The organism is Kribbella caucasensis (assembly GCF_004361855.1).
Taxonomy (GTDB): domain Bacteria; phylum Actinomycetota; class Actinomycetes; order Propionibacteriales; family Kribbellaceae; genus Kribbella; species Kribbella caucasensis.
The window spans coordinates 512978-569895 of the sequence record NZ_SNWQ01000002.1; the positions used below are offsets into that span (position 1 = coordinate 512978).

Below are 56918 nucleotides of genomic sequence, written 5' to 3' on the forward strand. Positions count from 1 at the left end.
GCCGGGGATTGTGATGGGCTGGCGGTCCGTGCAGGGCCGGCCAAGGGCTGCGGCGCGGTGGTCCGGGGAGCTGGGTTCGGGTGGCGGCGGATTGGGCGCGGGGTCGACCGAGGCGCGGGAACAACGTGGTGGGACTTACCCTTGAAGGTGTTATGACTTCAAACTCCCGCCGGACGGTGTACCTGGATCACGCGGCGACGACTCCGATGCTGCCGGTCGCGATCGAGGTGATGACCCAGCACCTCGCCCGGACCGGGAACGCGTCGTCCCTGCACGGATCCGGTCGCGCGGCCCGGCGTACGGTCGAGGAGTCGCGGGAGACGATCGCCGCGGCGCTCAACGCGCAGCCGAGCGAGGTGGTGTTCACCTCCGGCGGCACGGAGGCGGACAACCTCGCGCTCAAGGGTCTGTGGTGGGCCCGGCTGAAGGAAGACCCGCGCCGCCGGCGGATCCTGCTGAGCGGCGTCGAGCATCACGCCGTCCTCGATCCGGCGATCTGGCTCGGGCAGCACGAGGGCGCCGAGATCGAGTGGCTGCCGGTGGACGAACTGGGCCGCGTCCGCCCGGATGACGTCCGGGAGGCGATCGAGAAGGATCCCGGCTCCGTGTCGTTCGTCACGTTGATGATGGCGAACAACGAGGTCGGCACGCTTCAGCCCGTTCGCGAGGTCGCCGCCCTCGCCCGGGAGCATGGCATCCCCGTGCACACCGATGCGGTGCAGGCGGTCGGCCAGGTGCCGGTGGACTTCGCCGAGCTCGGGGTCGATGCGATGACGGTTTCCGCGCACAAGCTCGGCGGGCCGTTCGGGATCGGTGCGCTGGTGGTCCACAAGGAGACCCAGTTGGTGCCGATCGTGCATGGTGGCGGCCAGGAGCGCGACGTACGGTCTGGGACGCTCGACAGTCCGGCGACGGCCGGGTTCGCGGTGGCCATCGAGCACACGGTCAAGCATCAGGCGGCGGAGGCGCAGCGGCTGACCGAGTTGCGGGATGCGCTGATCGCCGGCGTGATCGGCAGGGTTCCCGGCGCCAAGTTGTCGGGGGATCCGGTGCGCCGCTTGCCTGGTAACGCACACTTGTCGTTCAAGGATTGCGAGGGTGACTCGCTGCTGCTCCTGCTCGACGCGCGCGGGATCGAGGTCTCCACCGGCTCCGCGTGCAACGCCGGCGTCGCCGAGCCGAGTCACGTGCTGCTGGCGATGGGGTACGACGACCAGCGGGCGCGCGGGTCGCTCCGGTTCACCCTGGGGCACACGAGTACGCGGGACGACGTGGACGTAGTACTGGACAACATCGTGCCGGTGGTGGAGCGGGCGATGTCCGCAGGTCTGCAGAACGTGGGAAGGAACAACTGATGCGGGTACTCGCAGCCATGTCCGGCGGGGTCGACTCCGCCGTCGCGGCGGCGCGGATGGCCGAGGCCGGGCACGACGTGGTCGGCGTGCACCTGGCGCTGAGCCGCAACCCGCAGTCGTACCGCAGCGGCGCCCGCGGTTGCTGCACGATCGAGGACTCCCGGGACGCGCGCCGGGCCGCGGACGTGATCGGCATCCCGTTCTATGTCTGGGATCTGGCCGAGCGGTTCCACGCCGACGTGGTCGAGGACTTCGTGAGCGAGTACGCCGCCGGCCGGACGCCGAATCCGTGCCTTCGGTGCAACGAGAAGGTCAAGTTCAGCGCGGTCCTGGAGCGTGCACTCGCACTGGACTTCGACGCCGTCGCGACCGGGCACTACGCGCAGATCGTGGAGACTCCGCAGGGCCGCGAGTTGCACCGGGCGGTTGACCCGGGCAAGGACCAGTCGTACGTGCTCGGCGTGCTCACGCAGCAGCAGCTCAAGCACGCGTTCTTCCCGCTCGGCGACACCCCGAAGACCGAGGTCCGGGCCGAGGCCGAGCGGCGTGGACTGTCCGTCGCGGCCAAGCCGGACAGCCACGACATCTGCTTCATTGCCGACGGCAACACTCCGGGCTTCCTCAGCAAGCACCTCGGCGAGGCGCCCGGCGACATCGTCGACAGCCAGGGCAACAAGCTCGGTGAGCACCAGGGCACGCACGGCTTCACGGTCGGCCAGCGCAAGGGGCTGCGGATCGGGACGCCGGCGGCGGACGGCAAGCCGCGGTTCGTGCTCGACATCAGCCCGGTGGATCGCACGGTCACGGTCGGCTCGCGTGAGGAGCTCGCGGTCGAGAGCCTGACGGCGTCGAAGCCGCGCTGGTGCGGTCCGGTCCCGATCGAGACGCTGCACGTCAAGGCCCAGTTGCGCGCGCACGGCGAAGAGGTCGCCGTCACCGCCCGGGTCGAGGACGACCAGGTCCTGGTGGACTTCAACGAACTGACGTCCGCCGTCGCGCCGGGTCAGGCGGTCGTCCTGTACGACGGGACGCGCGTGATCGGCTCGGCCACGATCGACTCGGTCCAGCGTTCCGGCGTGAAGGTCTGATGGGCGTCGTGCTTCGCGACCTGGGACAGGGCTGCAGGTGACGACCACGGGATTGGGTTCGCTGCCGGGTGACGACATCCGGGAGTGGACGAGGGTGGTGCTCGATGCCGTCGACATCCCCTTCCTCCCGGAGCTACCGGGCCGCCCGTACGGCGACATGGTGAGCCGCACGATCGCCGTACTGGCTGAGCTGGCCGCGGACCTGCAGCCGGCCGGGTGGCGGCTCACGGGCGGTTCGGATCCGCGGGCGAGTCTGGATCAGCGGCGGACCCGGTCGGTGTTGCAGGAGGACCTAGATGTCCTGGAGGAGCTTGCCGACGGGTACACCGGTCCGCTGAAGCTGCAGCTCACCGGTCCGTGGACGTTGGCGTCGACCGTGGAGCTCCCGCGCGGCGACAAGGTGCTTGCGGATTACGGTGCACGCCGCGACCTGGCCGAGGCGCTCGCGCACGGACTGAACGAACACGTGAGCGAGGTACGCCGACGAGTCCCGGGGGTTGACCTTGTCGTTCAACTGGACGAGCCCGGACTGCCCGCAGTACTGGCTGGAGCTGTGCCGACGGCCAGTGGGTGGGGGAAGCACCGGTCTGTCGACGGGCCGGGTGCTGTGGAGTTGCTGGCGCGGGTGATCGACGCAGCGGAACCTGCGACCACCCTGGTGCACTGCTGTGCGGCCCGACCGCCTGTCGAGGTGTTCACCAAGGCAGGAGCCGGGGGAGTGGCAGTTGACCTGTCACTACTCACCGAGCTGGCCTGGGAGCAGATCGCGATCGCTGCAGAAGCCGGTACGACCCTGTACGCCGGTGTGCTGGCCACGACCGGCGCCATCCCCGAACCCGACCGCGCAGCCGCCCCGCTGATCCGCCGCTGGCGCGAACTCGGTCTCGATCCGGAACTGCTCAAGAAGGTCGTCATCACCCCCGCCTGCGGACTCGCGGCCGCCCCATCCCCAGCCGACGCCCGCGCCCGCCTGGATCTCCTCCGCAGGATCGCCGACGTCGTCGCCGAAGCCGCCGAATCCGACCTCTGACCCCGTTGCGTCCGAAGAACCTTGGCCTATAACGCAAGGTTCCTCGGACGCAACGGGATCCCGGAATTCGTCGGTGGTCGGTTGTAGGTTCTCACCATGAGTACGGAGATTCCGGAGACGACCGCCGCTGATCAGCCTGCCGCGCCGCCCGAGGTGCGGGAGCGGCATGCCGAGCTGAGCCGGGAGATCGAGGAGCACCGGTTCCGGTACTACATGGCCACGTCGACGATCTCGGACGCGGACTTCGACGCGTTGATGCATGAGCTGGAGGGGATCGAGGAGCAGTACCAGGAGCTCCGGACGCCGGATTCACCGACGCAGAAGGTCGGCGTACCGATCTCCACCCTGTTCGCGCCGGTCGAGCACCCGATGCGGATGGAGAGCCTGGCGAACGCGTTCTCCGCCGAGCAGATGGAGGCCTGGGCGAAGCGGCTGGAGCGCGAGGTCACGGTCCAGCAGATCAACCACAGCGGCTTCCTCTGCGAGCTCAAGGTGGACGGGCTCGCACTCGACCTGGTGTACGAGAACGGCCGGCTGGTCAGCGGCGCGACCCGCGGCGACGGGCGGACCGGTGAGGACGTCACGCTCAACGTGCGGACCATCAAGAGCATCCCGAACGAGCTCGAGGGCGATGAGCTGCCGTCGTTCCTGGAGGTTCGGGGCGAGGTGTACTTCCGGGTCGAGGACTTCGAGCAGCTGAACGCGCAGCTCGTCGAGGCAGGCAAGGACCCGTTCTCCAACCCGCGCAACAGCGCCGCCGGATCGCTGCGGCAGAAGGATCCGCGGGTTTCCGCGACGCGCCCGCTGCGGTTCGTGGTCCACGGCCTCGGCAAGGTCGACGGGTATCACGTCAGCCGACTGTCCGAGGCGTACGAGCAGCTGAAGGCTTGGGGTCTCCCGGTCAGCGACCGGGCCCGCAGGCTCGACACGCTCGCCGACGTCAACGACTTCATCGCGTACTACGGCGAGAACCGGCACTCCGTCGACCACGAGATCGACGGAGTGGTGGTGAAAGTCGACGAGGTGGACCTGCAACGGGCCCTCGGCTCGACGTCGAGCGCACCGCGCTGGGCGATCGCGTACAAGTACCCGCCGGAGGAGGTCACCACCAAGCTGCTCGACATCAAGGTCAATGTCGGGCGCACCGGCAGGGTCACCCCGTACGGCGTGATGGAGCCGGTGCGAGTCGCCGGGTCAACCGTCGAGTTCGCGACCCTGCACAACAGCCAGGAGGTCGAGCGCAAGGGGGTCTGGATCGGCGACACCGTCGTACTGCGGAAGGCGGGCGACGTGATCCCGGAGATCCTCGGCCCGGTGATCGACCTGCGACCGGACGACGCGCACCCGTTCCGGATGCCGACCGACTGTCCGTCCTGCGGGACGACGCTGCGGCCGATGAAGGAAGGGGACGTGGACATCCGCTGCCCCAACGCGCAGTCGTGCCCGGCCCAGTTGCGGGAGCGGTTGTTCCACCTGGCCGGGCGGTCCGCGTTCGACATCGAGGTGCTCGGTTTCAAGGCGGCCGACGCGCTGATCGGCGACGGGCTGATCACCGACGAGGGCGATCTGTTCGGCCTGACCGAGGAGGAGCTGGCCCGCAGCTCGTTCTTCACCACGAAGGCGGGCTCGCTGTCGGCGAACGCGAAACGCCTGGTGGCGAACCTGGAGCAGGCCAAGGCCCAGCCACTCACCCGTGGACTCGTCGCGCTCTCGATCCGGCACGTCGGGCCGACCGCTGCCGCCGCCCTGGCCGCGGCGTACGACCACATCGACGCGATCGAGGCGGCCGGCGAGGAAGAGCTGGCCGAGATCGAGGGCGTCGGGCCGACCATCGCGCACGCGGTGATCGAGTGGTTCGCGGTCGACTGGCACCAGGAGATCGTCCGGAAGTGGAAGGCCGCCGGGGTCCGGTTCCGGCAGGAGCGGACCGGGCCGACGGTCGAGCAGACGGCGACCGGGCTGTCGGTCGTGGTGACCGGGACGGTAGAGGGCTTCAGCCGGGACGAGGCGACCGAGGCGATCGTGTCGCGCGGTGGCAAGGTGGCGAGTTCGGTGTCGAAGAAGACGTCGTTCGTGGTGGTCGGGGATTCGCCGGGATCCAAGTACGACAAGGCGGTCCAGCTCGGCGTGCCGATCCTGGACGCGGCCGGATTCCGGGTGCTGCTGGAGCAGGGTCCGGAGGCAGCGGCCGAGGTGGCCGCGACGCCCGAGCCCGGCGAGGCGTAGTACACACTCTGTTGCGGTGGATCCGCCGGGGCTACTGGCCCGTCGGACTGTTAGTTTGCAACGTCTACACGTGGGTTCTAAGGAGTGAATATGACGACGCCGCCACAGGGACCGTGGGGTCCTGGGCAGCCGGGGGGCCAGCCGGGCGGGCAGCAAGGGGGTCAGGGTCAGGGCGGCTGGGGACAACAGCAGCCGGGCCAGGGTGGTTGGGGCCAGCGGCCGCAGCAGCCTCAGCAAGGCGGCGGCTGGGGCCAGCAGCCCGGTCAGCCGCAACCGGGACAGCAGCCTGGTCAGTCGCAGCCCGGGCAGTACGGGCCGGGTGGGCAGCAGCCGGGTCAGGGTGGACAGCCGGGCCAGGGTGGACAGCCCGGACAGGGTGGTCAGGGCGGCCAGCAGCCGGGGCAGACCGGCTGGGGGCAGCGTCCCGGCCAGCAGAACCCTCAGCAGACCCCCCAGCAGGGCGGCGGATACCAGCAACAGTCGTGGGGCCAGAACCGTCAGCAGCAAGGCGGTTGGCACCAGCAGCAGGGCGGTGGCCAGCAGCCCTGGCAGGGTGGCGGTCCCGGTGGTCCGGGTTCGGGTGGCGGCTTCGGCAAGGACAAGATGCCGCTGTTCATCGGTGGTGGCGTGATCGGTGTCGTACTGATCGGCCTGCTGATCTTCCTCGGCGTTCGCGCGATCGGCGGTGACGACGAGCCGGAGGCCAACCCGACCACGTCGACCAGCCAGCCGACCACCAGCCAGGAGACCCCGGGCGGCGACCCGACCAGCGCTCCGACGGGCGAGCTGGGCAACGCGACCGGTCATGCGAAGACCGCGACCGACAAGTTGCAGGCCGACGGGTATCAGTGCAGCGACCTGTTCAACGGCGCGCAGGGTGCCCACCGTGGCTGCTTCAAGTACAACGGCCCGACTCAGGCCGAGGCGGTCTTCCAGTTCCAGCCGGACGGCACGATCATCGGCGTCATCATCAGCTCCGACGACTCCGACAACGTGAACAACGCGGCGGTCACCTTCGACGCGGCGCTGCAGGCGGTCGGCAACGACACGTTCGGCGGCAGCGAGGTCGCCAAGGTCCAGCAGGCGGTGAAGAACGGCCAGAAGTCGCAGAAGGTCGGCAGCACCTGGGGCGAGTTCGAGCTCCGCAACGACGGCGAGTCGCTGCAGCTGTCCGGCGGGAAGTCCGGGTCCGATTCGTTCGACCTGCCGCGCAAGGAGTTCCAGACCACTTCGGCTCAGCTGCAGGCGACGTTGCGGGCGAAGAAGTACGACTGCCAGGTGCTGTGCCGGAAGAAGGTCGGCGAGTACGGCTCGCAGTCCATCTCCGGGATCGGCGGTTCGAGCAGCGGCATCCGGATCCTGAACGCCCGGGTGTCGGGCAGCGCGGCCGAGGTGAAGACGGCCTACCCGGCGGCGCTGGCTGACGCGTTCGCGTCGGTGAAGACCCCGGACCTGGCGGCGCTGAAGGCCTGGTTCGCGGCCCGCGGCGACGGCAAGTCGTACGCCGGTTACGTGAACGGCTGGAAGGTGCAGATCACCTCCCGCGGCACCTCGGGTGACTACCTGTCGATGGACGCCGAGATCGGCTACGAGTCGTTCTACGTGTGATCGCCCGGGCCGGCCGAGTTGGTGTGATCGGCCGGCCCGTGTGATCGGTCGGACGGCGTGATGGGTGGGATGGCGTGATGGGTGGGATGGGCTTGGGCGGTCGTGGGATGCTGGGCGTCGGAGGCGCGATGATCAAGTTCCAGCCGGAGAAGCGGGAGTCCCGGGAGGTGGCCAAGCCACCCCCGGAGGCGATCCGCCGGGTCGATGGTGGTGGTCCGTGGGGGCCGACCCAGTTCGACCTGCCGGACGCCGACGGCAAGAACACCCAGGCGATCATCATCGTCGCCCTGGTCGGCACGGTCATCCTGCTGATCATCGCCGGCCTATGGACCCTCGCCTACTTCCAGCTGACCTGAACCCACGTCTCAGAGGCCTCCCTCCCCGAACTTGGGGCGGGAGGCCTCTGCCGTTGGTGGAGTGAGTCGCGCACGCACGCGGGCGGGTGAGGGCGGGCGGTGCTGGGGTTGTGCGGTGGCCCGGTGCTGCGGAAGGAGGCGCGCCGGGCGGGCGGCGTACGGGATTGGGGTGCTGTTAGGCGGTGGCTCGGATTGTTACGGCCAGGTTGGCGAGGTAGCTGAGGCGGGCCACCTCGGAGGCGAGGAATTCGGGGCCGCCGCGGCGGCCGACGACGATGATGCGGCGGTTCGACTCGAGTGGGGCGGCGACCAGGACCGATTCGGCCAGGCCCTTGTGGGCCGGGGCCTGCAGGGTCGACGCCTTGTCCAGGGGCAGCCAGTGGTCGACCAGGTCGCCGAACTCCGGCGTCGCGCTCGTCTCCAGCGCGACCTTCACCTCGCCGCCGGTGCCGTCGAGCAGCGCGGCCCAGTCGGCATGCAGCACCGACGGACCCTGTTCGACCAGGATGTCGACCGCATCGGCCGGTGCGGACGTCATCTGCTCCACGGCCTCGAGGTCCATGTGCAGCCCACCGCCGGCGCCGTACCGGGAGAACCAGATCACTTCGACCCCGGGCACGCTGTTGCACGCCGAGACCAGACGGTCGGGCAGCACGCCGTTTGGCAGGTCGACCACGACGTCGTCGACGGCGGTGCCGTTCTCCCGGCGGTGCTCGACGATCTCGATGGCGTGGATGTCGGCGCTCACTCCACCGAGAGCCGTGGCCACGGTGCCGAGTGAACCGGGTCGGTCCGGGAGGATCAATCGCAGCAGGAACACCGAACGATCATCTCCCAGCCCTGTACCACGCAAGTCACGCCCTGTCGCGGCCAATGTTACAGAGCGGAACCCCAGGACACGCCGGGCCTTCTCAACTGATGAGCCCAGTACTTCTCACACCCAACCGGGTTCTTCTCACACCGAACCCGCTTGTGCCGGCAGGCCTGTGCATATCCGTGAGCATCCGGTCAACCCCTCCCACTAAGATGGCCGGGGTCCGGACCGGAACCGCGGTCACGGCCATCCTGCGAACCATTGGATCCCTTTCATGCCATCGATTACCCGCGAAGAGGTCGCCCATCTGGCGCGACTGGCGCGGATCGAGCTCACCGACGACGAGCTCGACCACCTCGCACCCCAGCTGGACCAGATCATCGGCCTGGTCGGGCAGGTCAGCGAAGTGGCCGCCGACGACATCCCGCCGACCTCGCACGCCCTGCCGCTCACCAATGTGATGCGCGAGGACGTGAACGTGCCGTGCCTGACGCCGGAGCAGGCGCTGTCCGGCGCGCCGGCCGCGGAGGAGCAGCGATTCCGGGTGCCGCGGATCCTGGACGAGGAGGCCTGATGACCGAGCTGATTCGCAAGACCGCGGTCGAGCTGTCCGAGCTGATGGCGTCCGGCCAGACGAGTTCTGTGGAGATCGCCCAGGCCCACCTGGACCGGATCGGTGCGGTTGACGGTGAAGTGCACGCGTTCCTGCACGTGGACACCGAGGGCGCGCTCGCGCAGGCCGCCGCCGTCGACGCGAAGCGGGCTGCGGGGGAGAAGCTCGGCCCGCTCGCCGGGGTCCCGCTGGCGCTGAAGGACGTGCTCACCCAGGAGGGTGTGCCGACCACGGCCGGCTCGAAGATCCTCGAGGGCTGGAAACCGCCGTACGACGCGACCGTGGTGCAGCGGTTGAAGGCGGCCGGTGTGGTGATCCTCGGCAAGACCAACATGGACGAGTTCGCGATGGGTTCCTCGACCGAGAACTCGGCGTACGGGACCACGCACAACCCGTGGGACCTGGGCCGGATCCCGGGTGGTTCCGGTGGTGGTTCGTCGGCCGCGCTGGCGGCGTACGAGGCGCCTCTCGCGATCGGGACGGACACGGGCGGCTCGATCCGGCAGCCTGGTGCCTTCACCGGTACGGTCGGCGTCAAGCCCACGTACGGCGGGACGTCGAGGTACGGGTTGATCGCACTCGCGAGCAGCCTGGACACGCCAGGTCCCTGTGCGCGGACGACTCTCGACGCGGCCCTGCTGCACGAGGTGATCGCCGGCCACGACCCGCTGGACTCCACCTCGATCGACCAGCCGGTGCCGGCCGTCGTCGAGGCGGCCCGTCGCGCGGATGTGGCCGGGTTGCGGATCGGCGTGGTGAAGGAGCTCGGCGGTGAGGGGTACCAGCCGGGTGTCGAGGCGCGCTTCCATGAGGCGGTCGAGCTGCTGACCAAGCTCGGCGCCGAGGTGGTCGAGGTGTCCTGCCCGCACTTCCAGTACGCCCTGCCCGCGTACTACCTGATCCTGCCGAGCGAGGCCTCGTCCAACCTGGCCAAGTTCGACGCGATGCGGTACGGGTTGCGGGTCGGCGACGACGGTGCGAACAGCGCGGAAAAGGTGATGAGCCTGACCCGCGAGGCCGGGTTCGGCGCCGAGGTGAAGCGCCGCATCATGCTCGGCACGCACGCGCTGTCGAGTGGGTACTACGACGCGTACTACGGCCAGGCGCAGAAGGTCCGCACCCTGATCGCGCAGGACTTCACCAAGGCCTACGAGCAGGTGGATGTGCTGGTGTCGCCGGCGACGCCGACCACCGCGTTCGCGATCGGCGACCGGGTGGACGACCCGATCGCCATGTACAAGAACGACCTGTGCACGATCCCGTCCAACCTGGCCGGTAACGCGGCCGCGTCGTTCCCGTGCGGCCTGGCCGACGAGGACGGCCTGCCGGTCGGCTTCCACGTGATGGCGCCGGTGATGCGCGACGAGCTGCTGTACCAGGTCGGCTCCGCGTTGGAGGCCGCGCTGGCCGACCAGTGGGGCGGCGTACTGATGACGAAGGCTCCGGAGCTGGAGGTGACCCGATGACCGCTGCTGTCTTCGCGATCGACGACGCGCTGGCGCAGTACGACCCGGTGATGGGCCTCGAGGTCCACGTCGAGCTGAACACGAAGTCGAAGATGTTCTGCGGCTGCCCGACCGAGTTCGGGGCGCCGCCGAACACCCAGACCTGCCCGGTCTGCCTCGGCCTGCCGGGCGCGTTGCCGGTGGTGAACGCGCGCGCGGTCGAGTCCGCGATCAAGATCGGCCTGGCGCTGAACTGCGAGATCGCCGAGTGGTGCCGGTTCGCCCGGAAGAACTACTTCTACCCGGACATGCCGAAGAACTTCCAGACCTCCCAGTACGACGAGCCGATCGCGTTCAACGGCTGGACCGAGGTCACCGTCGACGGCGAGACGTACCGGATCGAGATCGAGCGCGCGCACATGGAGGAGGACACCGGCAAGTCCACCCACGTGGGCGGCGCGACCGGCCGGATCCACGGCGCCTCGCACTCGCTGGTCGACTACAACCGGGCCGGTATCCCACTGATCGAGATCGTCACCAAGACGATCGAGGTGCCGGGGGAGAAGGCCGCCGCCGTCGCCAAGGCGTACGTGAGCATGCTGCGCGATCTGCTGCTCGCGCTCGACGTCTCGGATGTCCGGATGGACCAGGGATCGCTGCGGTGCGACGCCAACGTGTCGCTGAAGCCGTCGGGTTCCACTGTTCTGGGCACCCGGACCGAGACGAAGAACGTGAACTCCTTCCGCTCGGTCGAGCGCGCGGTGACGTATGAGATCACCCGGCAGGCCGCCGTACTGGCGTCCGGCGGGAAGGTCGTGCAGGAGACGCGGCACTGGCACGAGGACACCGGCATCACCACCTCGGGCCGGGAGAAGTCCGACGCCGAGGACTACCGGTACTTCCCGGAGCCCGACCTGGTCCCGGTCGCGCCGTCGCGCGAGTGGGTCGAGGAGCTGCGTGCTTCGTTGCCTGAGGCACCAACTGCCCGGCAGGCCCGGCTGCAGACGGAGTGGGGCTTCACCGACCTGGAGATGCGGGACGTCGTCAAGGGCCGTGCGCTCGAGCTGATCGTCGGCACCGTGGAGCTGGGCGTCACGCCGGCCGCGGCGAAGAAGTGGTGGCTGGGCGAGCTGGCGCGGGCGGCGAACGAGAGCGGCAACGACCTGGGCGACCTCGGCGTCGGCGCGACTCAGGTCGCCGAGGTGCAGAAGCTGGTCGACGAGGGTTCGCTGAACGACAAGCTGGCTCGGCAGGTGTTCGACGGGCTGGTCAAGGGCGAAGGGACCGTCGAGGAGATCATCGCGGCCCGCGGGCTGGCGCTGGTGTCGGACGACTCGGCCCTGATCGAGGCGATCGACCGGGCGCTGGCCGCGAACCCGGACGTGGTCGAGAAGGTGCGGTCCGGGAAGCCGGCCGCCGCCGGTGCGCTGATCGGCGCGGTGATGAAGGACATGAAGGGCCAGGCCGACGCGGCCAAGGTCCGTGAGCTGCTGAACGCCAAGCTCGGGATCTGATTCCTGTCGCTGGGCCCGGGGGTTTCGTCCCTCGGGCCCAGCGTCTTTGTCAGGCCGCTTGGTCCTGTTGCAGGAGCGCGATGGCGACCGAGGCTTCCGCGGCCGGGCAGCGGATCTCGTACCGTGTCGGCACGACCTCGGTGGAGACCGCCTCCGGCCGATTGCGGATCAGGCCGCGGAACAGCCCGACCAGCGCGCCCACGATCACGCCGTACGCGGCACCCCAGAAGACCACGACGAGCCCGGTCATGTTGGTGTCGGCGACGAGCGTGACGAAGATCCCCATCAGCAGGCCCAGTCCGCCGCCGACCCCCGCCGTGACCGCGGTGAGCCGCGGAACCGAAGTACCGGTGCGTCTCTCGGCCAGCCGCAGCTCGCTCCCCACGACCAGCAGACTCTCGCCTGCCATCCCGTACTTCCGCAGGTATTCGACCGTCCCTTGTGCCTCGGCGTAGGTGGCTGCCGATGCGACCAGGCCGTCGTGGACCAGTGGCTGTGCCATGCGTTGCAAGACCTTCCCTCCCGTAGTGTCCCTCCACTAGTACCAGAAAGGGGAAATCTCTAACGGCTGATGGTGATCCGGAGGATGCGGTCGTCTCCGTCGCGGGTGTCGCCGCGGCCGTCCGTGTTCGAGGTGGTCAGCCACAACGACCCGTCCGGCGCGGCCTCGACGGTCCGGAGCCGGCCGAACTCGCCGGTGAAGAACGCCTGCGGTTCCCCGGTACGCCGGCCGTCGGTGACCGGGATCGCCCACAACCGTTCACCGCGCAGACCCGCCATGAAGATGTGACCCTGGGCGAACGCGATGCCGGACGGCGACGCGTCATCGGTCCGCCATTGCGCGATCGGGTCCACCATGCCGTCGAGTCCCGAGATCCCTTCGGCCGCGGGCCACCCGTAGTTCGCCCCGTTGGTGATGGCGTTCAGCTCATCCCACTCGTCCTGCCCGAACTCCGCGGCGTACAACTGGTTCCCGCCGAACGCGACCCCCTGAACGTTGCGATGTCCCTTGGAGAACCATCGCCGCCCGCCGGGGTTGCCGGGTGCGGCCTGCCCCTCGGTAGTGATCCTCAGGATCTTGCCGCCCAGGGACTCGTCGCTCTGCGAGTTGGGTTCTTCCCGGCCGTCCCCGGTGCCGGCGTACAGGTATCCGTCCGGTCCGAACGTGAGCCTGCCTCCGTTGTGGACGGCAGCCACTGGGATACCGTCGAGGATCACTTGCTGCTGGCTGATCCGGTTGCCTTGGTAGGTGAGGCGCGCGATCCGGTTGTCGTCACCGGTCGAGTAGTAGACGTAGACGTACGGCCTGCGTGGGTACTGCGGATCCACTGCCAACCCCAGCAAGCCACCCTCGGAAGACGGATCCACGCCGTCCACCGTCCCTACCTCCGCCGCCTGGCCGCCCGCGACACGTTTGATCCGCCCGCTGTCCCGCTCCGCCACTAGCGCACTGCCATCCGGCAGGAAGTCGAGCCCCCACGGCACCTCGATTCCGGTAGCCACCGTCCCCGCGACCGCCAACCGCACCGGCCCTTGCGGCAGCGCAGTGGTCGTCTCCGGCGTAGACGGCCGCGCCGACGACGGTACGGGCGCAGTCGCCGTAGTCGTTGGATCCGACGCTCCCGCCGACGGCTGCGCCTCCCCGTCGCCTCCGTCCTGACACCCCGCCGCCAGAACGGCAACCGCCACCACAGCCGCAGTACGAGCCCCAAGCTTCACGCCATCTCCCTAGCCACCCGACGACCCGCACCCACTATGTCGGACCCCCACCGAAAACCAACCGAAAGGCGCGCGACCCGCTCGGCCGCCGGGCTGCCCGATGGCTGGTTCGGTCGCCGCTGGCGGGTTGTAACACGTCAGCGGCACGGCAAGCCGTCAGTGGGTGTAGCGAGGCCGACGGGTTAGGCGCCCCAGGTGGGGCGGAGGGGGAAGTGGGCGTTCGCCTCGTCGTCTAGTTTTACGGCGAGGATTTGGTGGAGTTGGGTGGTGTTTTGTTCGAAGCCTACTCGGCAGGCGGCTAGGTAGAGGCCCCAGATTTTGGCGGTGGGGTAGCCGACTTCGGTTACGGCTTCGTCCCAGTGGGACTTGAGGTTGCGGGACCAGGCGGCCAGCGTCAACGCGTAGTGTTCGCGGAGGTTTTCTTCGTGGCGGACTTCGAAGCCGGCGTCCTGGGCGTCGGTGATGATGCGGCCGGAGCCGATGAGTTCGCCGTCGGGGAAGATGTAGCGGTCGATGAACGCGCCGACCGAGCGGTAGCGGTTGTCGGCACGGGTGATGCTGTGGTTCAACAGCCGGCCGCCGGGACGAAGGCGGTCGAGCAGGAAGCCGAAGTACGACGGGTAGTTGCGGACGCCGATGTGTTCGGTCAGGCCGATCGAGCTGATGGCGTCGAAGTCCCGTTCGGCCACGTCTCGATAGTCGCTGAAGCGGACCTCGGCCAGGTCTTCCAGGCCGTCGCGTTTGATCGCGGCCGCGGCCCATTCCGCCTGTGCGGCCGACAAGGTGACGCCGAGCGCCCGTACGCCGTACTCGCGGGCCGCGTGCCGGACCATGCCACCCCAGCCGCAGCCGACGTCGAGCAAACGTTGACCGGCGCGGAGATCCAGTTTCCGCGCGACCAGGTCATACTTCTCGTACTGTGCCTCCTCCAGCGAAGCGTCAGCCGCCGGATAGACAGCGCACGTGTACGTCATCGAGGGACCGAGGATGTACTCGTAGAAGGTGTTCGACACGTCGTAGTGGTGGTGGATCGCGGCCTTGTCCCGGGTCCGCGAGTGCCGCAGACCCTCGAACGTGCGACGCCACCTCGGCAGGTGTTCCTGAGGCGGTGGGGGCGGCGGCTTCAGGTGGTTCCAGCCGAGGCCGCGGACGATCCGGAGGGCCTCCGACGGCGTCGGCCGTTCGAAGTGGACGTGGTTGAGCATCATCTTCATCAGCTCGTACGGGTCGCCCGGGTGGACGCCCTCGATCTCCAGATCACCGGAGACGTACGCGCGGACCATGCCGAGATCGCCGGGCGCGGTCAGGATGTACGAAAGACCGCGCTCGGTCGCCAGGTGCATGTGGATCGGGGAGTCCTCCGGCCCGGTCGCGCTGCCGTCGTACGCGGTGAACCGGAACGGGAGTCCGTCCGGGGTCACCGTGGTGAGCGCTTCCGCGATCGAGACCTGAGTCAGTGTTGCAGTCATCGGCGTGCCACCGCCTTCTCGTAGAGCCCGGTGAGCCGGGCATCGGGGTCGTAGCGTCGTTTCACCTCGGTCAACGCCGGGACGTTGTAGAGCCGGTCGAAGGTGTCGCGGTCGTAGTACGCATCGGAGTACAGGGATTTGTGCCCGCCGAAGTCGGCGACGGCGGCCTCGATCCGACGGTTCATATCGCCGTCCGAGGCGCCGGGGGCGATCGGCACGGTGCCCCAGAAGCCGACGTTCACGTACGTCACGTCGGGCGCGAGTGGGTACAGCGGCCAGGACTCGCCGGAACGCAGCCGGAGCGGGCAGAGCCAGACCGGCCGCATCCCCACCTCGGCGTCGAACCAGCGCAGGAACCCGGCCAGCTGATCAGCCGGAATCTCCACGTCCTGGACGACGCGTTCGCGATCCGGCTGGCCCCGGCGGCGATTGATACGCGCGGCAACCTGATGGCGGTTCTCGAAACCGATGATCTTGTGGAACACGTCGCTGCGCCGGAAGCGACGCGGCCACAGTCGCCGGACGTACCGGTTCTGCGCGCCGAAGGCCGCCGAGCACCAGAACCAGTCGGTGTCCCAGCGCCAGAGGTAGTCGTATGCGGTGAGGAAGTCCATCGGTCGTTGCCGGATCGATCGGTAGTAGATCTGCTGGCCGGTGTAGTCGCTGGTCTTCACGACGGCGTCGCTGTTGCGGCCGAGCGTCAGGTACGCCTCGGTCGGGCTGAACGCGACCCCGTCGACGAAGTGCACGGGCGCATCGTCGTAGGTGCCGGTGGCAACGATCTGCTCGATCGCGGGTGCGAGTTGGTCGAGGCCGAGACGCACGTGCCGGAGTGCGACGTACGGTGAGATCTTGTCGAGCTCGATCCGCAGTCGGGTCGCGTAGCCGAGGGAGCCGTAGGAGTTGGGGAACGTGCGGAACAGGTCAGCGTGCTCGCCGGTCGGCCGGGCGGTGACGACGTCGCCGGCGCCGGTGAGGATGTCGAGTTCGAGGACGGACTCGTGCGGCAGACCGGCCCGGTACGACGACGACTCGATCCCGAGCCCGGTCACGGCGCCGCCCAGCGTGATCGTCTTCAGTTGCGGCACCACCATCGGGACCAGCCCGTACGGCAGGGTCGCGGCGACGAGATCCTCGTACGTGCACATGCCCTGTACGTCGGCCGTCCGGGCAGCCGCATCCACCTCGAGTACGCCGGTCAGGCCGGACACGTCAAGCCCGGGTGTCGCCACATCGGTGCGCGGGCGGAACAGGTTCGAACTGCGTTTCGCCAGCCGAACCGGTTCGCCCGTGGGGATCCGTCGGTAGGACTCGCGAAGACGTCCAACCGCCTGATCGTGTTCCACCGTCGAGGCCAGACCCGATGTCGAAGGCACCCATTCAGAGTACGACGCCGCTGCCCGGATCGGCCCTGGCAGGAAGCTGTCGAGCCGGACCGGCCGCCGTACCGGTGCCCGGCAATGAGCACGAGTGCCGGCGGGGTTCGCGGGGGCTGACGAGAACTGTCCGGGGGGACGAGTAGGTTCTGGGTATGGCTGATGGGGTTAAGACGTGGCTGCCGTGGGAGGACCCGGAGCGGTTCCTCGGTGGGTTGCCTGCTGGGCTCGACGTGGAGTACTACGCGGGTGGTGAGCGGCCCGCGTCACTGGAGTCCGTCGAGTTCTACGTGCCGAGTTACCTGGGCTCGTCCGAGGTGGTCGAGATCGTCCGGGAGATGCCCGCGCTGAAGGTGGTGCAGACCCAGACCGCCGGGTACGAGAACGTGCTGCCCTATCTGAAGGAAGGCGTCACCTTGTGCAACGCGCGAGGTGTGCACGACGCGTCCACCGCGGAGCTCGCCGTCGGCCTGATCCTGGCGTCGTTCCGGCGGCTGCCGCGCGCGGTGAAGAACCAGGAGCGCGGGTTGTGGCCGTCGTACCAGGGGGAGCTGGACGACTCGCTCGCCGACCGGACGGTGATGATCCTGGGCTACGGCTCGATCGGCGAGGCGCTGGAGCGGCGGCTGGCCGGGTTCGAGTGTGAGATCGTCCGGGTCGCGCGCCGGGCCCGGGAGGGCGTGTCCCCGATCAGTGAGCTGCCGGCGTTGCTGCCGAAGGCCGACGTCGTCGTGCTGATGACTCCGGCGACCGAGGAGACCCGGGGCATGGTCGATGCGAAGTTCCTGGCCCAGCTCAAGGACGGCGCGCTGCTGATCAATGTCGCGCGCGGTGTCGTGGTGGACACGGACGCGTTGCTGGCCGAGCTGACCACCGGGCGGATCAGTGCGGCGATGGACGTGACGGATCCCGAGCCGTTGCCCACCGGACACCCGTTGTGGTCTGCTCCGAATGTGCTGATCAACCCGCACCGGGGTGGTGCCTCGACGGCGTTCCCGCCGCGAGTGGCCCGGCTGGTGCGCGCCCAGCTGGAGCGTTACGTGCTGCGCCGTTCTGGATCGGCGGCGGGCGAACCGCTGATCAACGTGGTGGCGGGGCCGCCGCGGTAAACACATCCGAGGGGAAGGGACAACGATGTCCGAGGCCGTACTGCTGATCGGGACCAAGAAGGGACTCTGGATCGGACGGACCGACGGCGAGCGCCGCAACTGGAAGCTCGACGGGCCGCAGTTCGAGATGCAGGGGATCTACTCGGTCGGTGTCGACACCCGCGACGACCGCCCACGCCTGTTCGTCGGTGGGACCAGTGAGCACTGGGGTCCGGCCGTCTTCCACTCCGACGATCTCGGCCGGACGTGGGACGAACCACCGAAGGGTTCGATCGGATTCCCCGAGGACGCCGACGCCTCGGTCGAGCGCGTCTGGCAGATCCAGGCCGCTTCGGCTGATCAGCCAGGTGTCGTGTACGCCGGTACGGAACCGTCCGCGTTGTGGAAGTCGACCGACGGGGGAGTGACGTTCGAGCTGGTCCGCGGCCTGTGGGACCACCCGCATCGCAAGGAGTGGGGTGCGGGATTCGGCGGCCAGGCGATCCACACCGTGTTGCCGCATTCGACCGACCCCGATCGGGTCAGCGTCGCGATGTCGACCGGCGGGGTGTACCAGACCCGTGACGGCGGCGCGACCTGGGAGCCGGCGAATCACGGGATCAAGGCGAAGTTCATGCCCGATCCGGACCCGGAGTTCGGCCAGTGCGTGCACAAGCTCGCGGCCCACCCGGACGTACCGGAGCGGATGTTCGCGCAGAACCACCACGGCGTCTACCGCACGGACGACGGCGGCGCGATCTGGAAGTCGATCGCGGACGGCCTGCCCTCGGACTTCGGCTTCCCGATCGTGGTGCACCCGCACGAGCCCGAGACGGTGTACGTCTTCCCGTTGATCGCCGACGGCAACCGGATCCCGCCCGACGCAACCCCCCGGGTCTTCCGTTCCCGCGACGCCGGCGCGACCTGGGAGCCCCTGACGAACGGCCTGCCCGACGCCCCGTCGTACGCGCCTGTACTGCGGGACGCGTTGTGCGTGGATCAGGGTTCACCGGCCGGTGTGTACCTGGGTACACGTGATGGTTGCGTGTACGCGAGCGCGGATGCGGGTGACACGTGGACCGAGGTCGCGCGGCATCTCCCCGACGTACTGTCCGTCCGAGCGGCTGTCATCTGATGACCATGGTTGTGGGTGTGAAGCTGCCGACGGTGCTCAGGCCGTTCGCCGGCGGGGTGGAGCGGGTGGAGGTCCAGCCGGCCGAGGACACCGTCGGCGCGGTGTTCATGGCGCTGGAAGCTGACCACCCCGCCCTGCGCCGACGGCTGACCGACGAACAGGGCTCCCTCCGACGCCACGTCAACGTCTTCCTCGTCAACGACAACATCCGCGATCTCGACGGCCTCGACACCAAGCTCTCCGACGGCGACGAACTCCTCATCCTCCCCAGCGTCGCGGGCGGCTGATGATGCTGGGAAAGACAAGACTGTTATTGGAGGAATCGCCTGGTTAAGTGCCCTGAGTCGGGAGTTCGTGCGCAGCTCCGGCGCCCAGGCAGGCACCTCGCGGCGTTGGAGAAGCAGCCACGATGAACACCGCATCGAGGCAGCTTCTCCGCCTTGCGATGCACCTACCTGGACACCGGAGCTACTGCACCAACTCCCGACTCAGGGCACTAACGTCGGGCGGCATGAACGGTGACGTGACACTCCTGACCGGACCACCCGGCGCGGGCAAGACGACCGTGGCAGAGCTGGTCGCCACCAAGGCGGCGAAACCCATGGTGCATCTGACCACCGACCTGTACTACCGGGCGATCCGCACCGGGTTCGTTGCTCCGTACCTGCCGGGCGCCCAACGGCAGAACGAGGTGGTCATCGGGGCGATCGTGGCAACCGTCCGCGAGTACGCGCGTGGCGGGTACGACGTCGTGGTCGACGGGATCCTCGGTCCTTGGTTCCTGGACCCTTTCCGGGCAGCCGCGGCGCGCGACGATCTCGCGCTGTCATACGTCGTACTCCGTCCTGACCTGGAGACCACGCTCGCCCGAGCCAAGCAGAGGGCGGGCAACGAGTTGAAGGACGTCACCGCGATCACCGGACTCCACAACGCCTTCGCCGACCTCGGGGACCTCGAAAAGCACGCGATCGACACCACCTACCTAGACACCGAGCGGACCGCCACCGAGGTACGGCGCGCTGCCGCGTCGACGCAGTACCGCCTCGGCTGATCCGATCCAGCACGATCAGTGGTGGAAGAGGCGGCGTCGACTGGGTGGGAGACGGCGATGAAGTCTCCGTAGGAGGACTTGGGGTCGGCATCCCGGGCTCGGAGGTAGGCGCTGGTCACGGGGGAGATCCGGTCGACGGCGTACGTCGTACGGATGGTTTCGTCGAGTGGACCGGCCAGGGCTGCGCCGGCGGGGGAGACGTGTTTGAAGGAAGTTGCCGCCGGCACCTCGAACGCGCTGCTCGCCTCGCGGACGAGTTGCCAGGCGTTCAAGGCGTCGAGGATGTTGATGTACGACGGGCTGCCGTGGAGCACGGTGAAAGGGGACGCGCCCGAGATCGTGGCGGGCTGGTGCGGGTTCATGCCGTAGCGCAGGTGCATCGAAAGCCTCCGAGAACGTGTCGGAGGCGCCCAGGCGGACGACGCCTTTCCTGCTGTGCCGACCACTCCCCGGTGGTGCTCCACCCTTCGCCAGTCGCGGTCGGCGCCAGCCTACAGGCGGCGGTGGGTCCTAGAGTGATGTTCATGGCTACGAACACCACTGATGCTGGGCCGGATCTCAAGCCGCGGAGCCGGACCGTGACGGACGGGCTCGAGGCGACGGCGTCCCGGGGGATGCTCCGGGCCGTCGGGATGGGCGACGACGACTGGGCGAAGCCGCAGATCGGTGTGGCGTCGAGCTGGAACGAGATCACCCCGTGCAACCTGTCCCTCGACCGGCTGGCGAAGGCGGTAAAGGACGGCGTCCACGCGGCCGGTGGGTATCCGCTGGAGTTCGGCACGATCAGCGTGTCCGACGGCATCTCGATGGGACACGTCGGCATGCACTACTCGCTGGTGAGCCGCGAGATCATCGCCGACTCGGTCGAGACCGTGATGGAGGCCGAGCGGCTTGACGGATCGGTGCTGCTGGCCGGCTGCGACAAGTCCCTCCCGGGGATGCTGATGGCGGCCGCGCGGCTCGATCTGGCCTCGGTGTTCCTGTACGCCGGGTCGATCATGCCCGGCCGACTCGGCGACAAGGACGTCACGATCATCGACGCGTTCGAGGCGGTCGGCGCCTGCGCTCGTGGACTGATCAGCCGGGAGGAGGTGGACGCGGTCGAGCGCGCGATCTGCCCGGGTGAAGGCGCGTGTGGCGGCATGTACACCGCGAACACGATGGCCGCGTCCGCCGAGGCACTCGGGATGTCGCTGCCTGGTTCGGCGGCGCCGCCTGCGGTGGATCGCCGGCGGGACGGGTACGCGCGGCGTTCGGGTGAGGCCGTCGTCGGGTTGCTGGCGAAGGGGATCACGGCTCGGCAGATCCTCACCCGGGAGGCGTTCGAGAACGCGATCGCGGTGGTGATGGCGCTCGGCGGTTCGACGAACGCCGTACTGCATCTGCTGGCGATCGCACGCGAGGCGGACGTCGAGCTGACCCTGGACGACTTCAACCGGATCGGCGACAAGGTCCCTCATCTCGGTGACCTCAAGCCCTTCGGCCGGTACGTGATGACCGATGTCGACCGGATCGGCGGGATACCCGTGGTCATGCGGGCGCTGCTGGACGCCGGTCTGCTGCACGGTGACTGCCTGACCGTGACCGGCAGCACGATGGCCGAGAACCTGGCCGACATCGCGCCGCCGGACATCGACGGGGTGATCATCCGGTCCCTGGACAAGCCGATCCACCACACCGGTGGGATCACGATCCTGCGCGGCACGCTCGCTCCCGAGGGTGCGGTGGTGAAGAGTGCGGGGTTCGACTCGGAGGTGTTCGAGGGGACCGCGCGCGTGTTCGACGGCGAACGCGCTGCGATGGACGCGGTCGAGGACGGCACACTGAAAGCCGGTGACGTGGTGGTGATCCGGTACGAGGGGCCGAAGGGCGGCCCGGGGATGCGCGAGATGCTGGCCGTCACGGGTGCCATCAAGGGCGCGGGCCTCGGCAAGGACGTCCTGCTCCTCACCGACGGCCGTTTCTCCGGCGGTACGACGGGGTTGTGCGTCGGCCACGTCGCGCCGGAAGCCGTCGACGGCGGCCCGATCGCGTTCGTCCAGGACGGCGACCGCATCACCCTCGACGTCAAGAACCGCACCCTCGAACTCCACGTCACCGCCGAAGAACTCGAACGCCGCCGAGAGGGCTGGACCCCGAAAACCCCAGCCATCACCAAGGGCGTCCTCGGCAAGTACGCCCGCCTGGTCCACTCCGCCTCCGAAGGCGCCGTCTGCATCTGATGAACTCGGCCCAGAACTGTTGTCCCGTGCTCTACCGCTGACGGCCGCCTGCGAGGAGGGCGGTAAAGTAAGACGTGGGTCTCACGGAGTGGGACGGATGGACAGCAGGCTTGACCGGATCGAGGGGAGTCGGCAAAGGTGACTGCATGCGATCGATTCTCCTCGTACTTGTGCGGCGCGCCGACTGACGCGACCACGAGTCGAGCGCGCCCCCTTCAGCCCACCCGGCGGAGGGGGTTTTCTGTTGTCAGGGCACGGTTCCACACCCGGAACCGCCCGACGACGGGCCACCGGACCGAGGAGGAATCGGTCGTGAAAGCTACCGTGACAGACAAACAGGGAAGGCACTCATGAGTGAGCAGCTGACCGGGGCACAGGCTCTGATCCGCGCACTGGAACATGCCGGGGTGGACACCGTCTTCGGCATCCCGGGCGGTGCGATCCTCCCGGCATACGACCCGATGCTCGACTCGACCCAGATCCGCCACATCCTGGTACGTCACGAGCAGGGCGCCGGGCACGCGGCCCAGGGCTACGCCTCGGCGACCGGCAAGGTCGGCGTCTGTATGGCGACCTCCGGCCCGGGCGCGACCAACCTGGTCACCCCGATCGCGGACGCGTACATGGACTCGGTGCCGCTGGTGGCGATCACCGGCCAGGTGGCCAGCGCCGCGATCGGCACGGATGCGTTCCAGGAGGCCGACATCCGGGGCATCACGATGCCGATCACCAAGCACAACTTCCTGGTCAACGACCCGAACGAGATCGCCAGCACGATCGCCGAGGCGTTCCACATCGCCAGCACCGGCCGCCCCGGCCCGGTCCTGGTCGACGTGACCAAGGACGCGATGCAGGCCAAGGTCGACTTCCACTGGCCGACCGAACTGTCGCTGCCCGGCTACCGCCCGGTGACCCGCCCGCACCCCAAGCAGGTGCGCGAGGCGGCCCGGCTGATCGCCGCCGCGGAGAAGCCGGTCCTGTACGTCGGCGGTGGTGTGATCCGGGCCAAGGCGCACGCCGAGCTCAAGGAGCTCGCCGAACTCCTCGGCCTCCCGGTGGTGACCACCCTGATGGCCCGCGGCGCCCTTCCGGACACGCATGAGCTGCATTTCGGCATGCCCGGGATGCACGGCTCCGTCTCGGCCGTCGGCGCGCTGCAGAGGTCCGACCTGCTGATCTGTCTGGGCGCCCGGTTCGACGACCGGGTGACCGGCAAGCTCGAGTCGTTCGCGCCCGAGGCGAAGGTGATCCACGCCGACATCGACCCGGCCGAGATCGGCAAGAACCGGGCTGCCGACGTGCCGATCGTGGGTGACTGCAAGGAGGTCATCGGCGACCTGATCGGCGCCCTGAAGACCGAGATCGCGGCCACCGGCAGGACGCCCGACTACGGGACCTGGCGGCACCAGCTGGAGGCCGTCCGGGCGAAGTACCCGGTCGGGTACGACGAACCCGAGGACGGCAGCCTGTCCCCGCAGTACGTGATCGAGCGGATCGGCAAGATCGCCGGGCCGGACGCGATCTACACCAGCGGCGTCGGGCAGCACCAGATGTGGGCCGCGCACTTCCTGCCGTTCGAGAAGCCGATGCACTGGCTGAACTCCGGCGGCCTCGGCACGATGGGGTACGCGGTGCCGGCCGCGATGGGCGCGAAGGTCGCCGTACCGGACAAGACGGTCTGGGCGATCGACGGCGACGGCTGCTTCCAGATGACCAACCAGGAGCTGGTCACCTGTGCGCTGGAGGGCATCCCGATCAAGGTCGCGGTGATCAACAACCAGTCGCTCGGCATGGTCCGGCAGTGGCAGACGCTGTTCTACGACAAGCGGTACTCCAACACCGACCTGCACTCGGCCCGGATCCCGGACTTCGCCAAGCTGGCCGAGGCGATGGGCGGCGTCGGGTTGCGCTGCTCCGACCGGGACTCGGTGGACGCGACGATCGAGAAGGCGATGGCGGTCACCGACGCGCCGGTGGTGGTCGACTTCGTCGTGCACCGGGACGCGATGGTCTGGCCGATGGTTGCCGCCGGCACCAGTAACGACGACATCCGGATCGCCCGCGACATGGCGCCGACCTGGGACACCGAGGAGCTCTAATGTCGAAACACACGCTTTCGATCCTGGTGGAGAACAAGCACGGTGTGCTCGCCCGGGTGGCAGCACTGATCTCCCGGCGCGGATTCAACATCGATTCCCTCGCGGTCGGCCCGACCGAGCACCCGGAAGTTTCCCGGATGACCATCGCGGTCAGCGTGGACGAGCAGCCTTTGGAGCAGATCACCAAGCAGCTGAACAAGCTGGTGAACGTGATCAAGATCGTCGAACTCGAACCCAGCCAGACGGTTCAGCGTGAACTGCTGCTGGTGAAGGTCAAGGCGGACACCCTGACCCGGGGCCAGGTGCTGGAAACCGTCCAGCTGTTCCGTGCGAAGGTGGTGGACGTGGCTCCGGACGCGATCACCATCGAGGCGACCGGCAACCCCGACAAGCTCGAGGCCATGCTGCGGGTGCTGGAACCGTTCGGTGTCCGGGAGCTGGTCCAGTCCGGCATGGTGGCGATCGGGCGGGGTGGCCGGTCCATCTCCGACCGCACCCTGCGCCCGGTCCCGGTACCGCCGCCGCACGTGGCGACCGGGAGCCCAGCCCTGCAAGCCAAGCCCGTCGACCGGACGGCGGATCGACCCCACCACCCGGTGCCGGCGCCGCCGCCGGGTCACCGCGCGGCACCCACCAGCACTGCCCAGACCGCGTCTTCCCAGGCCTGAGCAGCCGAAAATCAAGGAGAGAGTTTTCCAGTGGCAGCAGAAATGTTCTACGACGACAACGCCGACCTGTCGGTGATCCAGGGCCGCAACGTGGCCGTGCTCGGCTACGGCAGCCAGGGCCACGCCCACGCGCTGTCCTTGCGCGACTCCGGCGTGGACGTGCGCGTCGGTCTGCCGGAGGGTTCGAAGAGCCGGGCCAAGGCCGAGGCCCAGGGGCTGCGGGTGCTGACGCCGTTCGAGGCCTGTGAGGAGGCCGACGTCATCGTCGTACTGGCGCCGGACCCGGCCCAGCGGTCGCTCTACAAGGAGGCCATCGAGCCGAACCTGGTCGACGGCGACGCGCTGGTCTTCGGCCACGGCTTCAACATCCGGTTCGGCTACATCAAGCCGCCGGCCGGCGTGGACGTGTTCATGGTCGCGCCGAAGGGCCCGGGTCACCTGGTCCGCCGGGAGTACTCCGAGGGCCGCGGTGTGCCGGTGCTCGTCGCGGTCGAGCAGGACGCCTCCGGCAAGGCCTGGGACCTCGCGCTCTCCTACGCCAAGGGGATCGGCGGTCTGCGGGCCGGCGGGATCAAGACCACCTTCACGGAGGAGACCGAGACCGACCTGTTCGGTGAGCAGGCCGTTCTCTGTGGTGGCGTGTCGGCGCTGGTGCAGGCCGGGTTCGAGACGCTGACCGAGGCCGGGTACCAGCCGGAGGTGGCGTACTTCGAGTGCCTGCACGAGCTGAAGCTGATCGTCGACCTGATGTACGAGGGCGGCATCGCCAAGCAGCGCTGGTCGGTCTCCGACACCGCCGAGTACGGCGACTACGTGTCCGGCCCGCGGATCATCGACGAGTCGGTGAAGGCGCGGATGAAGGACGTGCTGGGCGACATCACGGACGGGACGTTCGCGGCCCGGTTCATCGCCGACCAGGACGCCGGCGCGCCGGAGTTCGCCGAGTTCCGGAAGAAGAGCGAGTCGCACCCGATCGAGGCGACCGGCAAGGAGCTGCGCTCGCTGATGGCGTGGGTCAAGTCGCACGACGACGACTACGTCGAGGGCTCGTCGGCCCGCTGACGGACAACGCGTAGTACCGGATCTGCCCGGGTTGCCAGGTGGCGACCCGGGCAGATCCGTGTTTACTGAGAGAATTGGCAGCGGTGCAGGCTGTTCATGTGGAGGGGGAGTAGGTGATGGGTGAGCAGGGCAGGCGGGAACTGCCTCGGCCGCCTCGTCGTATCCCGAGCTGGGCCGCCGCCGACGATCCGCCGCGCCCGGGAACCACGATCCAGCCTCGCCAGGCCGCGACAGCTGCGACGTCTGGGGCGTCTGGGGCGCAACCGCCGATGCCGCCTCGGTTGCGGTTCCGGTTCCTGGTCCCGCTGATCGTGTTCGTCCTCGTGCTGGGCGCCGGCGCCGGCTGGCTGGTCCGCGAGCAGAGCCTCAGCCTCGCCACCGGCGATGTGATGGACGCGAGCGGGCCGACCGTCGTCCGCGTCCTCGCGACCACCTGCGAGGGGACCGGCCAGGCTGCCGGCGTACTGCTCCCGGACGGCATCGTCCTCACCGCCGCGTCTGCGATCCGCGAGCCCGTCTCGGTAGGCGTCCTCACCGCCGACGGCCGGGTACGCCGGGCCAACGTGCTCGGCGCGGACGCGAACGGCATCGCGGTGCTCAAGCTGACCAGCCGCCTGGACAACCCGACCGCCGCCCTCGCCCCCAACCTTCCCGACGCGGACGCCGACCGCGCGATCATCGGCTACACGTCGGACGGCGACCAGTTCGTCCAGCAAGCCGGTACGGCGAACCAGCCGCGCCGGCTCGCCGAGATCCTCGGCGCCGGGTCGCTCGGCGCACCGTTGTTCGACAAACGCGGCCGGCTGATCGGTCTCGTCACCGGCGATACCGTTGCCCAGAGCAAGGTAATCGGCCTGGACGACCTTGGCGGCCCGTACGCCGGGTCGGGTACCCGGTTCACGCCCGAACCGGTCGGGACCTGCCCCGCACGTGGTCCGCAGCAAACGGTGAAACCCGATCTGGCCGTCGCGAACACCCCAACGGCCGGCGAGGTCCAGCAGTCGCTGGGGGAGTACCTCGACACGTTGAACCGGCACGACTTCGCCGCGATGCAGAAGACGTACTCGGACCGGTTGGAACGGTTGAGCAACGCCGCGGTGGATGCCACCAAGCACGGTACGTCGTACGCGTTCGGCGCCGTCGTCACCGAGGTGTCCGCAGCGGGTGATGATGACGCGAACGCGCGAATGAAGTTCGTCGTACTGTTCTCGCAGGACAACCCCGGCGCCCGCGGCCAGACCTGCAGCCGGCTGGACATCCGCTACCACCTGGTCCGCGAGGAGGGCCGGCTGCGGATCGACAACGCGACCAGCATGGCGCCGCAGGACTCCAGTTGCGACACGGACTGAACAGTTCTGATGCCCATACCGGCCTGTGACACGGGGTGATCGGCGCCAACTGGGGACTGGTAGCATCGACTCAGCGGGCACAGCGCGGTGCTCAGATCCTTAGAGCCCCCTACCGCTTCTGCAGGAGATGTCTGCTCATGACTGACGCCACTCGACCCGTCGTCCTGATCGCCGAAGAGCTGTCCCCGGCCACCGTCGAGGCCCTCGGTCCGGACTTCGAGATCCGGCACGCCAACGGCGCCGACCGCGCCGAACTGCTTCCGGCCATCGCCGATGTCGACGCCATCCTGATCCGCAGCGCCACCAAGGTCGACGCCGAGGCACTGGCCGCGGCGAAGCGGCTGAAGGTCGTCGCCCGGGCCGGCGTCGGCCTGGACAACGTCGACGTGAAGGCCGCCACCCAGGCCGGGGTGATGGTCGTGAACGCGCCGACCTCCAACATCGTCAGCGCCGCCGAGCTCGCCGTCGCACTGCTGCTGGCCGCCGCGCGCCGGGTCCCGGCCGCCGACCAGTCGCTCAAGGGCGGCGAGTGGAAGCGCAGCAAGTACACCGGCGTCGAGCTGTTCGAGAAGACCGTCGGCATCGTCGGCCTCGGCAAGATCGGCGTCCTGGTCGCCCAGCGGCTGGCCGCCTTCGGCATGAACGTGATCGCCTACGACCCGTACGTGCAGGCCGGCCGCGCCGCCCAGATGGGGGTCCGGCTCGCCTCCCTCGACGAGCTGCTCGCGGTGTCGGACTTCATCTCCGTGCACCTGCCGAAGACGCCGGAGACGATCGGCCTGATCGGTGACGAGCAGCTGCACAAGGTCAAGCCCGAGGTCATCATCGTGAACGCGGCCCGCGGCGGCATCGTCGACGAGCAGGCCCTGTACTCCGCACTCAAGGAGGGCCGGGTCGCCGGCGCCGGGCTGGACGTGTTCGCCAGCGAGCCGTGCACCGACTCCCCGCTGTTCGAGTTCGAGAACGTGGTCGCCACCCCGCACCTCGGTGCCTCCACCGACGAGGCGCAGGAGAAGGCCGGGATCGCGGTCGCCAAGTCCGTCCGGCTCGCGCTGTCCGGCGAACTGGTGCCGGACGCGGTGAACGTCCAGGGCGGCGTGATCGCCGAGGACGTCCGGCCGGGGATCGCGCTGACCGAGAAGCTCGGCCGGATCTTCACCGCACTGGCCGCCGGGGTCGCCCAGCAGCTCGACGTCGAGGTCCGCGGCGAGATCACGCAGTACGACGTGAAGGTGCTCGAACTGGCCGCGCTGAAGGGCGTGTTCGCCGACGTCGTCGAGGACAACGTGTCGTACGTGAACGCCCCGCTGCTGGCGGCCGAGCGCGGTCTCGAGGTCCGGCTCGTCACCGACGCCGACAGCCCGGAGCACCGCAACCTGATCACCCTGCGCGGCACCCTGGCCGATGGCGAGCAGGTGTCCGTGTCCGGCACGCTGGTCGGCGTACGGCAGTCCGAGCGGCTGGTCGAGATCGACGGGTTCGACCTGGAGATCGAGCTGTCGGAGCACCTGGCGTTCCTCACCTACGAGGACCGTCCGGGCATCGTCGGCCAGGTCGGCCGGATTCTCGGCGACGCGGACGTCAACATCGCCGGCATGCAGGTCAGCCGCGACCGCAAGGGCGGCAAGGCCCTGGTCGCCCTGGCCGTCGACTCCAGCATCGCGGCGGCCGTCCTCGACGACATCGCCACCGCCGTGGCCGCCGACACCGCCCGCACCGTCGACCTCGAAGCCTGACCTCGTAGCGTCCGAGGAACCGAGCGCTCCAGCGCCCGCTTCTTCGGACGCAACAGTCAGAAGTGACCTGCCGGTCGGTCACACTGGAAGCGCAGGACCGGCCTGCCGCCCGCAGGCGCATGGCGGCCGGCCAGGGCCCGAGCCCCTCCCACCCGGGAGCGAGCGCTCGGGCCCACCTGCATTTCGGGGGCTTGGGGTCAGCGGCGGGTGGCCAGCAGTACGGCGGCGTCGGGGGCGACCATGACCTCTACTGTGGTGAAGCGTTTGTCCTGGAGCCATTCCTGGCGCAACGTGTCCACCCGGCCCTCGTACATCGGGGGCCATACGGCCGACGGGGTGAAGTCGTCCAGTACGACGAAACCGCCGGGCTCGACCACCTCGGCGACGATGTCGCGGGCCGAGATCTTCGCCTCGCGGGCGTCCACGAAGAGCAGGGCGAACGGGCCGCGTTCGATCAGCGCGGTCCAGTCGGCCTCGACGACCTCGATCCGCTCGTCGTCGGCGAACAGTTCGGCGACCGCCTTCGCCAGTTCCGGATCGCTCTCCGCGGTGACGATGTTGCTCCCCTCGGCCGCGCCGCTGCGCAACCAGGCCGAGCCGACTCCGCAGCCGGTGCCGAGCTCGCCGAGGGTGCCGGCCCGGGACGCGGCCAGGGTGGCGAGCAGCCGGCCGGTCTCGTTCCGGGTCGAGCTGACGAATCCGCGGCGGCCGGACAGGCTGAGGGCCGCTGAAACCAGCGGCGGTAGTTCTGGAGGAGCGCTCACCGGGTGAGAGTCGCACAGCTTCGGTCCAGTCCGGTCACCGGCATCTCACATCTCGGGACATGCTGCCCGCATTGTGGCGAAATAGTCGGACGTCAGAGTAAGTTCGGGCCCATCATGCAGTTCGCGGTACGTCTCATTCGCTGCCGCGCCGGGGTTCGCTGAGGCCGACCCACCCGGCGCGGAGTCCGAGGCGTTCCCCGCCCGCAGCTGTCGGCCTTCTCGATCAGCAGACTTCGACGGGAGCAACAGCATGTATGACATGTATCCGAACAACTGGCCGGCCATCGACGGACGTGAGCGCAAGGCCGCCCGCCGTCGCCGCCCGGTCCGCAGGAACGCCGAGAGCGGACCGGAAGCAGCAGCCGTTCAGGAAGCCATCAACCGCCGCGACAACGGGGGAGAACCCAAGAAGTGAGCACGCAGCAGACCTTCACACTGGCCGTCGTCGGGGGCGACGGGATCGGACCCGAGGTGACCGCCGAGGCGCTCAAGGTGCTCGACGCGGTGAGCGCGGTCCACGGTGTGACCTTCGACAAGACCGAGTACGACCTCGGCGCCAAGCGCTGGCACGCCACCGGTGAGACGCTGCCGGACGCCGAGCTGGAGGAGATCCGCAAGCATGACGCGATCCTGCTCGGCGCGGTCGGCGACCCGTCGGTGCCGTCCGGTGTGCTCGAGCGCGGCCTGCTGCTCAAGCTCCGGTTCGCGCTGGACCACTACGTGAACCTGCGCCCGTCGAAGATCTACCCGTCGGTCGGCTCGCCACTGGCGAACCCCGGCGAGGTCGACTTCGTCGTCGTCCGCGAGGGCACCGAGGGCCCGTACGTCGGTAACGGTGGCGCCCTCCGGGTCGGGACGCCGGCCGAGATCGCGACCGAGGTGTCCGTCAACACGGCGTACGGCGTGGAGCGGGTCGTGCGCGACGCGTTCGCCCGGGCGCAGGCGCGACCGCGGAAGAAGCTGACCCTCGTCCACAAGAACAACGTCCTCGTGTACGCCGGACACCTGTGGAAGCGGACCGTCGACGCGGTGGCGACCGAGTTCCCCGAGATCACGGTGGACTACCTGCACGTGGACGCGGCGACCATCTTCCTGGTCACCGACCCGGCCCGGTTCGACGTGATCGTCACCGACAACCTGTTCGGCGACATCATCACCGACCTGGCGGCCGCGATCAGCGGTGGTATCGGTCTGGCCGCGAGCGGCAACATCAACCCGGACCGGACCGCGCCGAGCATGTTCGAGCCGGTGCACGGGTCGGCACCGGACATCGCCGGACAGCAGAAGGCGGACCCGACCGCGGCGATCCTGTCGGCGGCGCTGCTGTGCGACCACCTGGGCCTGACCGAGGCGGCCGCCGCGATCGAGGCGGCTGTGACGGCCGACATCGAGGAGCGCACCGGCTCCCCGCGGACCACCGCGGAGATCGGCGACGCGATCACCAAGCGCGCGGCAGGGTGATGACGTGGCCCCGCTCGACCCCCGCCCGGGCGCCGCGGAGTGTCCGTCACACGCTCGCCTGACGACTTCGGCAAGAGGTACGGTGCGGCTATGAGCGAGCGTAGCGAGCGAACAAGAAACACTGCCGCCATCGCGCTCATGCCGGAACCGAGCGCCAGCGAGGTGCCGGCATGAGCGCCGATCTGCAGTTCACCGTTGAGCCAACCACCCAACCGGCCAGCGACGACCAGCGCGCCGCGATCCTGGCGAACCCGGGATTCGGGCAACACTTCTCCGACCACATGGCGATCGCCACCTGGACCAAGGAGAACGGCTGGCACGACGCGAGGATCACCGCCTTCGGACCGCTGGAGCTGTCTCCCGCGACCGCGGTGTTCCACTACGCCCAGACGATCTTCGAGGGGATGAAGGCCTACCGGCACCCCGACGACTCGATCCACACCTTCCGGCCGGAGGCCAACGCGGCCCGGTTCGCCCGTTCCGCGCGGCGGCTCGCGCTGCCGGAGCTGCCTGAGGACGCGTTCCTCGACTCCTTGCGCCGGCTGATCGAGATCGACAGGGCGTGGGTCCCCAGCGGTGGCGAGACCTCGCTGTACCTGCGGCCCTTCATGTTCGGGTCCGACCCGTTCCTCGGCGTCCGCCCGTCGGCCCAGGTCACGTACTGCGTGATCGCGTCGCCGGCCGGTTCGTACTTCGCCAAGGGCGTGAAGCCGGTCCGGATCTGGCTGAGCGAGGAGTACACCCGGGCGGCCCCCGGCGGTACCGGCGCGGCCAAGACGGGCGGCAACTACGCCGCCTCGCTGCTCGCCCAGGCCGAGGCCGCCGAGCAGGGCTGCGACCAGGTCGCCTTCCTCGACGCGATCGAGCGGAAGTGGATCGAAGAGCTCGGCGGGATGAACCTGTACTTCGTGTTCGACGACAACTCGGTGGTCACGCCGGAGCTGTCCGGGACCATCCTCGAGGGCGTCACCCGGGACTCGATCCTCAAGCTCGTCACCGACCTCGGGTACCACGTCACCGAGCGGCGGATCTCGATCGACGAGTGGCGTGACGGTGCCGCCTCGGGCCGGATCCGCGAGGTGTTCGCCTGCGGGACCGCCGCGGTGATCACCCCGGTCGCCTCGCTGAAGTGGCACGACGGCGAGGTCCAGGTGGCCGACGGCGAGGCCGGCCAGATCACCAGCGCCGTACGGAGCGCCCTCCTCGACGTACAGTACGGCCGCGCGGCCGACCCCCACGGCTGGATGACCCGCATCTGCTGAAGCGTTGCGTCCGAAGAACCGAGCGCCATAGGCCTCGGTTCTTCGGACGTTGTCAGCAGGTCAGCTGTGCTTGACCGTGACGTTGTAGATGACGGCCTCGCCGTAGTTGCTTGCGTCGCAGGGTGAGGACTTCTCGCAGTTCGCCTGGGTGTAGGCGCCGGCCTTGAAGTAGCCGCCGTCGAAGTCCGCCTCCAGCGTGCCGACCTGGGTGCCGTTGTAGTAGGCCTTGACCTCGCCGCCGTTGACCACGAACTTCGCCTGGAACCGCTGGCCGAGCCGGTAGTTCGAGGTGATCAGCTTGTAGTGCGGCTCGTCGCCGTCGGTGAGGTAGAGCTTGCTGCCCTCCAGCCGGAACACGGTGACATCGTTGTCGCCGTGGATCTGGGCGGCGACCACGTGCGGCTTGTCGTTCGGCAGATGGGTGATCGCGGTGTCGACGACCATCGTGTGGGTGCCTTCGGTGGCGGACCAGGCCGCGTTGGTCCGGCCGCCGTCGGTCATCTCGCGCAGTTCCGAGCGGGGGTAGCTGGAACCGCCGGTGGTGACACCGTCGACGGGCGAGCGGAAGCGGACGCCGTTGCCCTGGACAACGAAGTACGGGTTCTGGGCGAAGCCGTCCAGGGCGGGCTGCTTGATCTCGGTGGGCTTCTCGTCCTCGCCGATCGGCAGGGTGACTTTCCAGTTGGCCAGGTTCAGCACGTCGGCCGGCTTCGACCCGGCCGGGAGGACAGGCTTCTGTGCCGGCTTCTGCGGTACCGGCTTCTTGGCGGCCGGTTTCCGCGGGGCGGGCTTGCGGACGGCCGGCTTCCGCGGTGCCGGCTTGCGGACGGCGGGTTTGCGGGTGGCCGGCTTCTTCGTCTGGGGCTTGGCCGGTTTGGTGGTCGTCGGCTTGGTCGGCGTCGGTTTCGTGGTGGGCTTCTCGGGTGCGGGCTTGATCGTGACGACCCACGGCGGACGCGGGTCATCGGTCTGCGTGGTCGTGCCGGTCGAGGCCAGCAACACCGACAGCAACGCGGCGAGCAGATCGTGGAAATTCATTCGGTTCCTCCAGTGGGGCGACTCCCACCGAAGTATTGGCACCCGAGCAGCCGCCCGGGGCCAGATGACCGGACCCTGCCACGCCCGTACTTGCACCACTCACCAACCACGGCGAACCCGCCTCCCGCGACACCGCTCAAGCGTGCGAAGCGGCGGCCCGGCGCACTTGATGAGTGGTGGAGTGACGTTCACAGGATCTTTTCAGGTGCGGGCTGTGGGCAACCGGTCGCAGAGGGGTGGGGAGTTCGATAGGGTCGGAACCACTCGCAAACGAGGGGTGAGGACAGCAGGTATGAGCGGTTTGCCGGCCGAGGTCGAGGCGTACTACGCGGAGCTCGCCGATCGGCGCGGCTGGTCGGCGGAGACGGTGCACGCGGTTCGTGCGACGGTCGAGCTGATTCGCGACCTGGATCGCGGGACGGCGCCGCGGACGTTCGGGGCCAGGGCCGACGACCAGGGCACCGACTGGCTCTACGAAGCGGTCTGGCACGAGCGCGAGTGGGTGGTGGTCCGCCAGCTCGGCGCCGCCGAGGACGGCACGATCACCCGGTACTGGTGGCAGCGGATCGAGGACGACGAAGGCATGCTCACCGACCGGTCCCTCGACCGCGACGAATGGGGTCTCCGCCCGCTCGAGCGCGAAGACTTCTACACCGCCTGGGACGATCCAGGCTGGTCCCTCAGCGCGTAGTACGGCGGGGCGCTCGCACGTAGTACGGCGGTCCCTCAGCACGTAATAGCTGGACTCTTGCGCACGCCGTAGTACTGGTGTGCGTACTGGATGTTCGCGTTTCGAGACAATTCGCCGGGTCCTGGACGCCTTGTGGCAGACTGCCAATTGTCATGAAGAACCACCGGAACATCATTAGCTAGGCGCGCTCAGCAAGCAGTACCTGAGCGCGCAGACCTCTCGCACCTAGGCGGGAGGTTTTTTGTTTGCCGCGACACCCCAGCCCCCACCCGGAAGGCGACCATGAGCAGACCCGATGAGTTCCATGTCTACGACACCACCCTGCGAGACGGTGCGCAGCAGGAGGGGCTGGCGCTGTCCGTGGCCGACAAGATCGCCATCGCGCAGCACCTGGACGACCTGGGCGTCGGGTTCATCGAGGGCGGTTGGCCGGGTGCGGTGCCGAAGGACACCGAGTTCTTCCAGCGGGCGAAGACTGAACTACACCTGCGAAACGCGACGTTCGCCGCCTTCGGTGCGACCCGCAAGCCGGAGGCGAAGGCAGCCGACGATCCGCAGGTCGCGGCGCTGCGGGATTCCGGCGCGGACGTCGTCACGTTGGTTGCCAAGAGCCACGACGCGCATGTCGAGCGCGCGCTGAGGACCACCCTGGACGAGAACCTCGCGATGGTCGCCGACACGGTTCGGCACCTGCGCGAGAGCGGCCAGCGGGTGTTCCTCGACACCGAGCACTTCTTCGACGGGTACCGGGCCAACCGGGCGTACGCGCTGGAGGTCGTCCGGGTCGCGGCGGAGGCCGGTGCCGATGTCGTCGCCCTCTGCGACACCAACGGCGGCACGCTGCCACGTGAACTGCAGGACATCGTCCGGGACGTCCTGCAGACCACCGGCGCGCGGCTCGGCATCCATTGCCACAACGACTCCGGTTGCGCGGTCGCCAACTCGATCGCCGCCGTCGAGGCCGGCGCCACCCACGTCCAGGGCACGATCAACGGGTACGGCGAGCGGACGGGCAACGCGGACCTGCTCGCAGTCGTGGCCAACCTCGAACTCAAGCGCGGGATGAACCTGCTCCCGCCCGGCAAGCTGGCCGAGTCGTACCGGATCGCGCACGCGATCGCCGAGGTGACGAACGTGCCGCCGTCGGCCCGCCAGCCGTACGTCGGCGTCTCCGCGTTCGCGCACAAGGCCGGGCTGCACGCGAGCGCGATCAAGGTGGACCCGGATCTCTACCAGCACACGGATCCGGCCCTGGTCGGCAACGACATGCGGATGCTCGTCTCCGAGATGGCCGGCCGGGCGAGTGTCGAGCTGAAGGGTCGCGAACTCGGCTTCGACCTCGGCAGCGACCGTGAACTGGTCAGCCGGGTGACCGACCGGGTGAAGGAGATGGAGTCGCGCGGCTACACGTTCGAGGCCGCCGACGCATCGTTCGAACTGCTGCTCACCGAGGAGGTCGCGGGATACCGGGCGAGCTTCTTCGATGTCGAGTCGTGGCGCGTGATCACCGAGTCACGCGCCGACGGCGAGGCGGTGTCGGAGGCAACGGTCAAGCTCGTGGCCGGCGGTGAGCGCGAGGTCGTCACCGGTGAGGGGAACGGCCCGGTCAACGCGCTCGACCACGCGCTGCGGACGGCGATCGAGCGCGCCTACCCGGTGGTGAACAAGTTCGAGCTGGTCGACTACAAGGTCCGCATCCTCGACCAAGGGCACGGGACGGATGCCGTGATCAGAGTCCTGATCCAGACCCACGACGGCGAGGCGTCCTGGGTAACGGTCGGGGTCGGCCACAACATCGTCGAGGCATCCTGGGAGGCCCTCGTCGACGGCTTCACCTACGGACTGCTGCGCCACAAGGAGGTCGTCCGATGAGCCTGGGCGTCGCCGAACCCGACCTCGACGTACCGGACTGCGACGGACCGGACGGCGACGTACCGGAACGGGCCGGGCGCACGGTCACCGTCTTCACCGCCCGGGTGGTCGAGACCCGCGGCCTGCTCGCGCGGATCGCCGTCCAGCTCAACCCGTACGACGTCCGCGAGCTGGCGCTGTCCCTCGAGGACAACCAGCTCCAGGTCACCGTGGAAGGCAACGGCTTCGACGCCAACCGGGTCGCCGCACGCCTCGACAAGATCGTCGGCGTCCTCGACGTCACCTACTCCTGATCCCTTGCGTCCGAAGAACCGTGCGCCATAGCGCTCGCTCCTTCGGACGCAAGGAGGTCGCGAGCCACCGCATCCCCGCGCCGAGCCCTTCTTACTTGAGCTTCGTGAAGAAGCTGGTGATGTCGGCCGCGAGGAGGTCGGGGACCTCCAGCGCCGCGAAGTGGCCGCCGCGGTCGAACTCGGTCCACTGGACCACCTGGTAGGTCTGCTCGACGATCGGGCGGACCGCCTGGGTGATGTCCTGCGGGAGCACGGCAACCCCGATCGGTACGTCGCAGGTCGGCGCCGGGTTGGTGGATTCCTTCCGCAGCCGGCTGGCCGAGTTCGCCGTACCGGTGAGCCAGTAAAGCGACACATTGGTCAGCAGATCATCGTCGGAGAGCTTGGACGCCGGGTCGGCCCACTCGTCGAAGCGCTCGCCGATCCACGCGAGCAGCGCCGTCGGTGAGTCGTGCAGACCGTACGCGATCGACTGCGGGGTGGTCGCCATCAGCGTCTGGAACGCCGGCCGCTCGGCGAGCAATGCCTTGATCTTGCCCATCCGGATCTCGTCCTGCCCGGACAACTCGAGCCCGGGGATGGGCGGCGTCGGCAGGTAGTTGAGGTGTACGCCGACCACGTGGCCGGGGGCGATCCGGGCCAGTTCGCGCGAGATCACCGAACCCCAGTCGCCCCCCTGAGCGCCGTACCGGTCGTAGCCGAGGCGGTCCATCAGCGTCGCCCAGGTCTTGGCGACTCGTTCGAAGCCCCAGCCGCCTTCGTGCGTCGGGCCGGAGAAGCCGAAGCCAGGGATCGACGGGATCACCAGGTGGAAGGTGTGTGCGAGGTGCTCGATCAGCGGGACGAACTCGAGGAACGACCCTGGCCAGCCGTGGGTGAGGATCAGCGGCAGCGCGTCGGGATTGGCCGACCGGACGTGGACGAAGTGGACGCGCTGTCCGTCGATCTCGGTCGTGTACTGCGGCAGCTCGTTCAGCCGCGCTTCGTGCTTGCGCCAGTCGTACGCCGTCCGCCAGTGCTCGACGAGATCGCGCATGCGGCGCAGCGGGAGACCGTAGTCGTCGCCGGCGTCGGGGAGTTCGTCGGGCCAGCGGGTCCGGGCGAGGCGGTCGGCCAGGTCGTCGAGGTCGGCCTGCGGGACGTCGATACGGAACGGCTCGATCACTTGAGTCTCCTCAATTCGTTGGTGTCGCCAACAATAGCGCAAGTTTGTTGGTCGCGCCAACGAAAAATCCGCGGGGCGGATCGGATATAGGATAATTTGGCTAGGAAGGTTTACTAAAAGGTGTGGGCTGGGTAGCTTCCTGTGGGTCTCGTCTCGCTCACCGTGAGCGGGAGACCGCCCTTCAAGGAGACAGCGATGATCCGACTGCTCCGCCCACTTCTTCTCTCCGTGTCCATCTTGCTGATCGCTGCCTCGACGACGGTCCCCGTCCAGGCAGCGGAACCACCCGAGCGGCCGAACGCAGCACCTTTCAACCACCCCGGCGTACTGGTGAGCAAAGGCCAGCTCGACCACATGCGCTCGCAGGTGCTGGCTGGTGCCCAACCGCAGACCGCGGCGTACGAGGCGATGAAGGCAAGCGCCTCGGCGTCGCTGGACTACACCCCGAAGCCCCGTGCGATCGTCGAGTGCGGGTCCAACTCGATCCCGAACAACGGTTGCACCGACGAGCGCAACGATGCGATCGCCGCCTACACCCACGCGCTTCTCTGGTACGTGACCAAGGACGATCGCTATGCCAAGAAGGCGATCCAGATCATGGATGCCTGGTCGGCGGTGCTGACGGATCACACCAACTCGAACGCACCGCTGCAGACCGGCTGGTCCGGCGCATCGTTCTCACGGACCGGTGAGCTGATCAAGTACACCTACTCGGGTCCGTGGGCGCAGCGGAACCGTTTCGAGAAGATGCTCCGGGACGTGTACCTGCCGGAGATCCGCAACGGCGCCGGCTGCAAGAACGGCAACTGGGAACTGATCATGATGGACGCCGCGATCGGGATCGCGGTGTTCCTGGACGACCGCGCGGCCTTCGACAAGGCGATCGGGATCTGGCGCGGCCGAGTGCCCGGGTACGTGTACCAGAAGAGCGACGGGCCGTTGCCGAAGGCGCCAACGACCTGTTCGCTGGACACCCGTGAAGAGATCGTCGACTACTGGCAAGGTCAGTCGACCTTCTCGGACGGGCTGTCCCAGGAGACCTGCCGCGACTTCGGCCACACCGGCTGGGGTCTCACCGCGGCCGCACATGTCGCCGAGACGGCCTGGCATCAGGGCGTCAACCTCTACGGCGAGGTCCGGAAGCGGTTGACCGACGGGTTCTACTTCCACACCAGGATCGAGAACGGTGCACCTGTTCCGGCTGACTTGTGCGGTGGCACGGTCAAGAAGGGCCTGGGTGCGGTCACCGAAGTTGTGTACAACCACTACCACAACCGGCTGGGGATGCCGATGCCGACAACCCTGCGCTACACCGAAGGCAAACGCCCGGCCGGCTCCAACTACTTCTACGCCTGGGAGACCCTCACCCACGCCGACAACCCGTAGAAGTCGAGGTCGGACCGGCCGGTGCGGGACCGGCGTTGTCCGACTTGGCTCGATTGTGACCCTGCCTGGGGTGCCGGTGGATGGTGACTGCCGGCACCCCAGGTGCGTCCGATATCAATCCCAGCTGAGGCCGCCGCCGGTCTGGTACTCGATGACGCGGGTCTCGAAGAAGTTCTTCTCCTTCTTCAGGTCCATCACCTCCGACATCCAGCCGAAGGGGTTGCGGGTCTCGCCGAAGATCGGGGCCAGGCCGATCTGCTCTGCGCGCCGGTCGGTGATGAAGTGCATGTACTGCTCGCACAACTCCGCGGTCAGGCCGAGCATGCCGTTCGGCATCGTCGCGTGGCCGTAGGCGATTTCCAGTTCACACGCCTCGGTCAGCATCTGGCGGACTTCGGCCTGGAACGCGGCCGTCCACAGCTGCGGGTTCTCCAGCTTGATCTGGTTGATGCAGTCGATGCCGAAGTTCAGGTGGATCGACTCGTCCCGCAGGATGTACTGGTACTGCTCTGCGATCCCGACCATCTTGTTCCGCCGCCCGAGCGACAGGATCTGCGCGAACCCGGTGTAGAACCACATTCCCTCGAACACCACATAGAACGCGATCAGGTCGCGCAGGAAGTCCTGGTCGGCCTCCGGCGTACCGGTATGGAAGTTCCCGTCCTCGAGGTGCCGGGTGTACTTCAGCGCCCAGGCGTCCTTGTCCGAGATCGACGGGACCTCGCGGTACATGTTGAACAGTTCGCCCTCGTCCAGGCCGAGCGAGGTACAGATGTACTGGAAGGTGTGCGTGTGCACCGCCTCCTCGAACGCCTGGCGGAGCAGGTACTGCCGGCACTCCGGATTCGTCAGCTGCCGGTAGACCGCGAGCACGATGTTGTTCGCCACCAGGGACTCCGCGGTCGCGAAGAAGCCGAGGTTCCGCTTCAGCATCAGCCGCTCGTCGTCGGTCAGCCCGTCGCGCGCGCCCGGTGGACGCCGCCAGAGTGCGATGTCGGCCTGCATGGACACCTCGGTCGGCATCCAGTGGTTGTTGCACGCGGCAAGGTACTTGTCCCAGGCCCACTGGTACTTCAGTGGCAGCAACTGGTTCACGTCGGCCCGCGCGTTGATCATCGCCTTGTCGGCCACCTCGATCCGGGACGCGCCGACCGCGATCGAGCCCAAGCCGGTCGCGTTTGGACCGGTCGCCGTCAGGTCGGACGCGTTCGGGGCGGGGGAGTTGCTGGTCGTCGTCACTGGCAGGCCTCGCAGTCGGGATCTTCGATGGAGCAGCCGGCTCCGGTGGGCTCGGGAAGAGCAATGGGTACGGCGTTGAGCCGTCCGTCCGTTCCTTGCAGAGTGGACTTCTCCACATGGGTGGCTGACTGTGAACGCAGGTAATAAGTCGTCTTGAGGCCATAACGCCAAGCCGACCGGTAGAGCTCGTCCAGCGCCTTGCCGGAGGGCGCGGACATGTAGAGGTTGAGCGACTGCGCCTGGTCGATCCACTTCTGCCGCCGCGACGCCGCCTTCACCAGCCAGAGCGGGTCGATCTCGAACGCGGTCGCGTACAGCTCGCGCAGATCGGCCGGGATCCGCTCGATCCGGGTCAGGATGCCGTCGTGGTACTTCAGGTCCGACACCATCACCTGGTCCCACAGCCCGCGGGCCTTCAGGTCGGCGACGAGGTACGGGTTCGCCACGGTGAACTCACCCGACATGTTCGACTTGACGAACAGGTTGCTGTACGCCGGTTCGATCGACTGGCTGACCCCGCAGATGTTGGAGATCGTGGCCGTCGGGGCGATCGCCAGGACGTTGGAGTTGCGCATGCCGTCGCGGCGTACCTTCTCCCGCAGGGCGTCCCAGTCGAGCCGCTGATCCGTGTCGACGACCAGGTCGCCGCCGCGGGCCGTACGGAGCAGTTCGAGGGAGTCGATCGGGAGAATCCCCTGGCTCCACAGCGATCCGTCGTACGACGGGTAGCTGCCGCGTTCGGCGGCGAGCTCGGTGGATGCCTCGATCGCGTGGTAGCTGATCTGCTCCATCGACGAGTCGGCGAACGCGACGGCCGCCTCGGACGAGTACGGGATGCGCAGGGCGAAGAGGGCGTCGGCGAACCCCATCAGGCCGAGGCCTACCGGGCGGTGCCGCTGGTTGGCGCGCTCGGATTCAGGGGTGGTGTGGAAGTTCACCTCGATGACGTTGTCGAGCATCCGGACGGCCGTCTTCACGGTGTCGCGGAGCAGCTCGACGTCCAGGCCGGTCCCGCTCCCTGCGAGGTGGGCGACCAGGTTGACGGAGCCGAGGTTGCAGACCGCGGTCTCGTCGACGGTGGTGTTGAGGGTGATCTCGGTGCACAGGTTCGACGAGTGGACCACGCCGTCGTGCTGCTGCGGTGAGCGGAGGTTGCAGGCGTCCTTGAAGGTCATCCACGGGTGCCCGGTCTCGAAGAGCACGGTCAGCATCCGCCGCCAGAGGTCGACGGCCTTGACCCGGCGGAACACCCGGATCTCGCCGCGATCCGCACGCCGCTCGTACTCCTCGTACGCCGTGGCGAACGCGGCGCCGTACAAGTCGTGCAGGTTGGGAACCTCGTCGGGGGAGAACAGTGTCCACTCGCCGCCCGCCTCGACCCGCTGCAGGAACAGGTCGGGCACCCAGTTCGCCGTGTTCATGTCGTGGGTCCGGCGGCGCTCGTCACCGGTGTTCTTGCGCAGATCGAGGAACTCCTCGATGTCCACATGCCACGTCTCGAGATACGCACACACCGCGCCCTTACGTCGTCCGCCTTGGTTAACTGCGACAGCGGTGTCGTTGGCAACCTTGAGGAACGGTACGACGCCCTGGGATTCGCCGTTGGTGCCGCGGATCTTCGCGCCGATCCCGCGCACCGGGGTCCAGTCGTTGCCCAGGCCGCCGGAGTACTTCGCCAGCAGGGCGTTGTTGCGGATGCCCGCGAAGATGCCGGCCAGGTCGTCCTGGACGGTGGTGAGGAAGCAGGACGACAACTGCGGCCGGGTGGTGCCGGAGTTGAACAGCGTCGGCGTCGACGACATGAAGCGGAACGAACTGAGCAGCTCGTAGAACTCGATCGCCCGCGCCTCGCGGTCGTCCTCGCGCAACGCCATCCCCATCGCGACCCGGAGGAAGAACGCCTGCGGCAACTCGAACCGCACCTTGTCGATGTGCAGCAGATACCGGTCGTAGAGCGTTTGCAGGCCGAGGAAGGCGAAGTCCAGATCGCGCTCCGGCCGGATTGCCGCCGCCAGCCGCTCGAGGTCGAACGCGGCCAGCTCGGGGTCGAGCATCCCCGCCTCGATGCCCACCCGCACGTACTGCGGGAAGTAGCTCAGGTACGCCGTACTCATGTCCGCCTGGCTCGCCTGCCGGGGCTCACCGTGAACCCGGCCGAGGGCCTCGCGACGGATCTGGTCGAGCAGCAGCCGAGCGGCGGCATAGCTGTACTGCGGTTCGGTCTCGACCGAGGATCGGGCGGCCATCACGAGGGCGAGCTCCACCTCGTGCTGCGCGATGCCGTCGTAGCAGGCGCCGAGGGTTTCGTTCAGGATCAGCTCGGCGTCGACCGCGTCGAGCCCGGCGGCCGCCTCGCTCACGATCACCCGGAGGCGCTCAATGTCGAGGGGCGCGGTGCTGCCGTCGGCCGTGCGGACCGTGAGCACTCTCGGCTCGGTGACTCCCGCCGGGGTGGCCGGAGTACGGGCCTTGGTGCGCTCCTCGCGGTAGAGCACGTAGGCCCGGGCGACCTGATGCTCCCCGGCACGCATCAGGGCGAGCTCGACCTGGTCCTGGATGTCCTCGACCTGAACGCTCCGGCGGGCGTCGCCCCGGCTGGTCAGGGCCACGACCACCCGGTCGGTCAGGTCGGTCACGAGGTCGCGGACGCGGTGGCTGGAGCCCGCGTCTGGTCCTTCGACGGCGAGGAACGCTTTGCTGAGCGCGACCGAGATCTTGGTCGCGTCGAAGCCGGTGCTGTTGCCGTCGCGGCGGACGACGGTCAGCTGAATCTCTGCGGCCGACGGCTGGTCCGCAGTCGGTTGGCCTGCAGCGGGTTGGGATGCAGTCGGTTGGGATGGCGAAACGATGGTCACAAGCGCTGTCTCCACGCGAGTCGGGGAGTCCGCGAACTCGGGAGCATGGGCACGACGGGACGGACAGCACCGGCGACGCCGAACGTGCGCGTCTGGATCGCGCCCTGGTCGAGTGGCTTCGCCCAGCCGACCAGTTGCGGAACTGCTGCCGTCACGCCCTGCGACCCGCCCTCGAGGTCTCGGACAGCGCGCACCGGCGGCACGCGCGCCGATGGCAGGGTGTCGGACTCGCGGAGTGGCCTCCGCACACCGTTGCGGGGCAGTCCCGGCATTGCACCGGATTCCCCTGTTACCTCTGAATGCCCACATCTTGTGGTGTCGGCCACTCAGAACCACCAGCAGTAGTGATGCTAGGTCCCGGCTACGACATCTAGTGGTAGCGACACACCGCGTGTCGCACATGTTGTGATCCCTACGCGGCGAGAGCATGGAGATCCTGCAGGGTCATGATCTCGGAGCCGTGATGGATCAGCTCGCGGTTCAGTCGGAGCACCACATGGCCGAACGGCTCGGAGGCGTCCAGTTCGGTCGCCTGGCTCAGCCCAACCGTCATCACCTGCTCCTCGTCCAGCTCCGCGATCGACTGCTGCCAGGCGTCGACCCAGTGCGTCAGCCAGGCGACGGCGTCGCGGGCGTTGCCATGCAGGGTGATGTCGGCGCGGCCCTGCCGGCTGTCGCCGAAGGTCCACTCCCAGCGCTCGAAGAATGTCTCGGTGAGATGGGCGATCAGCCAGGCGATCGTGCGGGGGCCGCGGTGATCCGGCTCGTCTGGCCACTGCGCCACCCATTCACCGGAGCCGAGTGATCGGAAGCGCCCTGCGTACTGCCTGCGGACGACGGTCAGCGCCTCGCTGCTCGGGCGCCAGAAGTACTCCTCGTCGGTGAGGTTCGCGAGCCGGCCAGACAACACCATCCAGCTGAAGCCGAGCTGACCCCGCACCATCGCCATCGCCGATGGTCGCTGCAGGATGTCCCAGTCGAACGGCTCCGGCATCACAGATCCTCACGCTCCCCGATTTGGCGACACTCTCGAACATGTGTTCGAATCATGTCCTGAGCGGGAGGAGAAAGTCAATGAACAGGGCGTGTCGGTGGTGGTGCGGACGGTACGGGTCTGCTAGGTCGTTCGATCCTGGTGTCCGCTGCCGGGCTGGCGAACCTGCGCTCCAGCAGGGTGAACGCGTCGATCAGCTCGGGCGCTTCGTAGACGCGGTTCCGGCGGCCGTCGGTGAGCTCCCGCAGGACTCGCGCCTCCACCAGGCGGGCCAGCGCCTGGTTCGCCGCCTGCTGCGAGCGGTCGATCAGTTGCGCCGCGGCCGCGAGAGTCAGCACCGGCGCGGCCGGGAGGGTCTCGATCAGCAACGCGACCGCCGAGCCGGCCCGGACCGGAGCCGCCCGCTCCCGCCAGGTCGCCTTCAGCTCGGCCGCGGTCTGCTCGAACCGGAACGCCTCCTCGGTCGCACGACTGCATGCCGTCGAGAACAGGACGAGCCAGTCGTTCGCCGCGGCCCGGGCCCGCGGAGTCGTCGCCTTGCCAACATGACGGAAGGCGGTGAGCGCCTCGACATACCGGCTCGCGTGAGTCGCGAGCGAGAGCGAAACGGGTGGGACTGTGCGCTCCACCAGTCCTTCGGCCCGCAGGATCAGGTGGATCAGCGCTCGCCCGGTCCGGCCGTTGCCGTCGGCAAAGGGATGGATCGTCTCGAACTGCGCATGGGCGATTCCGGTCTTCGCCAGCACCGGCAACGGGGAATCCCGGACGAACTGCATCAGGTCGGCCAGGAGCTCAGGGACCAGGTGCGCCGGCGGCGGGACGTAGTACGCCTCGGCGGGGGAGCGGCCGCCGATCCAGTTCTGCAGGAACCGCACCTCACCGCCGTACTCCGGGTTCGGCGCGTGCGCCATCAACCGCCGGTGCGCCTCGAGCAGGTGTTCCACCTCGAGCTTTTCGCCGGCCCGGACCGAGTCGGTCACCCACGTCATCGCGTCGACCGAGCCGAGCACTTCCTCCGCGGTGACATCGTGATGCCGCGGGCTGTCCCGCAACATCTCCGCCCTCAGCAGTCGCCGCGCCCCCACGACCAGCCCTTCGATCTGCGAAGACCCGACCGCCTCGGCCCGCAACAACAACCGCGCCAGCGCCTCACTGTTCGTCAGCACCGCGGCCGTCACGTCCAGCCTGGCCAGATCCCCCGCCGCATCCTCCAACGCCGCAAGCACCTCGGCGCTGAGGTCGAACTCCCGCCCCACCAGCGGATCCGGGAAGTACAACTCGTACGACCCACCCAGGCGCTCGGCCCGGGTGAACCCATCCGGGTGCCCCGGCCACCTGTGCAACTCGACCCTGGCCATAGGTTCAGTGTCGCTTGTTCAAGGTTATTCCGCAACCTTGAACAAGGTACTCGAAATCCAGTGGGAGAACGGGGGAGGCTACCTCCTACCCCACCCGACGTGTCCTGAGGGCGACGGACGGTGAACCCGCGAGCGGTGAGACTGACGGAAACCCGGTGGCGGTGAGGCTCGCGCGGTGGTGAGACTGACGCGGTCGGCGGACGAGGGAGGTTTGGGTGCGGCTGGATCCGGATGTGGTGGAGATGGTGGCGGCCAACGAGGCGGACTGGGATGCGCGGGCGGCGTTGCATGCGGCCAGTGGGTTCTACAGCCGACAGGCGGAGTACTGGTTTGCTGAGTACGAGTGGGAGGACCTGGGCGAACTCGCGGGGCTCGACGTGCTGCATTTGCAGTGTCATCTGGGGACCGAGACGATTGCGTTCGCGGAGCGGGGTGCGAGAGCGGTCGGGCTGGATTTGTTGGCACGCTCGTTGGACGAGGCTCGGCGGATCGCGGCTGCGGCTGATGCCAAGGTGGAGTACGTCCATGCCAACGTGTACGAGGCGGACGAGGCGTTGCGGGGGCAGGCAGTTTGACGTCGTGTACACCGGTAAGGGTGCGCTGTGTTATCTGCCGGATCTGGTTCAGTGGGCTGATGTCGTCAGGGACCTGCTCAGACCGGGTGGCTTCCTGTACGTCGTCGAGTTCCACCCGCTGCTGAACTCTCTTCGTCCGGTCTCCCTTCCTGGCGAGTCTGACGATCTCGTGCTCCGCAAGGACTACCTCGAGGGTCGCGGTCCGATTGCTCACGAATCCACGGTCACGTACACGGGCGATGAGGTTCCAGGCCGGCAGCGCAGCTACGAATGGATGCACGGCCTGGGCGAACTTGTCACCACGCTCTCCGCGGCAGGCTTCCGGATCGACAGCCTTCGCGAGTCCGAGGTGCTCCCTTGGCCGCGCTGGAGCTCGATGGAACAGACGCCGGGCGGCTGGTGGCGGCTGCCCGACGACGCGCCGCGTATCCCGCTCCTGTTCGCCTTGAAGGCCACCAAGGCGGGGTGAGAGGCCGGTCCGGCTCCGTGTGTTGGTGCGGTGGGGTCAGGTTGTTGCGGGCGCGAGTACGGCGTCGCAGAGGTTGATGAGTTGCTGGCGGAGGGGGCGGGCTCGGGTGGCGAACTCGCGTTGGGTGGCGGCGTAGGTGGCTTTGCCGTTGGGGGTTTCGATGGGAATGGGGGTGTAGCCGAGGGCGGTGAGGTCGTAGGGGGAGGCGCGCATGTCGAGGGTGCGGATGTCGCGGGCGAGTTCGAAGCAGGCCAGGACCACGGAGCTGGGCGTGAACGGCATCAGTTTGCAGGCCCACTTGTAGAGGTCCATGTTGGCGTGCAGGCAGCCGCCTTGTTCGAGGGCGGGCTGGGACTCGCGGGTGGGCTGCAGGACGTTCAGCGGGCGAGCGGGTGTGGTGAAGAAGCGGAAGGCATCGAAGTGGGAGCAGGCGATCTTGTGCGACTCGACGACCTGGTCGGTGCCCTCGGCACCTAACCGTAGCGGCCACTTCTGGTGCCGGATCTCGTCACTGCGGTAGATCATCGCCCACTCGTGCAGGCCGAAGCAGCCGAACTGGGGTTGCCGGTCGAGAGTGGCGGCAAGGAGGCGGCGGATCCACTGGATGCTGTCGGAACGCTTGGCCACGTAGGCCGGATCCAGGTGAACTGCGCCGTCGGAGTACAGGTATCCCTTCATGCCCTCGTACTGCGTGGCGCCGAGCAGGCGGACGCCGGGGCCGGGGTGCCAGATGCGGAGTTGGTTGGGGCGGGTGGGGTAGTAGGTGAAGAGGAAGTCCTCGACGGGGTGGGGTTGGCGGCGTTCGCGGCGGGCGAGGTGGTCCGCCAGCAGCGCGTCCACGCGGTCGGCATGTGCGGCGGCGAGCGGCTGCCACTGCGCGGGTGTCAGCTCGGCGGGAATGAGAGAAACGGTCACAGGTCCAGGGCGAAGGCGTGGAGCCGGACGGTGGGGAGAGGGGACCAGTCTCGGTCGGGGGTGCGGATGAAGCCGAGGCGGTCGTAGAGGCGGTGTGCGGTGGTCATGTACGAGGCGCTGCACAGCACGAGCCGGGACAATCCCAGGTCGCGGGAGCGTTGGATGCAGTGGTGGGTCAGGGCGGTTCCGAGGCCGAGTCCGCGGGCCTTGGCGGATACCGCGAGCATCCGGAACTCGCCCTCGCCGTCCTGGCTGATCTCGCGGTAGGTGGAGCCGGGTGCGCAGTAGGTGACGGTGCCGAGCAGGTCGAAGCCGTCGGCGGCGACCCAGAGTTCGGCGTTGGCGGCGCGGTCGGCGGCGTTGCGCAGGACGTCTCCATAGTCCGATCCAGCCGGGACGAAGCCGTCCGCCGCGTAGGCCTCGGCGGCGAGCTCGCCGGTTGCGGCGTACTCGTCCGGCGCGGCGAGGCGGATGTCGGTGGTCACCGGACAAGGATCTCATCCTCGTCCGGAGCCAGGATCATCCTGCTCCGCCGGTGGTTGTGGGTGGGTTGTCGTGCTCCGGGGAGAGTCCAGGGCGGGGGCGGCGGTAGGCTCGGGCCGTTCAGCTCCTCTACTGAAGGCCGGCCGTGCGTATCGCCAGATTCTCCGTCGACGACGAACCGAAGTACGGCGTTGTCGAGACCGACGACCCGGAGGGACTCGTCGGCACCGTCAGTGTGCTCGACTCGGATCCGCTCTACCGGCCGGTCCAGTTCACCGGCGAGAAGTTGCAGCTGGCCGATGTCCGGCTGCTCGCCCCGGTGATCCCGCGTAGCAAGGTGGTCTGCGTCGGGCGCAACTACCAGGCGCACGCCGAGGAGATGGGCAACGAGGTACCGGCCGAGCCGCTGATCTTCCTGAAGCCGAACACGTCGGTGATCGGTCCGCGGGACGGGATCGTGTACCCGGAGCAGACCAACAACCTGCACTTCGAGGGCGAGCTGGCGATCGTGATCGGCCGGATCTGCCGGGACCTGCCCAAGGAGCGGGTCAACGAGGTGATCTTCGGCTACACGGTCGCCAACGACGTGACCGCGCGCGACCTGCAGAAGTCCGACGGGCAGTGGGCCCGGGCCAAGGGGTTCGACACGTTCTGCCCGCTCGGGCCGTGGATCAGCACCGAGTTCGACGTCGCGGATGTCCGGGTGACCACGCAACTGAACGGTGAGCTGAAGCAGGACGGGCGGACCTCTCAGTTCATTTTCGACGTCCCGGAGGTGCTGGCCTACATCACCTCCTTCACCACGTTGCTGCCCGGCGACGTGGTGCTCACCGGCACCCCGGCTGGGGTCGGTCCGATGCTGCCCGGCGATGAAGTGTCGGTCAGCGTCGAAGGAATCGGAACTCTGACGAACAAGGTGATCGTGCGTGACTGACCGGCCTGCCGCTGCTTCCTTCGACGACGACAGCGGCGTTCTTGGCGGCCTCGAACCGAACCAGGTCCGAGTGCGGTTCCCACCGTCGCCCACCGGGCTGCTGACCGTCGGCAACATCCGCAGCGCGCTGTTCAACTGGGCCTTCGCCCGGCACTACGGCGGCAAGCTGGTACTGCGGATCGAGGACACCGACGCTTCCCGCAACACCCCCGAGGCATTGCAGTACACCCTGGAGTCGTTGCGCTGGCTCGGCCTGAACTGGGACGAGGGTCCCGAGGTCGGCGGTGAGTACGGTCCGTACCTGCAGTCCGAGCGGATGGACACGTACGCCGACGTGGTGGCCAAGCTGCTCGCGGCCGCCCGGGCGTACCACTGTTATTGCTCGCAGGAGGAGCTCGACCAGCGCCGCGAGGCCGCCCGGACAGCCGGGCAGCACAGCGGGTACGACGGTCACTGCCGGGCGCTGACCCCGGAGCAGGTGCAGGCGTACGTCGAGGAGGGTCGTCGTCCGGTGGTCCGGTTGCGGATGCCGGATCGGCCGATCACGTTCACCGACCTGGTCCGCGGCGAGATCACCTTCCTGCCCGAGAACCTGGGCGACTACGTGCTGGTGCGGGCCAACGGCTATCCGCTGTACCCGCTGGTGAACCCGGTCGACGACGCGTTGATGGAGATCACCCACGTATTGCGGGGCGAGGACCTGCTGCCGTCGACGCCCCGGCAGATCGCGTTGTACGAGGCGCTCGCGGAGATCGGGATCGGCTCGGGGCGGACGCCGCGGTTCGGGCATCTGCCGTTCGTGATGGGTGAGGGCAACAAGAAGTTGTCCAAGCGCGACCCGGGGTCCGGCCTCGGCGAGTACATGGAGCGTGGGTTCCTGCCCGAGGGGCTGCTCAACTACCTGGCGTTGCTGGGCTGGTCGATCGCGGACGACCGGGACGTGTTCACCATGGCCGAGATGATCGAGGCGTTCGACATCCGCAAGGTGAACGCGAACGCGGCCCGGTTCGACCCGAAGAAGTGCGAGGCGATCAACGCGTCGCACATGCGATTGCTGCCGGCAGACGAGTTCGCCGAGCGGACGGTGCCGTTCCTGGCGAAGGCTGGCGTGCTGCCGGCCGAGCCGACCACGGAGCAGCGTGCGTTGCTGGCGGCCGCGATACCGCTGGTGCAGGAGCGGATGAACACGCTGTCGGAATCGGTCGACATGCTGGCCTTCCTGTTCGTTCCCGACGAGGACTTCAGCGTCGATCCGGACGCGGGTGCGAAGGTGCTGACCGGCGACGCCGGCGCAGTACTGGAGGCGGCTGAGAAGGCGCTGTCGGAGCTGGGTGAGTGGACGACCGAGGCGATCGAGCAGGCGCTGCGGACGGCCTTGATCGAGGGTCTCGGGCTGAAGCCGAAGAACGCGTTCGGCCCGGTCCGGGTGGCGATCTCCGGCCGCCGGATCTCGCCGCCGCTGTTCGAGTCGCTGGAGCTGCTCGGCCGGGAACGTTCGCTGCACCGGCTCGAACAGGCGCGCGGCCTGCTGGCGGACTGACCTGATGTCGTACGACGCCGCAAAGCTGCCGGGGTCCACCGCCGACGCCGGGGACTCGGGTCCGCAGCCGTACCACCGGCTGCTCCGAAATCCGGTGACGTCGAGCTGGTCGGTGGTCCTCGGGGCGGGCGCGATCCTGGTCGGGTGGATGTTCACCAGCCTGGTGATCCTGTCGATCCAGCAGGGGATCCGGCCGGACGCCGAGGGCACGGTGTCGTGGTTCGGCCTGCTGGCGACGAACCTGTCGCTGATCGTGCTGATCCCGTTGTGCATGGTCGTCGCGACCCGGCTGAACCACCAGACCCCGGGACTGCTGTCGTCGGTGACGGGCCGGCTCCGCTGGCGGCCGCTGGCCTGGTTCGCGGTTGCCGCGGTCGTCGTCGAGCTGATCATGCTCGGGTTCATCGAGGTCGGCGGCGTGGACCTGATCGGCGACGGCGGCAATGGACCGGCGAAGGACGCGGCCGCTGTGATCGCGGTGACGTTGCTCACCTCGACGTTCCAGGCCGCGGGGGAGGAGTACTTCTTCCGCGGCTACCTGTTGCAGGCGGTCGGGAGGCTGGTGCGGAGTTCGGTCTTCGCTGTCCTCGTGACCACGCTCCTGTTCACCATGGCGCACGGAATCTGGCCCTGGGAGAGCCCGGCGTTGTTCCTCGACCGGTTCGCGTTCGGTCTGTTGGCCGGGTACCTCGTGATCCGGACGGGCGGGCTGGAGGCGTCGATCGCGGCCCACGCGGCGAACAACGTGATCACCTTCATCTACGCGGCGCTGACCGACAGCGTGGGCGACAGCCTGGGTGCGACGGATGCGCCGTGGTCGTTGGTGATCGTGGATGTGGTGAAGTTCGCGCTCTTCGCGGGGGTCGCTCTGCTGCTGGCGAGGCGGCAGCGGCTGGGGACGAAGTGTGACCTGCCGTTGGTGCCGGCCGCGTATATGACCCCCGGGCTGGGCGGGCCAGGAACGAAACGCGTGTGACAGGAGTGACAACCGCTGAGGCCCGACCTCGTTTTGGAATCTGAGGGCTTGCTCGGGTAGGCTCAGCGGGCCAGGTTGTGAGGGCGGCGACGCACTCGCAACTGCAGAGAAGTGCCTTGGGGTATGGGGTAATTGGCAGCCCGTCTGATTCTGGTTCAGTTAGTCTAGGTTCGAGTCCTAGTACCCCAGCGAGCGATTGGACCCAACCGGTGAAAATCGGTAGAGTCCTTCCTCGTTGCCCGGCCCGCAAGGACCGTGCGACAACCCTCTGGCCCCGTTGTGTAGCGGCCTAGCACGCCGCCCTCTCAAGGCGGTAGCGCGGGTTCGAATCCCGTCGGGGCTACCAGAGAAAGCGCCTCTCATCACCGATGAGAGGCGCTTTTGGTTGTCCACAGATCCACGGAATCTCACCATTTCGGGGGTTCCGATGGCTACAGTCTTCTCATGAGCGAGAGCTATTCCCTGGCCGATGGGCCGGCTGAACTCGAGGCGCTGGTGGCGCGGGCGGCCGACGCCCACGAGCGGGTCGACCTCACCGAGGATGACACCACGGTGGCCGTGATTATCTCGCTGACCGACTACCAGGAGCTCCAGGACGCTGTCGACCAGGCGGACATCGCCGAGGCCGAAGCGGTCAAGGCTGCGGACGGCCCGTGGATCCCGCACGAAGAAGTCGTCGCGATGCTGGAGCGGGACGACTCAGAGCAGGTATGAGCTACACGATCGTCTGGCGACCAGCGCCGGTCGCCGCTCTGCGCGAATTGCGCCGGCTGGATCCTGACACCGCCAAGGCGCTCGCCGCCACCGTAGGCACGTTGGCGACCGATCCGCGACCGGCCAACAGCAGGCCTCTTGGCTCGGGCCAGTTCCGCCGTCTGCGCCTGCAGAACCTCCGGGTTCTGTACGAGGTCAGCGACGAACAGGAGACCGTCTACATCCTCAAGATCGGGTCTGCCGGCCGCTGATACGGCGTACCGTCTCGGGCGTCGGATCTACCGTGGGGGCTATGGCGCTGGCGGTTTGTTTGTTGGTGGATCGGCGGGCCGAGCGGGTGCTGCGGAACTTGTGGGATCGGCTCGAGGAGCTGGGAGTGCCGTCCCTGCGGTCGCACACGCACGGGCGGCACGTGCCGCATGTGTCGTTCGCGGTATTGCGCGAGTGGCAGCGCGATGAGGTTGCGAAGGCCGTCGAGGGGCTGCCGGTGGGGGAGCCGGTCAGGTTGTACTTCGATGCGCTGGGGACGTTCCGGCGAGGCCGGGCGTGGTTGGTGCCCGCCGTCAGCGCCGACGTACTGCGGCGACAGGAGCAGGTGGTGTCTGCCGTGGTGGAGACGGGGGCCGACTTGCATCGGCATTATCAGCCGGGGGTCTGGGTGCCACATTGCACGATCGCGCCCCGGGTGCCGTTGGCCAAACTGCCGGTGCTGGCGGCGGCTGTGTACGACGTACTGCCGCTGGAGGTGACCGCCGACAGGGCTGCGTTGATCGACAGCGGCACAGGAGAACTCTGGCCGCTCTCACACATCCCGTAGGCGGCGAACCCGTCGGCCCAAATCCCGTCGACACCGTCAAAGGCGAAGGCCCGGACCTTGACGGTCCGGGCCTTCGGCAGGTCGGCTGTGGCGTCAGTCCGCAACCACCGCCTTCAGTACGTCGACCTTGGCAGCGGATCTCGCCGGCCCGATGGCGGCCAGCACACCGGCCACCGCGGCCAGTACCACGTAGAGCGTCACCTGGAGGCCGGGGATCGAGATGGCCTTGATGCCCTCGTCCGCGAGTGCCTGCGAGAGCCCGAGCCCCAGCCCGATACCGAGGGCGGCGCCGGCCAGTGCACCGATCAGGGAGATCACCACGGACTCCCAGCGCACCATCGCGCGGACCTGGGCCCGCGTCATGCCGACCGCCCGGAGCAGGCCCAGCTCACGGGTCCGCTCGAAGACCGACAGCACCAGAGTGTTGACGATTCCCAGCAGCGCGATCAGAACCGCCAGCAACAGCATCACCGTGACGAAGGTGAGCAACTTGTCGATGAAGCCGCTGGCCTCCTTCTCGTATCCCTTGCGATCGAGAACCTTCGCGTCCGGGTGATCGGCCATGGCCGCGGTGATGGCCTGTTGCACGGTCGCCTGGTCTGCGCCCGGAGCCAGCTTGACCAAGCCGGAGGCGGTCAGTTGCTGGCCGGCGGCGGCCGTCTGAGCGGCGATGCTGATGATGAAGTCGTCGCCGATCCAGCCCTTGGTGTTGTAGATGCCGACGACCTTCAGGTCGTGTGCACCGGTCGCGGCGAACTCGCCCTTGATGACGTCGCCCATCTTCCATCCGTGGGAAGTGGCGGCGGACTGCGATACGACGACTCCGTTCAGGCCGAGGGCCGAGACAGAGCCGGCCGACAGTCCCAGGTTCAGCCCTTCCGCGGCGGTCGCCGGATCGACGGCGGCGTAGCTTGAGTCCGCCCCGTTGAAGCGGGCTTCACCCCAGCCGCTGGCCGCCACCGCACCGACACCGGGGACGGCCTTGACCGCGTTGATCACCTCGGGGCTGAAGCCCGGGGCCTGGGTGCTCGAAGGCGTCACGAACAGGTCGGCGTTGACCGAGTCCCCGATCACGTCGCCGAACGAGGCCTTCAGCGACGAGGCGAACACGCCCATGCTGACCACGAGCGTCAGGCCGACCATCAGCGCCGCGGCTGTGGACGAAGTACGGCGTGGGTTGCGCATCGCGTTCTGCCTGGCCAGCTCGCCGGGCAGGCCACGCAGTCGCAGCGGTACACCGATCAGCGAGGCGAGCGGACGGGCGGCGGCCGGCAGCAGCATCAGCACACCGACGATGATGGCCAGCAGGCTGGGGCCGAACAGCTTCATGGTCGCGTCGGCGTACAGGGTGGTGAACAGCCCGGTCAGGCCGGCAACGGTGACGACGGCACCGGAGATGATGCGCTTCCTCGACGGGTTGCCGGAGCCGGGCACTGCCTCACGCAGCGCTTCCACCGGCAACACCTTCGTGGCCCGGTACGCCGGGACGAGGGCCGCCACAACCGTCACCAGGGTGCCGACCAGCAACGACACGATGATGGTGCGCGGCTGGACCTGCATCGACGTGCTGGGCAGGCTGAAGCCGACCACGTCCATGAGCACCTTGAGTCCCTTGGCGACCAGCAGGCCCAGACCGATTCCGACGCTCGATGCGAGGACGCCGAGCAGCAGTGCCTCGACGATCAGGCTCCGGTTCACCTGGCGCCTGGTGGCGCCGATTGCCCGCAGCAGTGCGATCTCGCGGGACCGCTGGGTGATCGTCATCGTGAAGGTGTTCCAGATGATGAACGAGCCGACGAACAGGGCGATCCCGGCGAAGATCATGAACAGGATGCCGACGAACCTGAGGTCCTCGTTCACTGCGTCGGTGGACTCCTTCACCACCGTTGCGCCGGTGACGGCCTCGGTGCCGTCGGGCAGGACCGCGTCGATCCGCTGTACCAGCTCGGCCGGTGCCACCCCAGCATCGGCGCTGACGTTGATCGCGTCGAAGAACCCGGGCGCTCCCAGCACCTGCTGTGCGGTGGCGGAATCGAAGTACGCTCCGGTCGTCCCGCCGAGGTTCTTCTCCCCGCCGAAGCCGACGGTGCCGACCACGGTGAACTCCTGGGTCGGGCCGCGGAACAGCACCTTGATGGTGGAGCCGAGCGCAATGTGGTGCTCCTCGGCACTGGTCGCGTCGATCGCGACCTGGTGCGCTCCCGACGGCGCGTTGCCACTGAGGAGCTTCACGTCACCGCGCAGGGACGGGTCGGCCGGCAGGCTGTAGCCCAAGGTGGGAGCTCCGCCGCTGGTCAGCACGGCCTTGCCGCCGTTGTCGGTCAGCAGCGCGTAGCCGCTGACCGCACCCTCGGCGGTGCGGACACCGTCAACCTGGCGTACCTGGTTGAGGACGGAGGCGGGGATGGGGGCCCGGCTGGTGCTGATTCCTTCGGACTGGCTGTAGGCGGCTTCGGCGCGGACGACCGCGTCGGTGCCGGCGGAGACCTTGCCGAACAGCTGGTCGAACGCCAGCCGCATCGTGTCGGTCAGGACGAGGGTGCCGGCCAGGAACGCGACCCCGAGGGCGATCGAGGCCACGGTCAGGGCGAGTCGCACCTTGTGTGCGAGCATGCCGCGCAGAGTTGCGGTGAACATGGCTCAGGCCCCCAGGTGCTTCATGAAGTCGAGAACGGCGTCAGCGGTCGGCTCGTTCATCTCGTCGACCACATGACCGTCGGCGAGGAACAGGACCCGGTCGGCGTAGCTGGCCGCGGTCGGGTCGTGGGTGACCATGACGACCGTCTGACCGAGCTCCTTGACCGCCTTGCGCAGGAAGCCGAGCAGCTCGGTGCCCGATGCCGAGTCGAGCGCACCGGTGGGCTCGTCGGCGAAGACGATCTGTGGGCGCGAGGCCAGCGCCCGGGCCGCGGCCACCCGTTGCTGCTGTCCGCCGGACAGCTCGGTCGGGCGATGGGTGAGCCGGTCAGCAAGCCCCAGCTTGTCGACGATCGAGGTCACCCAGGCCTGGTCCGGCTTGCGGCCGGCGATGCGGATCGGCAGCACGATGTTCTCCGCGGCGCTCATCGTCGGGAGCAGGTTGAACGACTGGAAGATGAAGCCGATCTGGTCCCGGCGCAGCAGCGTCAACGCCTTGTCGTTGAGCGAGCTGATCTGGATGTCGCCGAGATAAACCTCGCCCGACGACGGCCGGTCGAGGCCGGCCAGCATGTGCAGCAGCGTCGACTTGCCGGAGCCGGACGGTCCCATGATCGCGGTGAACTGGCCGGCTTCGAGCGTGACGTAGACGTCCTTGAGTGCGGCGATGGTGGCATCCCCGGTGCCGTAGAACTTGCTGACGCCCTCGGCCCGGGCCGAGGCCCTGGTCGGAGCGACGGTGCTGGTGGTGGCAGACATGTGATTGATCCCCTTGTAGCTGGTTTCGGCCCCCCGGTCGAGCGGCGTGGTTCCAGCAAAGGCGTTCTGGCTGCTCGCTCCCATCGGGCTGGGCGCACGGCGTCCGGAGGCTGGCCGTGGGTAATCAGCGGACAATCGTGCGGCTGACCCCACCCATGGGGTTCGGGTACTCCCATCCAGGTGCTGCCAGGAGCAGACTGCAGAGGTGAGGTTGTGGGGGCGACGGCGGACGATCCGTGAACAACTCGCTGCTCTGCTGGTGTTGGGCGGGCTCGTGGTGTTCGTGGTGCTGGTGTATGTCCTCGTCGTCCTGGGCGGTGGTGCGCTGATCGACCACACATCATCGCCCCACGTGGGACTGTCGGTGCTGGCCACCGCGGTGGTGGCACTGGGCTTCGAGCCGGTCCGGTCGCGGTTCGAGGTCTTCACGACGCGCCTACTCCACGGCGGCGTGCAGTCGCCGTACGAGGTGCTCAGCCTGTTCTCCTCGGCGTTGACCGGTAGTCGTGAGAACGACGACCTGCCGGCCCGGATGGCCGAAGTACTGGCCGAGGGGACGGGTGCGAAGGCTGCGCAGGTGTGGCTGATGGTGGATGACCAACTGAGACTCGCCGCCACCTGGCCGCCCGCCGCCGACAGCTCGTCCGGAGCGGACGACATGCCTGGTCGGCGGGAGCTTCCGGTCCGCCAGGCGGGCG

Annotated in this window: 52 protein-coding genes, 2 tRNA genes and 2 riboswitches (1 of these 56 cut by a window edge); of the genes, 37 read left to right on the forward strand and 17 right to left on the reverse strand. The window is 68.3% G+C overall.

The features are described from left to right. Nucleotides 1–152: 152 nt before the first annotated feature. The 6 genes from EV643_RS06465 to EV643_RS06490 all read left to right on the forward strand — a co-directional run bounded on the left by EV643_RS06465 (nt 153) and on the right by EV643_RS06490 (nt 7663). Nucleotides 153–1355 (forward strand): cysteine desulfurase family protein, encoded by a 1203-nt coding sequence (locus EV643_RS06465; RefSeq protein ID WP_133799034.1) that lies wholly within the window; start codon nt 153–155, stop codon nt 1353–1355. Then, nucleotides 1355–2443 carry a tRNA 2-thiouridine(34) synthase MnmA gene (mnmA, locus tag EV643_RS06470; protein ID WP_133799035.1) on the forward strand — a complete coding sequence of 363 codons (1089 nt, stop codon included), beginning with the start codon at nt 1355–1357 and terminating at the stop codon, nt 2441–2443. Before EV643_RS06465 ends, mnmA begins: the two co-directional genes overlap by 1 nt. 37 nt (nt 2444–2480) lie before the next feature. Then, on the forward strand, nt 2481–3473 hold the full coding sequence (locus EV643_RS06475) for a uroporphyrinogen decarboxylase/cobalamine-independent methonine synthase family protein (protein WP_133799036.1): 993 nt from the start codon (nt 2481–2483) through the stop codon (nt 3471–3473). Between the two features lie 96 nt (nt 3474–3569). Further along, nucleotides 3570–5699, forward strand: a complete 2130-nt coding sequence (gene ligA, locus EV643_RS06480) for an NAD-dependent DNA ligase LigA (protein ID WP_133799037.1) — start codon at nt 3570–3572, stop codon at nt 5697–5699. A gap of 90 nt (nt 5700–5789) precedes the next feature. Beyond that, a complete protein-coding gene (locus EV643_RS06485) occupies nt 5790–7307 on the forward strand; it encodes a hypothetical protein (RefSeq protein ID WP_133799038.1) in 1518 nt (505 codons plus the stop codon). Nucleotides 7308–7435: 128 nt separating this feature from the next. Beyond that, the gene (locus EV643_RS06490) at nt 7436–7663 is read left to right on the forward strand and encodes a hypothetical protein (protein WP_238165394.1); all 228 of its coding nucleotides are present in this window, start codon (nt 7436–7438) and stop codon (nt 7661–7663) included. 175 nt (nt 7664–7838) lie between these two features. On the opposite strand, the gene EV643_RS06495 is transcribed toward EV643_RS06490, so the two are convergent. Further along, nucleotides 7839–8483: an ACT domain-containing protein gene (locus tag EV643_RS06495; protein WP_133799039.1), complete on the reverse strand. Its 645-nt coding sequence runs from the start codon at nt 8481–8483 to the stop codon at nt 7839–7841. Nucleotides 8484–8751: 268 nt separating this feature from the next. Here EV643_RS06495 and gatC point away from each other — a divergent pair, with 268 nt between their 5' ends. Genes gatC through gatB form a run of 3 tightly spaced genes read left to right on the forward strand, consistent with a single transcriptional unit; the run spans nt 8752 to nt 12049 of the window. Next, complete coding sequence (gene gatC / locus EV643_RS06500) at nt 8752–9051, forward strand: Asp-tRNA(Asn)/Glu-tRNA(Gln) amidotransferase subunit GatC (protein ID WP_133799040.1); 300 nt, start codon at nt 8752–8754, stop codon at nt 9049–9051. Next, complete coding sequence (gatA, locus tag EV643_RS06505) at nt 9051–10556, forward strand: Asp-tRNA(Asn)/Glu-tRNA(Gln) amidotransferase subunit GatA (protein ID WP_133799041.1); 1506 nt, start codon at nt 9051–9053, stop codon at nt 10554–10556. The genes gatC and gatA overlap by 1 nt, the downstream gene beginning before the upstream one ends. Next, entirely contained in the window at nt 10553–12049 is a 1497-nt protein-coding gene (gene gatB, locus EV643_RS06510; RefSeq protein WP_133799042.1) for an Asp-tRNA(Asn)/Glu-tRNA(Gln) amidotransferase subunit GatB, read from the forward strand. Before gatA ends, gatB begins: the two co-directional genes overlap by 4 nt. A gap of 49 nt (nt 12050–12098) precedes the next feature. Here gatB and EV643_RS06515 read toward each other — a convergent pair whose 3' ends face one another. From EV643_RS06515 to EV643_RS06530, 4 genes are all read right to left on the reverse strand, one after another. Further along, nucleotides 12099–12551: a general stress protein gene (locus EV643_RS06515; RefSeq protein ID WP_133799043.1), complete on the reverse strand. Its 453-nt coding sequence runs from the start codon at nt 12549–12551 to the stop codon at nt 12099–12101. A 59-nt stretch (nt 12552–12610) separates the two neighbouring features. Continuing rightward, nucleotides 12611–13768 (reverse strand): PQQ-dependent sugar dehydrogenase, encoded by a 1158-nt coding sequence (locus EV643_RS06520; protein WP_133799044.1) that lies wholly within the window; start codon nt 13766–13768, stop codon nt 12611–12613. A gap of 182 nt (nt 13769–13950) precedes the next feature. Continuing rightward, complete coding sequence (locus tag EV643_RS06525) at nt 13951–15237, reverse strand: SAM-dependent methyltransferase (RefSeq protein WP_133799045.1); 1287 nt, start codon at nt 15235–15237, stop codon at nt 13951–13953. Beyond that, nucleotides 15234–16613, reverse strand: a complete 1380-nt coding sequence (locus EV643_RS06530; RefSeq protein ID WP_238165395.1) for an FAD-binding oxidoreductase — start codon at nt 16611–16613, stop codon at nt 15234–15236. The genes EV643_RS06525 and EV643_RS06530 overlap by 4 nt, the downstream gene beginning before the upstream one ends. A 155-nt stretch (nt 16614–16768) precedes the next feature. Here EV643_RS06530 and EV643_RS06535 point away from each other — a divergent pair, with 155 nt between their 5' ends. The 4 genes from EV643_RS06535 (at nt 16769) to EV643_RS06550 (ending at nt 19887) form a co-directional block, all read left to right on the forward strand. Next, a complete protein-coding gene (locus tag EV643_RS06535) occupies nt 16769–17722 on the forward strand; it encodes a 2-hydroxyacid dehydrogenase (protein ID WP_133799046.1) in 954 nt (317 codons plus the stop codon). A gap of 25 nt (nt 17723–17747) precedes the next feature. Beyond that, nucleotides 17748–18836, forward strand: coding sequence for a WD40/YVTN/BNR-like repeat-containing protein (locus EV643_RS06540; protein WP_133799047.1), 1089 nt, complete (start codon nt 17748–17750; stop codon nt 18834–18836). A gap of 17 nt (nt 18837–18853) precedes the next feature. After that, nucleotides 18854–19123: a ubiquitin-like small modifier protein 1 gene (locus tag EV643_RS06545; protein WP_238165396.1), complete on the forward strand. Its 270-nt coding sequence runs from the start codon at nt 18854–18856 to the stop codon at nt 19121–19123. Nucleotides 19124–19347: 224 nt separating this feature from the next. After that, nucleotides 19348–19887 carry an AAA family ATPase gene (locus tag EV643_RS06550; RefSeq protein WP_133799048.1) on the forward strand — a complete coding sequence of 180 codons (540 nt, stop codon included), beginning with the start codon at nt 19348–19350 and terminating at the stop codon, nt 19885–19887. Here EV643_RS06550 and EV643_RS06555 read toward each other — a convergent pair. Further along, on the reverse strand, nt 19815–20267 hold the full coding sequence (locus EV643_RS06555) for a hypothetical protein (RefSeq protein ID WP_238165397.1): 453 nt from the start codon (nt 20265–20267) through the stop codon (nt 19815–19817). The genes EV643_RS06550 and EV643_RS06555 overlap by 73 nt on opposite strands. A 21-nt stretch (nt 20268–20288) precedes the next feature. Then, nucleotides 20289–20375: riboswitch (ZMP/ZTP riboswitch) on the reverse strand. A 36-nt stretch (nt 20376–20411) separates the two neighbouring features. Here EV643_RS06555 and ilvD point away from each other — a divergent pair. The 6 genes from ilvD (at nt 20412) to serA (ending at nt 29023) form a co-directional block, all read left to right on the forward strand. Further along, entirely contained in the window at nt 20412–22109 is a 1698-nt protein-coding gene (gene ilvD, locus EV643_RS06560) for a dihydroxy-acid dehydratase (RefSeq protein ID WP_133799049.1), read from the forward strand. Nucleotides 22110–22459: 350 nt separating this feature from the next. After that, nucleotides 22460–24208, forward strand: a complete 1749-nt coding sequence (locus EV643_RS06565) for an acetolactate synthase large subunit (protein ID WP_133799050.1) — start codon at nt 22460–22462, stop codon at nt 24206–24208. Continuing rightward, nucleotides 24208–24876, forward strand: a complete 669-nt coding sequence (gene ilvN / locus EV643_RS06570; RefSeq protein ID WP_133799051.1) for an acetolactate synthase small subunit — start codon at nt 24208–24210, stop codon at nt 24874–24876. Before EV643_RS06565 ends, ilvN begins: the two co-directional genes overlap by 1 nt. A 42-nt stretch (nt 24877–24918) precedes the next feature. Continuing rightward, a complete protein-coding gene (ilvC, locus tag EV643_RS06575; protein WP_133799226.1) occupies nt 24919–25938 on the forward strand; it encodes a ketol-acid reductoisomerase in 1020 nt (339 codons plus the stop codon). A 269-nt stretch (nt 25939–26207) separates the two neighbouring features. Further along, on the forward strand, nt 26208–27287 hold the full coding sequence (locus EV643_RS06580; protein ID WP_238165398.1) for a S1 family peptidase: 1080 nt from the start codon (nt 26208–26210) through the stop codon (nt 27285–27287). Nucleotides 27288–27424: 137 nt separating this feature from the next. Continuing rightward, nucleotides 27425–29023 carry a phosphoglycerate dehydrogenase gene (gene serA, locus EV643_RS06585; RefSeq protein ID WP_133799053.1) on the forward strand — a complete coding sequence of 533 codons (1599 nt, stop codon included), beginning with the start codon at nt 27425–27427 and terminating at the stop codon, nt 29021–29023. A gap of 197 nt (nt 29024–29220) precedes the next feature. Here the strand turns inward: serA and EV643_RS06590 are convergent, their stop codons facing one another. Then, on the reverse strand, nt 29221–29787 hold the full coding sequence (locus EV643_RS06590; protein WP_133799054.1) for an O-methyltransferase: 567 nt from the start codon (nt 29785–29787) through the stop codon (nt 29221–29223). 250 nt (nt 29788–30037) lie between these two features. Here EV643_RS06590 and EV643_RS44035 point away from each other — a divergent pair, with 250 nt between their 5' ends. The 3 genes from EV643_RS44035 (at nt 30038) to EV643_RS06600 (ending at nt 32510) form a co-directional block, all read left to right on the forward strand. Next, the gene (locus tag EV643_RS44035) at nt 30038–30202 is read left to right on the forward strand and encodes a hypothetical protein (RefSeq protein WP_166665333.1); all 165 of its coding nucleotides are present in this window, start codon (nt 30038–30040) and stop codon (nt 30200–30202) included. Continuing rightward, nucleotides 30199–31248, forward strand: coding sequence for a 3-isopropylmalate dehydrogenase (locus EV643_RS06595; protein WP_133799055.1), 1050 nt, complete (start codon nt 30199–30201; stop codon nt 31246–31248). The genes EV643_RS44035 and EV643_RS06595 overlap by 4 nt, the downstream gene beginning before the upstream one ends. Before the next feature lie 170 nt (nt 31249–31418). Continuing rightward, the gene (locus EV643_RS06600; RefSeq protein ID WP_133799056.1) at nt 31419–32510 is read left to right on the forward strand and encodes a branched-chain amino acid aminotransferase; all 1092 of its coding nucleotides are present in this window, start codon (nt 31419–31421) and stop codon (nt 32508–32510) included. Between the two features lie 60 nt (nt 32511–32570). On the opposite strand, the gene EV643_RS06605 is transcribed toward EV643_RS06600, so the two are convergent. Next, the gene (locus tag EV643_RS06605; RefSeq protein ID WP_133799057.1) at nt 32571–33548 is read right to left on the reverse strand and encodes a polysaccharide lyase family 7 protein; all 978 of its coding nucleotides are present in this window, start codon (nt 33546–33548) and stop codon (nt 32571–32573) included. Nucleotides 33549–33840: 292 nt separating this feature from the next. Between EV643_RS06605 and EV643_RS06610 the strand changes: the two genes are divergently transcribed. The 3 genes from EV643_RS06610 to EV643_RS06620 all read left to right on the forward strand — a co-directional run bounded on the left by EV643_RS06610 (nt 33841) and on the right by EV643_RS06620 (nt 36404). Then, nucleotides 33841–34239: a hypothetical protein gene (locus tag EV643_RS06610; RefSeq protein WP_133799058.1), complete on the forward strand. Its 399-nt coding sequence runs from the start codon at nt 33841–33843 to the stop codon at nt 34237–34239. A gap of 282 nt (nt 34240–34521) precedes the next feature. Continuing rightward, nucleotides 34522–36111 (forward strand): citramalate synthase, encoded by a 1590-nt coding sequence (gene cimA / locus EV643_RS06615; protein ID WP_133799059.1) that lies wholly within the window; start codon nt 34522–34524, stop codon nt 36109–36111. After that, a complete protein-coding gene (locus tag EV643_RS06620) occupies nt 36108–36404 on the forward strand; it encodes a hypothetical protein (protein ID WP_238165399.1) in 297 nt (98 codons plus the stop codon). The genes cimA and EV643_RS06620 overlap by 4 nt, the downstream gene beginning before the upstream one ends. A 91-nt stretch (nt 36405–36495) precedes the next feature. Here EV643_RS06620 and EV643_RS06625 read toward each other — a convergent pair whose 3' ends face one another. Next, entirely contained in the window at nt 36496–37569 is a 1074-nt protein-coding gene (locus EV643_RS06625; RefSeq protein ID WP_133799060.1) for an epoxide hydrolase family protein, read from the reverse strand. 195 nt (nt 37570–37764) lie between these two features. Here EV643_RS06625 and EV643_RS06630 point away from each other — a divergent pair, with 195 nt between their 5' ends. Beyond that, a complete protein-coding gene (locus tag EV643_RS06630; protein WP_133799061.1) occupies nt 37765–38955 on the forward strand; it encodes an alginate lyase family protein in 1191 nt (396 codons plus the stop codon). A 114-nt stretch (nt 38956–39069) separates the two neighbouring features. Here the strand turns inward: EV643_RS06630 and EV643_RS06635 are convergent, their stop codons facing one another. The 4 genes from EV643_RS06635 to EV643_RS06650 all read right to left on the reverse strand — a co-directional run bounded on the left by EV643_RS06635 (nt 39070) and on the right by EV643_RS06650 (nt 45401). After that, the gene (locus EV643_RS06635) at nt 39070–40194 is read right to left on the reverse strand and encodes a ribonucleotide-diphosphate reductase subunit beta (RefSeq protein ID WP_133799062.1); all 1125 of its coding nucleotides are present in this window, start codon (nt 40192–40194) and stop codon (nt 39070–39072) included. Then, nucleotides 40191–43049, reverse strand: a complete 2859-nt coding sequence (locus tag EV643_RS06640) for a ribonucleoside-diphosphate reductase subunit alpha (RefSeq protein ID WP_133799063.1) — start codon at nt 43047–43049, stop codon at nt 40191–40193. The genes EV643_RS06635 and EV643_RS06640 overlap by 4 nt, the downstream gene beginning before the upstream one ends. 196 nt (nt 43050–43245) lie before the next feature. Then, nucleotides 43246–43401, reverse strand: a riboswitch (cobalamin riboswitch). A gap of 60 nt (nt 43402–43461) precedes the next feature. Then, a complete protein-coding gene (locus tag EV643_RS06645) occupies nt 43462–44043 on the reverse strand; it encodes a DinB family protein (protein WP_133799064.1) in 582 nt (193 codons plus the stop codon). Between the two features lie 77 nt (nt 44044–44120). After that, nucleotides 44121–45401: a Fic family protein gene (locus EV643_RS06650; RefSeq protein ID WP_238165400.1), complete on the reverse strand. Its 1281-nt coding sequence runs from the start codon at nt 45399–45401 to the stop codon at nt 44121–44123. Nucleotides 45402–45616: 215 nt separating this feature from the next. On the opposite strand from EV643_RS06650, the gene EV643_RS45405 reads away from it, so the two are divergent. Together EV643_RS45405 and EV643_RS45410 are read left to right on the forward strand one after the other, a co-directional pair. Continuing rightward, nucleotides 45617–45976, forward strand: a complete 360-nt coding sequence (locus EV643_RS45405; RefSeq protein ID WP_238165401.1) for a class I SAM-dependent methyltransferase — start codon at nt 45617–45619, stop codon at nt 45974–45976. A gap of 4 nt (nt 45977–45980) precedes the next feature. Continuing rightward, a complete protein-coding gene (locus EV643_RS45410; protein WP_238165402.1) occupies nt 45981–46445 on the forward strand; it encodes a class I SAM-dependent methyltransferase in 465 nt (154 codons plus the stop codon). A 36-nt stretch (nt 46446–46481) separates the two neighbouring features. On the opposite strand, the gene EV643_RS06660 is transcribed toward EV643_RS45410, so the two are convergent. Together EV643_RS06660 and EV643_RS06665 are read right to left on the reverse strand one after the other, a co-directional pair. Beyond that, a complete protein-coding gene (locus EV643_RS06660; protein ID WP_133799065.1) occupies nt 46482–47360 on the reverse strand; it encodes a 3-methyladenine DNA glycosylase in 879 nt (292 codons plus the stop codon). Further along, nucleotides 47357–47845: a GNAT family N-acetyltransferase gene (locus EV643_RS06665; protein ID WP_133799066.1), complete on the reverse strand. Its 489-nt coding sequence runs from the start codon at nt 47843–47845 to the stop codon at nt 47357–47359. Before EV643_RS06665 ends, EV643_RS06660 begins: the two co-directional genes overlap by 4 nt. Before the next feature lie 143 nt (nt 47846–47988). On the opposite strand from EV643_RS06665, the gene EV643_RS06670 reads away from it, so the two are divergent. From EV643_RS06670 to EV643_RS06705, 8 genes are all read left to right on the forward strand, one after another. Then, a complete protein-coding gene (locus EV643_RS06670) occupies nt 47989–48777 on the forward strand; it encodes a fumarylacetoacetate hydrolase family protein (RefSeq protein ID WP_133799067.1) in 789 nt (262 codons plus the stop codon). Further along, nucleotides 48770–50317 carry a glutamate--tRNA ligase gene (gltX, locus tag EV643_RS06675; RefSeq protein WP_133799068.1) on the forward strand — a complete coding sequence of 516 codons (1548 nt, stop codon included), beginning with the start codon at nt 48770–48772 and terminating at the stop codon, nt 50315–50317. The genes EV643_RS06670 and gltX overlap by 8 nt, the downstream gene beginning before the upstream one ends. A gap of 4 nt (nt 50318–50321) precedes the next feature. After that, nucleotides 50322–51293: a CPBP family intramembrane glutamic endopeptidase gene (locus tag EV643_RS06680; RefSeq protein ID WP_133799069.1), complete on the forward strand. Its 972-nt coding sequence runs from the start codon at nt 50322–50324 to the stop codon at nt 51291–51293. Nucleotides 51294–51410: 117 nt separating this feature from the next. After that, nucleotides 51411–51482 (forward strand) — tRNA-Gln (locus tag EV643_RS06685). A gap of 81 nt (nt 51483–51563) precedes the next feature. Continuing rightward, nucleotides 51564–51639, forward strand: a tRNA-Glu gene (locus tag EV643_RS06690). 98 nt (nt 51640–51737) lie between these two features. Continuing rightward, complete coding sequence (locus EV643_RS06695; RefSeq protein WP_133799070.1) at nt 51738–52007, forward strand: type II toxin-antitoxin system Phd/YefM family antitoxin; 270 nt, start codon at nt 51738–51740, stop codon at nt 52005–52007. Further along, the gene (locus EV643_RS06700) at nt 52004–52258 is read left to right on the forward strand and encodes a type II toxin-antitoxin system RelE family toxin (protein WP_133799071.1); all 255 of its coding nucleotides are present in this window, start codon (nt 52004–52006) and stop codon (nt 52256–52258) included. Before EV643_RS06695 ends, EV643_RS06700 begins: the two co-directional genes overlap by 4 nt. 41 nt (nt 52259–52299) lie before the next feature. Continuing rightward, nucleotides 52300–52824, forward strand: coding sequence for a 2'-5' RNA ligase family protein (locus tag EV643_RS06705; RefSeq protein WP_133799072.1), 525 nt, complete (start codon nt 52300–52302; stop codon nt 52822–52824). Nucleotides 52825–52917: 93 nt separating this feature from the next. Here the strand turns inward: EV643_RS06705 and EV643_RS06710 are convergent, their stop codons facing one another. Both EV643_RS06710 and EV643_RS06715 read right to left on the reverse strand, forming a co-directional pair. Beyond that, entirely contained in the window at nt 52918–55461 is a 2544-nt protein-coding gene (locus EV643_RS06710) for an ABC transporter permease (RefSeq protein WP_133799073.1), read from the reverse strand. A 3-nt stretch (nt 55462–55464) separates the two neighbouring features. Beyond that, nucleotides 55465–56220 carry an ABC transporter ATP-binding protein gene (locus tag EV643_RS06715; protein ID WP_133799074.1) on the reverse strand — a complete coding sequence of 252 codons (756 nt, stop codon included), beginning with the start codon at nt 56218–56220 and terminating at the stop codon, nt 55465–55467. Between the two features lie 205 nt (nt 56221–56425). Between EV643_RS06715 and EV643_RS06720 the strand changes: the two genes are divergently transcribed. Further along, nucleotides 56426–56918: the start of a GAF domain-containing sensor histidine kinase gene (locus EV643_RS06720; RefSeq protein ID WP_133799075.1), read on the forward strand. The gene runs 815 nt beyond the window's last position; only the first 493 of its 1308 coding nucleotides appear in the window; the start codon lies at nt 56426–56428; its stop codon lies beyond the right edge, outside the window.

Excerpts from the sequence above, each read along its gene's own strand:
- EV643_RS06465 (WP_133799034.1), top strand. The coding sequence starts at position 153 with ATGACTTCAAACTCCCGCCGGACGGTGTACCTGGATCACGCGGCGACG.
- mnmA (WP_133799035.1), top strand. The coding sequence starts at position 1,355 with ATGCGGGTACTCGCAGCCATGTCCGGCGGGGTCGACTCCGCCGTCGCG.
- ligA (WP_133799037.1), top strand. The coding sequence starts at position 3,570 with ATGAGTACGGAGATTCCGGAGACGACCGCCGCTGATCAGCCTGCCGCG.
- EV643_RS06485 (WP_133799038.1), top strand. The coding sequence starts at position 5,790 with ATGACGACGCCGCCACAGGGACCGTGGGGTCCTGGGCAGCCGGGGGGC.
- EV643_RS06490 (WP_238165394.1), top strand. The coding sequence starts at position 7,436 with ATGATCAAGTTCCAGCCGGAGAAGCGGGAGTCCCGGGAGGTGGCCAAG.
- gatC (WP_133799040.1), top strand. The coding sequence starts at position 8,752 with ATGCCATCGATTACCCGCGAAGAGGTCGCCCATCTGGCGCGACTGGCG.
- gatA (WP_133799041.1), top strand. The coding sequence starts at position 9,051 with ATGACCGAGCTGATTCGCAAGACCGCGGTCGAGCTGTCCGAGCTGATG.
- gatB (WP_133799042.1), top strand. The coding sequence starts at position 10,553 with ATGACCGCTGCTGTCTTCGCGATCGACGACGCGCTGGCGCAGTACGAC.
- EV643_RS06515 (WP_133799043.1), bottom strand. The coding sequence starts at position 12,551 with ATGGCACAGCCACTGGTCCACGACGGCCTGGTCGCATCGGCAGCCACC.
- EV643_RS06525 (WP_133799045.1), bottom strand. The coding sequence starts at position 15,237 with ATGACTGCAACACTGACTCAGGTCTCGATCGCGGAAGCGCTCACCACG.
- EV643_RS06535 (WP_133799046.1), top strand. The coding sequence starts at position 16,769 with ATGGCTGATGGGGTTAAGACGTGGCTGCCGTGGGAGGACCCGGAGCGG.
- EV643_RS06540 (WP_133799047.1), top strand. The coding sequence starts at position 17,748 with ATGTCCGAGGCCGTACTGCTGATCGGGACCAAGAAGGGACTCTGGATC.
- EV643_RS06550 (WP_133799048.1), top strand. The coding sequence starts at position 19,348 with ATGAACGGTGACGTGACACTCCTGACCGGACCACCCGGCGCGGGCAAG.
- EV643_RS06555 (WP_238165397.1), bottom strand. The coding sequence starts at position 20,267 with ATGCACCTGCGCTACGGCATGAACCCGCACCAGCCCGCCACGATCTCG.
- ilvD (WP_133799049.1), top strand. The coding sequence starts at position 20,412 with ATGGCTACGAACACCACTGATGCTGGGCCGGATCTCAAGCCGCGGAGC.
- EV643_RS06565 (WP_133799050.1), top strand. The coding sequence starts at position 22,460 with ATGAGTGAGCAGCTGACCGGGGCACAGGCTCTGATCCGCGCACTGGAA.
- ilvN (WP_133799051.1), top strand. The coding sequence starts at position 24,208 with ATGTCGAAACACACGCTTTCGATCCTGGTGGAGAACAAGCACGGTGTG.
- ilvC (WP_133799226.1), top strand. The coding sequence starts at position 24,919 with ATGTTCTACGACGACAACGCCGACCTGTCGGTGATCCAGGGCCGCAAC.
- EV643_RS06580 (WP_238165398.1), top strand. The coding sequence starts at position 26,208 with ATGCCGCCTCGGTTGCGGTTCCGGTTCCTGGTCCCGCTGATCGTGTTC.
- serA (WP_133799053.1), top strand. The coding sequence starts at position 27,425 with ATGACTGACGCCACTCGACCCGTCGTCCTGATCGCCGAAGAGCTGTCC.
- EV643_RS44035 (WP_166665333.1), top strand. The coding sequence starts at position 30,038 with ATGTATGACATGTATCCGAACAACTGGCCGGCCATCGACGGACGTGAG.
- EV643_RS06600 (WP_133799056.1), top strand. The coding sequence starts at position 31,419 with ATGAGCGCCGATCTGCAGTTCACCGTTGAGCCAACCACCCAACCGGCC.
- EV643_RS06605 (WP_133799057.1), bottom strand. The coding sequence starts at position 33,548 with ATGAATTTCCACGATCTGCTCGCCGCGTTGCTGTCGGTGTTGCTGGCC.
- EV643_RS06610 (WP_133799058.1), top strand. The coding sequence starts at position 33,841 with ATGAGCGGTTTGCCGGCCGAGGTCGAGGCGTACTACGCGGAGCTCGCC.
- cimA (WP_133799059.1), top strand. The coding sequence starts at position 34,522 with ATGAGCAGACCCGATGAGTTCCATGTCTACGACACCACCCTGCGAGAC.
- EV643_RS06620 (WP_238165399.1), top strand. The coding sequence starts at position 36,108 with ATGAGCCTGGGCGTCGCCGAACCCGACCTCGACGTACCGGACTGCGAC.
- EV643_RS06630 (WP_133799061.1), top strand. The coding sequence starts at position 37,765 with ATGATCCGACTGCTCCGCCCACTTCTTCTCTCCGTGTCCATCTTGCTG.
- EV643_RS06645 (WP_133799064.1), bottom strand. The coding sequence starts at position 44,043 with ATGCCGGAGCCGTTCGACTGGGACATCCTGCAGCGACCATCGGCGATG.
- EV643_RS06650 (WP_238165400.1), bottom strand. The coding sequence starts at position 45,401 with ATGGCCAGGGTCGAGTTGCACAGGTGGCCGGGGCACCCGGATGGGTTC.
- EV643_RS06680 (WP_133799069.1), top strand. The coding sequence starts at position 50,322 with ATGTCGTACGACGCCGCAAAGCTGCCGGGGTCCACCGCCGACGCCGGG.
- EV643_RS06695 (WP_133799070.1), top strand. The coding sequence starts at position 51,738 with ATGAGCGAGAGCTATTCCCTGGCCGATGGGCCGGCTGAACTCGAGGCG.
- EV643_RS06700 (WP_133799071.1), top strand. The coding sequence starts at position 52,004 with ATGAGCTACACGATCGTCTGGCGACCAGCGCCGGTCGCCGCTCTGCGC.
- EV643_RS06705 (WP_133799072.1), top strand. The coding sequence starts at position 52,300 with ATGGCGCTGGCGGTTTGTTTGTTGGTGGATCGGCGGGCCGAGCGGGTG.
- EV643_RS06710 (WP_133799073.1), bottom strand. The coding sequence starts at position 55,461 with ATGTTCACCGCAACTCTGCGCGGCATGCTCGCACACAAGGTGCGACTC.
- EV643_RS06715 (WP_133799074.1), bottom strand. The coding sequence starts at position 56,220 with ATGTCTGCCACCACCAGCACCGTCGCTCCGACCAGGGCCTCGGCCCGG.